We start from the raw sequence: 57,671 nt of genomic DNA, 5'->3' as shown, positions 1-57,671 counted from the left end.
TTCAGGCTTTCCAAACATGTGCCGTTGTAGCACAAGCTGCAGCTGCTTTTGGTGTATTCTTAAAATCAAGAAACAAGGATTTTAAACGTGTTGCTTTTTCTGCAGGTTTGACAGGCGTTTTTGGAATTACAGAACCGGCAATTTATGGTGTTACATTAAGACTGAAAAAACCTTTTATATGTGGCTGTATAGCTGGTGCAATAGGGGCTGTTGTAACAAGTTTCTTTGGATCAATGTACTATATATATACAGGACTTCCGGGTGTTTTAACTGTTGTTAATGCTATAAGTCCAAAAAATCCTAATTCGTTTATTGGTGAAATAGTAGGCTGCGGTATTGCAATTATAGGTGCCATCATACTTGTGCAGATTGTAGGTTTTGAAGACCCTGTAAATTCGGATATATCTGATAAATAATAATAATTATAAATCAGTTTATGCTGGAAAAAATAGTTAAATTTTATCTAAACAATATTATTATAATTATAATAAAAAAAATAATTAATAAACTTAGAATGGAGTAAGTTATGAGTTTACCAAATAATTTTTTATGGGGCGGAGCAGTAGCTGCCCATCAGCTTGAAGGAGGCTGGAATGAAGGAGGAAAAGGTATAAGCGTAAGCGATGTTCTTACAGCTGGTGCCCATGGTGTTATGCGTCGTATAACTGACGGCATTGTAGATGGTGAAAGATATCCTAATCATGATGGAATTGATTTTTATCATAAATATAAAGATGATATTGCATTATTTGCTGAAATGGGATTTAAATGTTTTCGTACATCAATAGCTTGGACAAGGATTTTTCCTAATGGTGATGAAGCAGAGCCTAATGAAGAAGGTTTAAAATTTTATGATGATATGTTTGATGAACTGCTTAAACATAATATTGAGCCTGTTATAACACTCAGTCATTTTGAAATGCCGTATCATTTAGCTAAAGAATATGGCGGTTGGTTAAATAGAAAAGTTATAGATTTCTTTGTAAAATATGCTGTTACTGTTATGAACCGCTATAAAAATAAGGTTAAGTATTGGATGACATTTAATGAAATAAATAATCAAAGCAATACTTCAGCAGAGATTTTTGGCTGGACTTGCTCTGGTGTAAAATATGATAAGTTCGATGATCCTAAAAAAGCTATGTATCAGGCTGTACACCATGAACTTGTCGCTTCTGCACTTGTTGTAAAAAAAGGGCATGAAATCAATCCTAATTTTAAAATAGGCTGTATGTGCTCTTTTGTTCCTTTTTATCCATACTCTTGTAATCCAGATGATATAATGATTGCTGCTGAAAGTATGCATGAGCGTTTTTACTTTGCTGATGTTCATTGTCGTGGGCATTATCCTTCTTTTGCAAAAAAACAATGGCAAAGAGAAAATAATGCCCCTATTATGGAGCCAGAAGATGAAAAGATATTAGCAGAAGGAAAAGTTGATTATTTAGGATTTAGTTATTATATGTCAAATGCTGTAAAAGCTGATGTACAGAAAGATATAAAGTCAACTATGGATGGAAGTACGGCAAATTCAATAGCAAATCCTTATGTAAAGGCTTCTGATTGGGGTTGGCAGATTGATCCTGTTGGGCTTAGATATTCTCTTGTTACACTTTACGAACGATATGAAATTCCTTTATTTATAGTAGAAAATGGTTTTGGTGCTATTGATGAATTAAAGCCGGACTGCTCTTGCGATGATGATTATCGTATTGACTATCTTAAAGCACATATAAAAGAGTTAAAAAAGGCCGTTGAAATTGATGGCGTAAATCTTATAGGATATACTCCTTGGGGATGTATAGATTTAGTTTCATTTACGACAGGCGAGCTTAAAAAACGCTATGGCTTTATATATGTAGATAAAAATGATGATGGTTCAGGTACTGGAAACAGATATAAAAAGAAATCTTTTGCTTGGTATAAAAAAGTTATAGCTTCTAACGGAGAAGATTTAGATTGATTGATATGCGAATGATTTAAATTTAAGCGATAAATGGCATTTGATAACTGACACAGGAAGTTATCAGATATTTTTAAGCGAGTTTATCGCTAGCAATAATAAAAGATTTAGACTGATTATTACGCACGGTGAGTGAAATTTAAAATATATGATGATTTAAAATTATATTTAAATAATATATAAAAATGCATTTACCGTGCGTTAATAAAAATTAATAGTCTAATAACAGCTAGGGTGGGCATGCTTTTTATATTTTAAATAACAAATATTAATAAAATCACAACTTAAATAAAGATAAAAAATTTAGAGGGTGGGGTTTTAGAATAAATTTTATTTTTTTGATTTTTTTCTAATTCCCGCCCTTTATATTTTTTAACTTACTTTGTAATTTTATATTTAATTTTTTTTATTGCTGAAAAAGAAATTTTAGCACCCGCCCAAGTTTTGATTAGAATTAAAAAATTATTCACCGCACGATAAATAAAATTAAAAAATATTATTTTATTTTGAATGTGGTTTTTATTATATTTATAATATTCGCTTACCGTGCGTTATCTAACACTATAATCATTATCTACATTAAAAGATAAATTAACTTCAAGATTCTCTAGTGTTTTATTTTTATAATCTTCTTTTATTTGCACGTATATATTATATAATGCACTCATGTTTATGAATTTTTCATATATTTCATTTTCCTTTCCATTGAATGCACTCTCTTTGAAAAGCTCAAATAAATAATTATTGATTAAATGATATGTATAAAGCTGAGTTTTGTATACAGTGATATTTTTTCCTTCTGATTCAAAATTAAAATTAATTTTTTCAGATGAATGCAGTTCATTAAAAAACTCATTATCAGCACATATTTCAGGAATAAATAGAAATAAATCTGTTGCAAGAGTATAGTCTTTTGTAAGCTTTTCTGCCCAATTCCCTAATTTATCATAATCTTCTTCAGACTCTTTTAAGTTTAAAACTATATTTGAATATTCCTGAATAAATTTTAGAATATCATTATTTCTGAATGGATAAGGAGTATAAGTTTCATTATCCTGCACCAAAAAGAAAAATTGTTTGTCTGATGAAAAATCGGTTTCATTCCAAGTTTTTACATATTCATTCATTTTATTTGAAAGCTCAGCTATATTAACATCATTTATTCTAAGCTCTCCTATAGAGTAATCATTAGAAGCCTTAGCCCCATATATTTTAATGTAGCAAATTTTTTGATTTCCTATTCTTTTTAAAATATCATCTTTAAACATATCCCAATAAGTATTTATATTTTTTGGCTTTCCGTTATCTTGCCCCATATTAACTAAATTACTAGTATAAACTTTCCATTTATGTTTTTTTCCGGCAAATTCTGTTTCAACTTCATCAAGTATTGTGTTTTCATTCATAGCCTTTATACCTGTCATTATTCCAAATATAAAACTTCCATTTGAAAGTCCTGCAGCAGTATTGGCATTTTTTCCAGCACTAGCACAGCATTCAAATATATCTCTATCCCAATCAGGACTAGATATATAATAGTTAATAACAGCACTTTTATCTGTTACAGTTTCTAAATAAGCATTAATAAATATATTCCATTTTTTTATGAGAATACTTCCTTCTACTATTTCATTTTCTATATCATTCGCTAAAATAGAAGATATATCCTTTATTATAGAATCAGGTTCATCAATATTAACAGAATTAGCCTCATAATGTATGCTTCCATTTTGAATATATTCTTTTAAATTATTATATAAATTGCTGAAATAATCATATTCTTCATCGCTTATATAATGCCTATTCATTTCTAATGTATATAATGCTCTGTCTATATTTAAATTAGCATTGCTCATATCAGACTTTCCTGAATATGCATAAGCAATTTTATAAAACCAAGTATGATTGCTTTTAGTTTCCTCAGATAAAGAATTTAATATATCTATTGCTAAGTCAAATTCAGAAATATTGTTGTATGCAACGGCAAGCTGTCCTTTAATATCATCATTTAGTTGTTCTTGAGGCAAAGAAAGTATTAATTTAATAATTTCTCTATGATTTCCTTCTTCATATAATTTTTGAAATTGTGCATCTAATTCTTCATTATTCATAGATAAAATCCTTATTTATTATTAGTAGAATATAATACATTTATAATAATAAAACAATATATTTTTGTTTAACTTTTTTATAATTTTAGTATATAATAGATTCAATATCATTATAAGGAGTTATAAAATGACAAAAGTTGTTTTAATTCGTCATGGTGAGAGTGTTTGGAACAAAGAAAATCTGTTTACAGGCTGGGCAGATGTTACTTTGTCTGAAAAAGGTATAGAAGAAGCTAAAGCAGGCGGTGTAGAACTTAAAAAAGCAGGCTTCACTTTTGATAAAGCATATACTTCTACTTTAACACGTGCTATAAAAACTTTAAATTTAGTATTAGAAGAAATGGGACTTTTATGGATACCTGTAGAGAAGTGCTGGCAGTTAAATGAAAGACATTACGGAGCTTTACAAGGACTAAACAAATCACAGACAGCTGAAAAATACGGAGAAGATCAAGTAAAAATTTGGAGAAGAAGCTATGATACTCCTCCTCCAGCTTTAACTAAAGATGATGAAAGATATCCCGGACATGATCCTCGTTATAAAAACTTATCAGAAAAAGAGCTTCCTTTAACTGAATGCTTAAAAGATACAGTTGCAAGAGTAGTACCTTTCTGGGAAAATGTTATACTTCCTGATATTAAAGCAGGTAAAAAAATCATTATAGCAGCACATGGAAACAGCTTAAGAGCATTAGTAAAATATTTAGATAATATATCTGATGCCGATATTACTGAACTTAATATACCTACAGGAATGCCTTTGGTTTATGAGCTTGATGATAATTTCAAAGCAGTTAATAAACAGTATTTAGGAGATCCTGAGGCAGTTAAAAAAGCTATGGAAGCAGTAGCTAATCAAGGTAAGAAAAAATAAGAAATATATAGTTTTTTTATTTGCTTAAAAATAGAAAAGGAAGTCTTTAATTATTAAAAGACTTCCTTTTTTATTAATTGTATTTTATTTTAATTATTTTTTTTATTTAGAAAGCCAAAAATATAAATTATAGGCTCAATAAAAATATCATATAGAAATCGGATTATATTTATTACTAAAAATCGTTTCACTAAAAACATAATAATCAATACACTCTTAATAATTTCAAAGACTGTATCTAATATAGTAATTAAAATTTTTTCAAAGTCTGTAAATAAAAATAAACTTACAGCTGATACTATAAAGATAATTTCAAGCATATTAAATCCTTAAAAAATTGTATTTAAGAATAATACATTTTAATGATGACATTTTTTGTCGTGATTAATAATTACTTATATAAATTTTCATTATTTAATTCGCTTTGAGCAAAATTTCTCAAGTAATTCTGAACTAATTCTAAATCTTCTTTTGTATCTATACCATGAATAAATTTGTTGGTTTCTAAAACTTTTATTTTCATTCCATTATAAAGCCATCTTAATTGTTCAAGTTTTTCTATTACCTCATATCGGCATTCTTTTAAATTTTCTATTTTTAATAGAACATCTCTTCTAAAAGCATAAACACCTATATGTTTATAGTATTCAGTATTTATATTCTGATCAAATCTTTTATGAGGTATGGAAGCCCTAGAAAAATACATTGCATAATTATTTATATCCGTAACAACTTTAACCGCATTCTCATCTTTTATTAAAGGGCTATTATCTTCTATCTTTGTTTTTAAAGTGGCAATATCAACATTTTCATCTTCAAAGGCATCTATTAAAGGGTTAAGTACCGATTCATCTATTAAAGGCTCATCACCTTGTACATTAATAATAATATCGCTTTCAATTTTTTTAGCAACTTCTATAATTCTTGAAGTTCCTGAAGTATGTTCTGATGAAGTCATTACTGCCTTAGCATTATTTTTTTCACATATATCCATTATTTCTTTAGAGTCAGTTGCCACAATGCAGTCATCTATTTTTTCAGCGGCTTTAACATTATCATATACCGCTATTATTATTGGTTTACCAAGTAATTCATAAGTTAATTTTTTTGGAAATCTAGTTGAATCATATCTGGCAGGTATTATTGCTGTGATTTTAGGCATTTTATTTAACTCCAATATATTTATTTTTCTTATTTTTTATTTAGAATTAAGCATTTCTTTGGATATATTTATAAATTTTTCCTTAAATTCTTCTATAGTTTTTGATTCTGATAATACAACAGGATACATACTCATTCTTGAGATTTTTGTAAATAGAGATAGAAGACCTAAATACTTTTCATTGCTGTTTTTATTAGTTAAAAACATTGTGAGCAAATGAACCGGTTTTTTATCAAGTGCCGAGTAGTTTAATCCTTTTTTCGATATTGCAAATATTATATCATTATCTTCAACTTGATTTGTTCTTACATGCGGAAAAGCAACACCATACCCCAAACCGCTGCTTATAATATCTTCTTTTTTATACATAGACTCTATTATTTGTGCTATATTTATTCTAAGACCATTAGCCTCTGAATATATCAGCATTTCACTGATAGCTTCGTCTTTATTATTTGCTTTTAAATCTAAAATGACATAAGAATTCTTTATGTATTTTTCAACATCACTTAATGAAATCATATAATCAAACCTTCATTGTATATAATATAATAATTTAATATAAAAAGTTTATATTAAATTCCAAAATTATCTTTTAAATATTGCTTCATAGTATATTTTTTTTGTATTATTTCTAATGTGATATTAAGCGGATATATAGTTTTATAATTCTTGAAACTAATTCCTATAGTTTCATCATCTAGATCTATATCCCTTGACAAATCCCAATGACCATTAAACTTTTTTCTTATAACTTCGCCTATATAGGCACTTATAGAAAATATAAAATTCCTATTATCATCTCTTTCCAATACCAAATTGATTTTTTCTTTAAAAAATTTATCTATTTCTAATAAACTTTCTATAGTATAATCAGCATGATAGCCTTCCCGCATCAAAAAATTACTTATCCAATCAGATGCTCTTGAAAGTTCTTCTTCTGGCAAAAGGTATTTTGGCATAATATAAATCCTTATTATAATATTACATTTTATTTTATAATATGTCAACTTATAATTTCATATAATATTATAAATTTGTACCCTCATCTAATAATTTATAAAACCAAGCATTTTTAGAATTATTCAAAGGAAGTATGTATTTTTCACCGTAAATATCTGTGATTTGATTTTTTATTATAATATACTTCTTCAAAACTAATTTTATTTATTAATGTTTTGTCTAGCTAATTATACAGCTGCATACTTCATAATACCATCACTTCTTTTGTAATGCTTTCCATATTGACGAAGTGCTCCTATGATATCGTAGGCAGAGGACTCATATTTATATATTAAAATAATAGCTTGTACAATATGTAAAACATTGTTCCTATAATTGACAAATACTAAAATTTTATAAATAATAATGCAAATAGATATATATATAAAATTTCTTTTCGTATAAACACTGCCAAGGTATAAAACAAATCAAATTATAAAAAATAATATAAAATATATTTTTTATATGTTCGTTTTTTTCACTTGAAATTTATAAGTTATGTTATATTATATATAAGAATTATAATTTATAAGGAGTTTTAATATGTCTTTAATAGATGATATAGTAGCTAGAGAAATATTAGATTCAAGAGGAAACCCTACAGTAGAAGTAGATGTTTACTTAGACAGCGGCGTTATGGGAAGAGCTGCAGTTCCATCAGGAGCTTCTACAGGAGAACATGAGGCAGTAGAATTAAGAGACGGCGATAAATCAAGATATATGGGTAAAGGTGTTCAAAAAGCCGTAGAAAATGTTAATGAAATTATTTGCAATGATTTAATAGGTATGGATGCTTTAGATCAGGTTGAAATAGACAGAACTATGATCGAACTTGACGGCACAGAAAATAAAGGTAAATTAGGTGCTAATGCTATATTAGGTGTTTCACTTGCTGTAGCAAAAGCTGCTGCTGAAGAATTAGGTATGCCTTTATACAGATATATTGGCGGTACTAACGCTAAAACTTTACCTGTTCCTATGGCTAATATCTTAAACGGAGGTGCTCACTCATCAGCTCCAATCGACTTCCAAGAATATATGGTTATGCCTGTTGGTGCTCCTACTTTCAAAGAAGGAATACGCTATGTAGCTGAAGTATTCCATAACTTAAAAAATATACTTCATGACAGAGGTTTAAGCACTACTGTTGGTGATGAAGGCGGATTTGCCCCTACTCTTAAAGATAATGAAGAGCCTCTTCAAGTAATTATGCAGGCTATTGAAAAAGCAGGATACAAACCAGGTGATGATATAATGATAGCTATGGACCCTGCTTCAAGCGAATTCTATAACAAAGATAAGAAAAAATATGTATTCCATAAATCTGACAACAGAGAATTAACTCCTGCTGAAATGGTTGATTTCTATGTTAATTTATGCAGCAAATATCCAATTATATCTATAGAAGACGGTGTTGCTGAAGATGATTGGGACGGATGGAAAATATTAACTGAAAAATTAGGCGGTAAAGTTCAGTTAGTAGGTGATGATTTGTTTGTTACTAATGTAAAAAGACTTCAAATGGGTTTAGACAAAGGTGTTGCTAATTCTATTTTGATTAAAGTTAATCAAATCGGTACTTTAACTGAAACTTTAGATTCTATTGAACTTGCTAAAACTCATAACTATACTGCTGTAGTTTCTCACAGATCTGGTGAAACAGAAGATTCTACTATTGCTGATATAGTAGTAGCTACTAATGCAGGTCAAATCAAAACAGGTTCGGCTTCAAGAAGTGATAGGATTGCTAAATACAATCAATTATTAAGAATTGAAGAAGAATTAGGCAGCAGAGCTATTTACTTAGGTAAAAAAGCATTTTATAATGTTATAAAATAATAATATTGATTAAGCATTAAATAATAATTTAGCTTTAAAGCTAATATAATGGGGTGATAATGATATTTTGTTATCACCTCTTTTTTTATATTTTGTATATAAAGATAAAAATTATTTGCCTCTGGAAGAGCTTTAAAGCAAATAATTTTTATTAGCAATAATAAAAAGCATTTTATAATGTTATGAAATAATAATATGCAGTAACAAGATATTGTTACTGTCTTTTTGTTTATCCATTCGCGCACGCTGGACGAAGCAAAAAGTATAAAACGATTAATAGTACAATTTTTGCAATATTTTAAAATCTATTCTGCGTGCGTTAAWGAAGTCATAAACATAACAAAAATAGGAATTGATGAAAAATGGTTAGATCCTTTGAATAAAGGTTTTGATAAATGTGATATTACAGACACTGAAGGCGGACAGGCGTCTAAGAACGAAACAGCAATGTTTTTGGCTCAGACTACACACGAGAGCAATAATTATAAAAGGCTTGAAGAGAGTTTTAATTATAAACCTGAAAGACTTTTTGAAGTATTCAAAAAAAGAGTTGGAAGTTTGGAGAAAGCTAAAGAGTTATGCTCTAAGGGTTCTAAGGCTATAGGAGATTTTGTTTACGGCGGTAGATTAGAAATATTTATGATATGATAATATAAATTTGTCTTTTTGCAGCTTGACAAAGTCTGCTTTAGCATCGGTAAAAAAGCTGATATAATTTTTTTCCTTATAATACAACTCAAATAAAATTTTACTTCTTTGATTTATTTTTAAAACCACCCAACATTTATTTAAATTTATAATGGACTTGTTTAAAAACTACTTGACAAGATTGTATATAAAATTTTCATGATTTATAAATTATAAAAGATGTTTTATATGTTGTATATTTTAATATATAAATATGCAATCTTTCCTGCCGAAAACACACATAGCAAGGTGTACTGCCCAAGTTAAATGCCTTGCCTACATCAAAGACTGTCTACTTCACAATTATTAAATAAAATCAGTTTTGAAACAAGTATAATATTAATTACAAATCAAATATTGACATTTTATTTTTATAACAATAATTCTTTGACTTTTTTTATAATTTAATTATACTTTAGTTATATAATAAATAAAACTTTTAATTTGGAGTATTAACATGGCTGTTTTAGTATGCGGAGGAGCTGGATATATAGGCTCACATGTAGTTAATGAACTTTTAAATCAGAATATCGAAACTGTTATAATAGATTCATTAGAATATGGACATAAAGATGCTATTAAAGACTGCAAAAATTTTTATCATGGAAATATAGGAGATAGTGATTTACTTGATAAAATTTTTAAGAGTCATAATATAGATTCTGTTATGCATTTATGTGCTTATATAGAAGTTGGTGAAAGTGTACAAAATCCAGCTAAATATTATTATAATAATGTATCTAATTCAATTAATCTTCTTAATGCTATGCTTAAAGCAAAAGTAAAGAATTTCATATTCTCTTCTACAGCTGCTGTTTACGGAGAGCCTGAAAAAATACCTTTAGAAGAGGACTGCAGAAAAGAACCTACTAATCCCTACGGCGATAGTAAATTGGCATTAGAAAAAATACTATCTTGGTATAGTAAAGCTTATGATTTTAACTATGTAGCTTTAAGATATTTTAATGCTTCAGGTGCTCACCCAGATGGACATATTGGCGAAGATCATAAACCTGAATCACATTTAATACCATTGATACTTCAAGTACCTCTTGGAAAAAGAGATTCAATAAAAATATTCGGTGATGACTACCCTACTCCTGATGGAACTTGCCTAAGAGATTATATACATGTATGCGATTTAGCTTTAGCACATATTGCTGCTATGAATTACTTAAAGAACGGTGGTAAAAGTGTTTCATGCAATTTAGGTAATGGAAATGGATTCAGCGTAAAAGAAGTTATTGAAGTAGCTAGAAAAGTAACAGGGCATCCTATACCTGCCGAAGTTTGCCCTAGAAGAGCAGGAGATTCATCAGAACTTATAGCAAGCAGTAAAAGAGCAAAAGAAGTTTTAGGCTGGACACCTACTATAGACTCATTGGAAACTATAGTACAAACCGCATGGAATTGGCATAAGAATCACCCCAACGGATATAATGACAGATAATATTTATGTGAAAAACAAAGGGGCTTAAATTAAGTCCCTTTTTTATACAGCTTAATTTTATTCCCCGCCCTATATATTTACTGTTTTCATTACAAATATTAATTATTTTTTCTTTTTAAGCTAAAATTAAAAAATCACAACCCACCCAAGCTTTTATTAAATTTGCTGCTTATCTCAACGCACGGTGAAAAGATTTTTATTATATAATCTAAATTTGAATGATTAATTAATTTATATGTTTAGAATAGCTAACCGTGCGTTTTTTAAGCTGTATATTTTAAATAAGCTAGGGCGGGAATGCTTTTTAGATTATAGCTATAAAGGAAATGAAAACAAAAGTTTGTAAATTAATTGCAAAGCATAGTGGGCGGGGAATGAGAATAAAATTTTAATATAATAAAAAATACGGGGCTTTTAAAGCCCCGTTAAAATAATATAAGATTATCTGTTTCTGTAATATGGTTTATTATAACCGCCTCTGTCATTATATCTCTTATTATTATAACCGCCTTTTCTTTTTGAATATACTTTAACACTTCTGTATGGAGGCTCACCATCACTCTTAGTTTCAACATCATTATCATTTTGTAATTCTAAGTGTATAATTCTTCTCTCATAAGGCGACATAGGATCTAAAGCTACAACTCTTCTAGTCTTTTTGGCCTGCTGAGCCGCTTGACGAGCTATATGTTTTAGTGTTTCTTCTCGTCTTTCTCTGTATCCATCAACATCTAATATAATATGTCTTTCAGCATCATCATTAAATTTCTTAGAAGCTATTAATGATATTATGAACTGTAAAGCCTCTAATGTAGCACCTTTTTTACCTATTAAAACTCCAGAATCCTCCGTAGAAATATTAATATAAATTCTTTTTTCACTCTCTTCTTTAGCAGTAACTTCAGCCTCAACTCCCATATACTTTAATATATTAGATACTATAGATTGAAATTCACCCAAATTCGTAGAAATTTCCTCATAATAAACTCTTATAATAGTAGGAGATTCCTCTCCAAAACCTAACAATGTTCGTTTCCCCTTATCTATTACCTCAATTCTAACCTGATCTTCTGTAAGATTAAGTTCTTCTAATGCCTTACTAACGGCATCCTTTTCTGATTTGCCACTAAACTCTTTTACTAACATAGTATCCTCCTTTCTATATGAAAAGTAATATCTTAATATTACTTTTAATTTGCTAAAAACTATTTACTTTTTTTCTTTTTTTTCTTTTTTGAATATGTTTTATTTTCTTCTTCTTCAATAACCTCACTTGTACTAGATTTATCCAATTTTGATGTTATAAATTGCTGTATTACTCCAAATACATTTTGTGCAGTCCAATATAAAGCAAGTCCGCTGGCAAAATTATAGAACATAAGCAGCATCATAAGCGGAAAGATAGTTGTCATCATTTTCATCTGAGCAGCAGCAGATCCGCCTCCTGCAGCTGAAGATGAAGGCTGAAGTTTCATACTCAAATAACTAGTTATTGCCATTACTATAGGAAATAAATTAAAATTGAATCCTCCTAATATTGGCATACCTGCCGGAAATACAAATAATTTATCCGGAGAAGATAAGTCTGTTATCCACAAAAAAGGCGTATTTCTAAGTTCAACCATAGACTGCATGAGATAGAAGAATGCTATTAATAATGGGAATGGAAGAAGCATAGGAAGACATCCGCCTAAGGGGTTAATCTTCTCTTTCTTATAAATAGCCATTATCTCAGCATTTAATTTATCAGGATTATCTTTGTATTGTTCCCTTATACGCTCTATTTTAGGATTAACAAGCTGCATTTTCTTCATAGATTTATAAGAGGCATTATTTAAAGGGAATGTTATTATTTTAAATAACAGTGTAAATAATAATATAGCCCAAGCATAATTTTTGGTAATATTATATAAAGCATTAAGCATAACATCTAATATATATGTTAAAGGTCTTAAATTAATACCTAAGAAAGATTCCTGAAATATAGATTCATAAGACTCTTCTAAATAATATTTTGAAAATATACTTCTTATTTTTGGTCCCATAAATACAGAATAAGTATCAGTTACCGAATCACCGCTTTTAATACTGTGTTTAGAAACTAAATTTGCCAAATGAAAATCATTTCTATATTCATTAGTTGAAGGTTTAGAAAAAGTCATAGTTTCAAAAACTGTATTATTAGACTGTGCAGGCGAAGAAATAATAGCAAAATACCTATTATTTAAAGCCACCCATTTATCCTGGCCTTCATATACACTGTATCTCATTTGATTAGTTTTTATTCCTCTTGAAGAAGAACCAAATAACCTTGAGAATATATTATCCTTTACTATATCTCCTGTTAATAGTATTTTAGATTTACCATTTCCTTTTATCAAATACTGTGCTTTAGTAGCATCTTCTCTTACAGCATTTTTATCTGTTCTGTAGGGACCTATACCTGTAGCTAAGAAATATGAATAGAATAAAGAGAGATCTTTCTCATCTATATTTTCTATGCTAACAGAGTTTTGCAGCTGATAAGGATCCTCTCCAAAAGCAAAAGTTTTTGTTATTTTCACTTTTGTATTATCAATAATAGCATTAGCCGAATATGAAACTTTATCAGTGCCTTCTTCTTCTAATTGATAATCCAAATTTTCAGGTATTGCTATGGAATTGGATAGATTTTGAAATGTTACGGTAAAAGGATAAATACCCTCATAAACCTGCTCCACCATATCAATAATTTCATTGGTAGCATCTGCTCCTAAATCCTGCGGATAATAATTTTTTAATTTATAAGAATACAAAGAACCATTTTTAAAAGTTGCTATAACATACTCATTTTCAAGTACTTTTTCATTATTATTAATTACTGTATTTGTATTTTCTATCTTTTCTATTTTCTGCATTTGATCAGTATTTAATAGAACATTTACAGAATCTGTATTATTGCTATTACCGACAGCATTTGAATTTGTGCCTACATTAGAGTTATAAACAGGCTTCATAGTTTTCGCCTGATAGAACATGTATAGAAACATTATTATAGCGGAAAGTCCAATAGCTATAACCATTCTTTTATTATTGCTCATAAAATGTTTAAGCTCCTTAAATCAATTATATACAAACAAGAATTCTTTAAGCAATTAAAAAAGGAAGATGGTCCAGCATATAAAAATACTATGGCACAGGATCATATATTTTTTTTGCTAGAGGGTTACATCTCAGTACTCTGGCAATTGCAAGAAAACTACCCTTTATAGGTCCATGCTTAATGACAGCCTGTTTAGCATATTCAGAACATGAAGGTATATATCTGCAGGAAGGTCTTAAATAAGGGGAAATAGCTTTCTGATACAAAAAAATCAAAAATAAAATAATATTTTTCATATATGTAAAACCTTCTGAAATAATTTTAATAAGTCTCTTTTATAATCATCAAATGAAGGCAGCTTATAATTATCAAACCTATTAACTATAATAAAATAATCATACCCAGCAGGAATTTTATCTTTTTGAGTTCTATATATTTCTCTAACAATCCTCTTAGCTCTATTTCTGCCTACGGAATTAGTTTTATTTCTTTTTATAGCTACAGCAAACCTAGAATAGGAGCGATTATTTTCTAACAAGAGCACAGTATATTTAGAATTATAAATTCTTTTAACACTGCGGCTATTATTGAAAAAAGCTGATATATCACTTCTGTGCTTTAAACGCTCTTTATTATATAATTTCAATTAGTATTTCCTGTAACTATTTTCCAATAAGTACTGCTTAATAATTGCCTGATATTTTACTCATCTGCTGCAGTTAAGCGATATCTGCCTTTTCTTCTTCTGCGTTTTAAGACATCTCGTCCATGTTTAGTTGCCATACGTTTAAAAAATCCGAATTTTCTAGCACGACGCAGCTTACTTGGCTGATAAGTTCGTTTCATATATGTCTCCTTAAAGATTATATTTCTTTATTAATCATTTTCACATAAAAAAAATTCATACAAATATACGGAAGTATTATACTATACGATTTTAGTTTTGTCAAGTACATAAACTTCTTTCAAAAAAACTACTATAATTTATAAATTTGATATTATATTATTTAATGATATAATAAATATTATGAAAAAGTATTTACTTGAGAATAAATTAGAAGACATTACTCCATTAATAGAAAATTTGTCTGCTGAAGTTAAAAAATACATACCAAATAATGAAATGGATTTATTTGCTGCTGCATTATATGAAGTGATTATGAATGCTATTGAGCATGGGAATCTTAATATCTTATATGAAACTAAAAAAAATTGGCTTAAAAAGAATGTTTACCATAAAAAATTAAAAGAACTTCTAAAAACTGATAAAGCTAAAAACACACATGTAGAAATAACATTGCAAATAGAAGATGATAATATTATTATTGCTGTTAAAGATCAGGGACTTGGATTTAAACCAAAACAGGAAGCAAAAAAAATAAATAATGACGGATTTGCCCGTGAAAGCGGAAGGGGAATTATGATGATTAAATCATATTTTGATGAAGTAAAATTCAATAAAAAAGGCAATGTCATAACATTAATAAAAATAATAAAAAAAGAGTAACTTTTTTACAAAATAAACTATTTATAAAATAAAAAAGCATATAATAATAACTATTATAATGCAATTTCATGCTGGTTTATTATTGATGCAACAAAATAATTTTTAAAGAGATTTAATTTATGCCTAATGATAAAAAAACAAAAAAAGTAAAAAATACAAAATATTTTCGTAAATCTCCGCCTATACACCTAGATACAGGATTTGTTAATTTAGAGAGGTTTATGGCTATAAATGAATATGATGATGGAACTTTTTCTAGGGAATATAACTGCGATATAATAAATAGAAAAGGAAGAGATGCGGTTATTATAGTTCCATACACTTATATAGACAATCAAATACAGGTTCTTATGATAAGCACTTTCAGACCGGTAGTTTATTATAGGGAGAAAGTGATGACAGGAAAAAACCCTGAAGAAATTGATGAATATATTATGAATTTCTTAGAGTTCCCTGCTGGCATGCTTGAGGAAGATGAAATCAATGAAAAGAATCCTAATCAGGGAATAAAAAAATGTGCTAAAAGAGAGCTTGAAGAAGAAACAGGATACAATGTAGATTTAAAAAAGATAAATGTATTAGGACATAGATATTATAGTTCTTCAGGCATTATTACAGAAAGAATTAATATTGCCACATGTGATATAACAGGATTAACTCCGGTAAAAGAAATTAAAACTGACGGTTCTGTTATGGAAGAAACTATAGAATCTTTTTTTGTACCATTTGATAAGGCTATGAGATGGTGCAAAGAAGGTGTAATAAAAAATGCAGGCACTGAAATAGGACTTCATAGACTTTATTTTTCAATATTATATGAACATCAAAAGAATCATAATTTAATACTTCAAAAAAGGCTTCAGTCCCTATTAAATGAAATAAATTCTCTAAAAAAAAGTGCTGAACATTACAATAGATTGATAAGAGAATTCAAAGCTACTGTTTCTCATGAATTAAGACATCCGTTTACAGAAATTATGGGATATATTAATCTTCTTAAAAAAAATAATATGCCAGAAGAAAAAAGAGAAGAGTTCTTTAATATAGTCTCAAGAAGCATTAAAAAACTTTATGATACTAATAACAATCTTATACAAATAGCATTGAAAGATGATGAAAGTTCAAAATATGTATCAGAATTTAATATTGAAGAAGAACTTAATATTATTATAGAAGGCTATAAATTTATTTACCCAAAAAATATTAATATAGATATAAATGTAGAAAAAAACTGCATAACATTAATAGGATATCAAGGAAGATTCAGACTTATTATGGAAGGAATAATATCAAATGCCTTCAAATTTACAAAATCCGGAACTATATCTATAAATGTAAGAACTTTAGATACTATAGAAAAAAAAGAGCTTGATTTTTCGCCTGACTTATTTAATTATCATACTATGAAAAATATAATACCAAATGAAATTGAGATAATAGTAAAGGATACAGGAAAGGGAATAAAACCAAGCAAATTAAAAAAAGTATTCATACCATTTTATCAGGCTGATTCAAGATTTGAAAGAGAGTACGGCGGAATGGGAATTGGATTATCCGTTGTAAAAGATTTGCTTGATACTATGCAGGGAACTATAAATATAGACAGCTCAGAAGGTGCTGGTACAATAGTAAAACTAAGAATACCTTTTGGCATTCCTAGCGGAAATTAGATTATATAATACTAAATTTATAATCTAATTACATACCCCGCCCTTTTAATTTTTTAATCTGATAAGAAATATAAATTTACATTTCTTTATTATCTTATTAAAAAATATAGCACCCGCCCAAGCTAATTTTAAAAAATTATTACAATCAACGCACGATAAGCTAAACTAAAAATATTAATGATATTGAAATTCAAATTTAATTATAATAAAAAGTGCCGTTCACCGTGCGTTAGTTTGAAATTTTATAACTAGATTAATCAATTTCTGTTTTTAATTATCACTATCTTTCTTCCGCTGTCTTCAAAATAAAAATCATCTGTATATAAAGAAATGAGAAATATCCCTCTTCCGCTGTCTTTATAAATATTATCCTGAGATTCTGTAAGTTCTATCATAGCCGAAATATAATCAAATCCTTCGCCTTCGTCTTCTATTATAATTTCTATTTTCTCATCATCTATATTAATACTTAGATATACATTTTTATCATGATTATTTTTATTTCCATGGATTATGGCATTAGTAAGGGCTTCTTCAAATGCTATCTGCAGTGCATCACATTGTTCTATGCCGTTTGAATGAAGCATATCCAAAAAATCTTTAGAAATTTTGGGTATTAATGATTTATCGCTTTGTATTCTTTTCATAAATAATATTTTTTCTGTTCGCTTGGGACAATCCTTAACATACATATTCATAATCAATTTCCGCTTGTTCTTATTATTATCAGTTTATTATCCAATTACTCTATAGTATAGTAAAATAAAATATGGATTTCAAGAATTTTCATGGCATATTTTAAAAATATTACTATTAATAATATTTTTTTAATAAATCTATTGACAATAATTATAATTTGAATACAATTTATATAAATTTTATATTTAATTTCAATTTTATATAAAGGACTTTTTATGAAATATATGAATCTTTACAGAGGATATGAAAAAAGAAAAGAAGCTATTGACAAAAGAATATCTTCTATCATAGAGAGAAGTCAGTTTGTATTCGGAGAAGAATTAGATACTTTAGAGAAAGAATTAGCAAATTATACAGGGGCAAAATATGCTGTAGGAGTTTCATCTGGGCATGTTGGTTTGGTTCTTGCTCTTTTAGCATTGGGATTTAATGCAGGGGAAGATCATTCTCAAAAAGAGGTAATAGTACCTGCTATGACATTCTTTTCTACTGCTGAAGCTCCTTCATTTTTAGGTATGAAAGTAAGGGTATGCGATATTGATGAATATTTTAATATGGATGTAAAAAAATTAGAAAGTTTAATAAACAAAAATACAGCAGCTATTATACCTGTAAATTTATTCGGTCAATGTGCTGATTATGATGTTATACTTGATATTGCTAAAAAGAATAATATTTTTGTAATAGAAGATGCCTGTCAGTCATTTGGAGCAAGCTACAAAAATATAAAATCATGCTCTGGAAAATTAGGCGATATTGCTGTAACATCATTTTTCCCAGCTAAGCCTTTGGGCTGTTTCGGAGACGGCGGAATGGTATTTACTGATAATGAAGAGTTATATAAAAATCTCAAACAGCTTCGTCATCATGGCGATGAAGGCGGTATGATACATGTTAAATTGGGTACTACAGGAAGACTTGATAATTTGCAGGCTGGAATTTTACTTGAGAAATTTAAGGGCTTTGAAGAGGATATGACATATAGAAGAAATGCTGCTAAATATTATAATGAACAGCTAAAAGGTATTGTAAAAGTACCTGAAATAGCAGAATATACTCAAAGTGTTCATGCACAGTATGTTATACAGGTAGAAAAGAACAGAGATGAAGTAAGAACAAAATTAAGTGAATTAGGAGTTCCTACTGCACTTTACTATCCGCACCCTATACATTTAGCCCCTATTTTAGTAAAAAAATTAGGATACAAAGAAGGTGATATGCCTGTATCTGAATATGCTTCCAAACATAATATAGCTTTGCCTATAGATAATGATATTCTTAAAGAGGAGCAGGATATAGTTATAGAGGCTATAAAAAAAGTAGTTGGTAAATAAATCATAATTATATAAAAGCAGGTGCTTAGGCACTTGCTTTTTTATTTTAAATCTAAATAAATAATAAAATTCAGTTTTAATTTTTATAATATCATGATTTTAATAAATTAATTTATATACTAATATATATAAATATAAATTTGACAAATAGAAGAATGTTTTATATCATATTTAATATGAGGAGAAAATATGAATAATCTTAATAAATTAATAGACCATACTATTTTAAGACCTGATGCCACAATAGATGATGTAAGAAAACTATGCATAGAAGCAAAAGAATACGGATTTTATTCTGTATGCGTAAATTCAGCTTATGTAAATGTAGCTTATAATTTTCTTCTGCATTCAGATGTAAAAGTATGTTCAGTGGTAGGCTTTCCTTTGGGAGCTATGATGAAAGAAGCTAAAGCCTATGAAACAAAAGTTGCTGTAGACAGCGGAGCCGATGAAATAGATATGGTTATCAATGTAGGCTTTCTAAAGAGTAAAAAAATAGATCTTTTTGAAAGAGATATAAAAAAAGTAAGAGATGCATGCCATGCCAGCATATTAAAAGTAATAATAGAAACTTGTCTTTTAACAGATGAAGAAAAAGTATTAGCATGTAAAATAGCTAAGGAATGCGGTGCCGATTTTGTTAAAACTTCTACAGGTTTTTCTACAGGAGGGGCAACAGAACATGATGTAAAACTTATGCGTGAAGCTGTAGGCAAAGAAATGGGCGTTAAAGCTTCAGGAGGCATAAAAACTTATGAAGATGCTTTAAAAATGATTGAAGCAGGAGCTAGCAGACTCGGAACAAGCAGCGGTATAGCTATAATAAAAGCTCAAAAATCTTGAAATGAGGTAATTTTATGGAGCCAAAAGACCCTAAAGCTTTCTATGATGAAGAGGCATTTAAAAATAATCTTCTTGAATACCATATAAAATTAAAAAAAGGGGATGCTGCAAGATATGTACTTCTTCCCGGAGATCCTAAAAGAGTGGGATATATTGCCAATTTTTTAGATAATCCCGAATTAAAAGCTGATTATAGAGAATATGTAACAGTAACAGGTAAATATAAAGGAGTAGATATTTCTGTAACTTCCACAGGTATAGGAGGTCCTTCCGCTTCAATAGCTATGGAAGAACTTATTAAAGTAGGTGCTGATACATTTATAAGGGTTGGTACTGCAGGCGGACTTAGCCTCAAAGTAAAGCCCAATGATTTAGCAATAGCTCAGGCTGCAATCAAAGACGAAGGTACTACAAAAGAATATATACCCTTTGAATACCCTGCTATTGCAAATACTGATGTTATGTTCGCATTGAGAGATGCCGCTAAAAAAATAAATGCTAATTATCATATAGGTATTGTGCATAGTAAAGACTGCTTCTATGGTGAATTAGAGCCAGAGAATTCTTTTTTCAGAGAAAAGTTTGAAAATAATCTTAAATACTATACATTATGTGGAGCTATAGCTTCAGAAATGGAATGTGCTGCTCTTTTTGCATGTGCTTCTTTAAGAAAAGTAAGAGCAGGAGGAATAATGCATATAGTAGAAAATACTATGATAGAAAGAATGGGTACTCATTTAGAATATAATGATAATATAGAAAATATGATATTAACTGCATTAGAGGCGGTAGTGCTGTTACATGAAAAAGACAAAAAAGCTGAAAGCAATAACTAAAGAGGTAATTAAATATGTTTCCAAAAGCCTATTATCAGGAAAATGAAAACCTAGTTCATCATTTAAAATTAAAGAAAGGTGATGTAGGAAAATATATCATTATGCCGGGAGATCCTAAAAGATGCGTAAAAATAGCTAAAAGATTTGACAATGCCAAATTAATAGCTGATTACAGGGAATATGCCACTTACACAGGATATATAAACGGGGTTAAAGTTTCTGCTGTTTCGCATGGTATAGGAGGTCCTTCCACTGCTATAGCTTTAGAAGAACTTATCAAAATAGGAGCAGATACTTTCATTCGTGTTGGTACATGCGGCGGTATGAATATGGAGGTTTTGCCGGGTGATGTTGTTATAGTTAATGGTGCTGTAAAAGGCGGCGGCACAATGGATAATTATATACCTAAAGAATTCCCTTGCGTACCTAACATAGATGTTCTTGAAGCTATGATTGAGGGTGCTGATAAAATAAAAACAAGAACGCATGTAGGTGTTATACAATGCAAAGATGCTTTTTATGCTCAGCATGCTCCTGAAAGTATGGCTGTTGACAAGGAATTATTATATAAGTGGGATAGTTATATTAAAGCAGGATGTTTGGCTTCAGAAATGGAATCTGCTACATTATTTGCAGTAGGGGCGGCTAAGAATGTACGAACCGGAGCTGCTATGCTTGTTTTACATAATCAAGAAAGAATAAAAAATAATATTAATGATCCCAAAAATTATACAGGAGAAGAAGCCATAGATTTAATAATAGAATCTATTAAAATTTTAATAGACAAAGATAAAAAATAATAACAAAAAAAATAAATAATAAAAAATAATTTTAGGAAGGAATTATGATTAAAAAAATAGTGTTATGTGTTTTATTTATCATTTCTTTATTTGTATTCTCATGCTCTAAAAGTGCAAATAAAGATACAAATAGCTTTGAAATAGCTGTACTTATAGATTTAGGTCCTATAGATGATAAATCTTTTAATCAGGGATCTTGGGAAGGCGTAAAGGATTATGCTGAAAATCATGGTATAAGCTATAAATATTATAGAGTTCCTGACAAAGATATAGATTCTTATTTAAACACTATAGACCTTGCAGTTAAAGGCGGTGCTAAATTAATAGTAACTCCGGGATATCAGTTTGAACCTGCTATATACAAAGCACAGGATATTTATACAAATGTACATTTTATATTAATAGACGGAGAGCCGCAGGACGGAACTTATACAGATTATAAAACATCGCCTAATACAGTTGCAATTCTTTATTCTGAAGAGGAAGCCGGATTTTTGGCAGGTTATGCTATAGTAAAAGAAGGATATACTAATTTAGGATTTATGGGAGGTGTTGCTCACCCTGCGGTAGTTAGATTCGGATACGGATTTGTACAGGGTGCTGATTATGCTGCTGTTGAATCAAAGCTGCCTAAAGATGCTGTTAATATCAAATATACTTATGTAGGTAATTATGATCCTACTCCGGAAAATCAAACTTTAGCTACTTCTTGGTATAAAAGCGGCGTACAAGTAATATTTGCTGCTGCAGGTGCCGCAGGAAATTCTGTCATGAGTGCTGCTGAAAATAATAATGGCCTAGTTATTGGTGTTGATGTTGATCAGAGTTTTGAATCTCCTTCTGTTATTACTTCTGCTATGAAATTAATAAGAGAGTCTGTTTATAATGCTGTTGCTTCTTATTATAATGGGAATTTCAGCGGAGGAAAAACTACAATATTAGGAGCTCAGGTTAAAGGTGTAGGGCTTCCTATGGATACTTCTAAATTTAAAGTTTTTACAGAAGATGATTATAATATCATATATGATTCTCTTGTAAAAAAGACCATTAAAGTATTAAAAGATACTGATGCAAAAAGCATAGAAAATTTACCTTTGAATTTAGTAAAAATTAATTATATTAATTAAATTCTATATACTAGGAAATTAATATGAAAAAGATTTTCAGTTTAATAATAATTATCATCTCTTTTATATTTATTGTTTCATGCTCCAAAGGTAATACATCTGGCAAATATGAAATAGCTTTAATTACAGAAGGATCAATAGATGACAAATCATTTAATCAAGGAGCTTGGGAAGGCTTAACTCAATATGCTAAAGAAAATGGAATAACATATAAATATTATCAGCCTGCTCAAAAAACTACAGAAGGATATATTGATTCTATAGATTTAGCAGTATCTACAGGTGCTGAATTAGTAATAACTCCTAATTATTTATTTGAAACTGCAATTTATAAAGCACAGGATATTTATACAAATGTACATTTCATATTAATAGATGGTACTCCTCAAGACGGAACTTATACTGATTTTAGAATAGAGAAAAATGTTTATTCTGTGCTTTATGCTGAAGAGCAGGCAGGATTTCTAGCAGGTTATGCTATAGTAAAAGAAGGCTATACTAATTTAGGCGTTATTGGCGGCATGGCAGTTCCTCCTGTTATAAGATTTGGTTACGGATTTGTACAGGGTGCTGATTATGCTGCTAAAGAAATGAATATGCCTGCAGGAAGCATAAAAATAAACTATACTTATGTAGGAAACTTCAATGCTGCTCCTGAAAATCAGACTTTAGCTACTTCTTGGATAAAATTAATATATAATTATTAGTATAAAAAATATTTAGATATTATATTGATATAAAAAGAAGTTAAATGTCTTGAAGTAAAAGCATTGAATATACCGCCCACCCCAAATTTTTATTATTAGATTAGCATTGTTATTTATAAGCCTCTATATGTATAGTAGGCTCTATATTTAATTTTTTTCTTATTTCATTTTCAAAAATACTTACATTATTATGAGCTTCAAAAACTGTCATGTCTTTTGGGAAACGCATATGAAAAGTGATTTCGCTATGATCTCCGTAAGTATGTATATGAAAATGATGCAAATTAGCAGCGTCATCGTTAATATTTAGTTCTTTAGCTATATCATTGATACTTTTAATAATATCTTCTGAAGGATACTCCCCTATTAGAGGTTTTACACTAGATTTAATAACATCAAAAGCAGCGTAAAATATTACAAGAGAAACTAATATACTTAATACACCATCTATCCACCAGAAACTTTTTCCGAATAAAATACCTACTAATATAATTATAGAAGTAATACTATCGCTTCTATGATGCCAAGCGTCTGCATATAATGATTTAGATCCAGACTTTCTATATCCCCATAAAGAATACTGAGCCAAAAGTTCTTTAACCAAAATAGAAACCACCATAGCTACTATTGCCATCGTAGTGAATGAAGCTGTTTTTTTATTCATAATATTTTTTATAGCCTCAGAGAAAAAACTATAACCAATAAACACAAGCATAATACCAACTATAAAACTAGTTATAAGCTCTATTCTTCCATGTCCAAATGGGTGTTCCTTATCGGGCGGTCTTTTAGAAAATATTCCTCCTATTATAACTATAACACTGCTTATACAATCGCTCAATGAATGCCAAGCATCTGCCATAATAGATAAAGAACCTGTTAAAAGTCCTACTATATACTTAAAAGCAAATAATAATATGTTTATAATAACAGATACCACACCCTCTATTATCATATATTTTGATTTTTTTTCATTACTAACATGATTCATTTTATGACCCCAAATTTAATTTTTTTAATCTTTTAAGGATAAAGAATTTAATATAAAATGTCAATTACATAAATATAAATTGTTGTTTACAGATTAGAATATTTTAACTTTATATAAAAATATTATAACTTATATATGATAAGTCAAAATAAAATTAATAACTTGATAAAAGTTAATTTTTTTGTTAATATAGTTTTATATGGTTTACATAATTAAAAATTAAATAAAAAATATACATAAAAAAGGAGAACAAATAATATGTCAAATATAGCATTTTTATTTCCTGGTCAAGGTTCGCAATGTGCAGGTATGGGAAAATCTTTGTATGATAATGTTGCTGAGTCTAAAGCAATATTCGATAAGGCAGCAAATATATTAGATGATGTAGATATAAAAGCATTATGTTTTGAAGGAACAGAAGATGATCTTAAAAAAACAGAAAATACCCAGCCTGCTTTGGTTACAGTAGGCATTGCAGTTTATGAAGCATTAAAAGCAAAAGGAGTTAAAGGAGACCTATTTGCAGGTCATAGTTTAGGAGAAATTACTGCACTTTCTGCCGCAGGATACATATCATTTGAAGATGCTGTAAAAATAGCAAGAACAAGAGGTCTTCTAATGGCTAAAGCTGGTGCTGATGCTCCTTACGGAATGGCTGCTGTGCTTGGATTAAGTTATGATGATGTTGCTAAATGTATGCCAGAAAACAAAGAGGTTGTTGCTGCTAATTATAATTTAAAAGATCAAATAGTTATATCTGGTTTATTAAGTGCAATTGAAGCTGTTACTCCTAAACTTCAGGAGGCTGGTGCTAAAAGAGTATTGCCATTAAAAGTATCCGGTGCTTTCCACTCTCCATTTATGAAACCTGCTGCTGACAGCTTAAAAGAGTTTTTAGAAAAAATAGAATTTCATAAAAATGATAATAAAGTTTTATCTAATGTTACAGCTGAAGTTCATGAATTCGATTCTATAAAAGAAAATCTATACAAACAAATGTTCTCTACTGTAAGATGGTATGAAAGCATGCTTAATATTCAAAAACAAGGTATTACAAAAGTATTTGAATGCGGACCTGGTAAAGTTTTAGTTGGTATGAGTAAAAAAATTACTCCAGATATTGAATCTGTTTGTGTGTTTGATATAGATTCTCTAAACGCTGCTTGTAATTAATATAAAATAATAATATAAAGGCAGGATTTATAATTATTTCCTGTCTTTCATTTTGCAGAAAATTTTTAAAATAAAAAAGGACATATAAAATAAACTATATGCCCTTTAATTTTATACTATATTTAAATTAATATTATTATATTACCAAATTATAGTTTACCAACCAAATCAATACCTGGTTTTAAAGTTTTAGCACCTGGTTTCCATTTAGCAGGACAAACTTCGCCGCCATGTTCAGCTACATATTGCGCAGCTTGTACTTTACGCAATAATTCATTAGCATCTCTACCGATTCCCATATCATGTACTTCATAAGCTTTAATTTGACCTTCTGGGTTTACAATGAAACTTCCGCGTAAATCTTGACCAACTTCATCTACAAATACTTCAAAGAATCTTCCTAATACTCCTGTTGGATCTCCAAGCATAGTGTATTTAAGATTAGCTATAGTTTTTGTAGCATCTGCCCAAGCTTTATGTACAAAGTGAGTATCTGCTGATACAGAATAAACTTCACAATTAATTTTCTTTAATTCATCATATACACTATTTAAATCTTCTAATTCTGTAGGACATACAAATGTAAAGTCAGCTGGATAGAAGAAAAATACACTCCATTTACCTAATACATCTTTTGTTTCAACAGTTTTGAACTCTCCGTTTTGATAAGCTTCAACTTTAAAATCAATAAGTTTTCTATTAATTAAACTCATATTATAACTCCTTTTATTTATGTTTGTATCATCTAACAATACATTAAATAATAGTTTTTGTCAAGTAAAAAAATATCTATTTAGTAAAAATTACTAAAAAATATATTTTTTATTTAATATTTTTATAACTGTAATATTCAGTAACAAAAATATTATATATAATTTTTAGTTTTAAGCTGCAAGATAACATTGTCTGTAAAAATTTTTATATATTCAAAATTTGTAGCAATATTTAATCTTATAAAACCTTTATAATCTTTAGAAAACCATTCTCCGAAATCAACTGCTATCTTACAATCATCTTGTATAAACTCTTTTATTCTGTCAGCATTGACAACCTTTCTTAAATCTATAAACATTAAATATGTACCTTCTAAAGGACTTATTATTATATCAGGTACTTTTTCATTTAATTCATTTTTAATATATTCATAATTTCTTTTTAGAGTTTTTAAAAGTCCGTCAAGCCAATCTTCTCCGTATTTATAAGCAGCTTCAGCAGCAACCATGCCAAGCAAACTTAGCTCAGTTCTATTTACAGTACGAACATATTTATTATATATATTTCTCATATCATCATTAGGTATAATTACATGAGAATTCAAAAGACAGGCTAAATTAAAAGTTTTTGATGCTGAAGTTAATACTATCAATTTATCCATATACTTGTCTTTATTTTTTATAGAAAGTGCAGATATAAAAGGACGAACTCCTAAGTTTATATCCTGATGTATCTCATCTGAAATTATATATACATTATGTTTTTTGCATATATCAAAAGTTTTATCTATTTCTTCATCAGTCCATACTCTTCCAACAGGATTATGAGGATTACAGAATATCATCATTTTCACATTATTTTTTACAATGTCATTTTCCAATCTTTCAAAATCTATTGTAAAAATACCATTATCATTTTTCAATCCGCATTCAATTAAATTTCTACCATTATCTTTAACAGCATTATGAAAAGGATAATAAACAGGTGTAAGTATAATAATAGAATCTCCTTTTTGAGTAAAAGCATTCACAAGCCAATATATAGAAGTTACAACCCCTGTAGAAAAACTTATCCATTCTTTTTTTAACTCTATATTATATCTTCTTTTCTGCCAATTAAAAAATGCCTCAAAATAACTATCCCACAAAATAGTATACCCAAAAACTCCATGCATAATTCTTTTATTTAATGCATCTATTACTTCATTAGGTGCTTTAAACTCCATATCAGCAACCCACATAGGAATCAATCCGTCAGCATTGAATCTTCTATCTTTTTTGGTTTCCCATTTATTAGCATTTGTACCTTCTCTGCTTACCAAATATTCATAATTAAATTTTTCTATTGTCATAAAATAATCCTAAATATATATAAATGTAACATTATTTTTAATTTTTTAAATTTATATTTTATAAAGAAATAGGCTGCATATAAAATACACAGCCTATCAAAATAAATTCTTCAAAAGAAATCATTTATTGTTTTATATTACCAGAAGAATTATTATTTTTGCTCATTGAATCCATACCGGATATACTATAACGCATTTCAGTATCAGCCATAACATTTTTCATATTATAATAATCCAATACACCAATATTTCCTTTTTTAAGAGCCTCAGCAATAGCAAGCGGAAGCTGAGATTCAGCTTCAACAACTTTAGCTTTCATCTCCTCAACCTGAGCACGCATCTCCTGTTCACGAGCTATAGCCATAACCCTTCTCTCTTCAGCTTTAGCCTGAGCAATTTTCTTGTCAGCCTCAGCTTGGTCAATCTGTAAGAAAGCCCCAATATTACTTCCAACATCAACATCTGCAATATCAATAGAAAGTATCTCAAAAGCGGTACCGGAATCAAGCCCCTTAGCAAGTACAACCTGAGATATTCTGTCCGGATTTTCTAAAACTTCTTTATGAGAAGCAGAACTGCCTATAGTAGTAACTATCCCCTCTCCTACTCTGGCAATAATAGTTTCCTCTCCGGCACCTCCAACAAGACGGTTAATATTAGTTCTAACAGTAACTCTCGCAGTGGCTTTAACCTGTATACCATCTTTAGCAACGGCAGCAATCAAAGGTGTAGCTATAACTCTAGGAGAAACAGAAGTTCTTATAGCATCAACTAAATCTCTTCCAGCCAAGTCTATAGCAGCAGCCCTCTCAAAGTTCAAATCCAAAGACGCCTTATCAGCAGCTATCAAAGCATCAGCAACAGCAGTAGGATTGCCCCCTGCTAAATAATGTGCCTCAAGCTCATTTGTTCCTATCTTTAAGCCTGCCTTCCATAACTTTATTTGATTCAATACTATAAGCGAAGGATTAACTCTTCTAAGACGCATAGTAATCAATGTTATCATATTTATTCTTACACCGGAAAACAAAGCAGTAATCCAAAGCCCCATAGGGAAAAAATGCAAGAAGATAAATAAAAGTATCAGTATTACTACAATACCGACAAACATAGGAATAATTGGAATATAACCAAAATCAAACATATATAAACCTCCTAAAATAATCAATTATGTACATAGGTTCCTATATTTTCACCGGAAATAGCTTTTGTGATATTACCGGCTTTATTCATATTAAATACTCTTATAGGCATATCATTATCATTAGCCATAGCAAAAGCTGTCATATCCATAACTCTTAAATTCTGATTAATAGCTTCTTTAAAAGTTATATCATTATACATTTTTGCATCTTCATTCTTTTTAGGATCTTTATCATAAACTCCATCAACATTAGTACCTTTTAATACTATAGAAGCACCTATCTCTAAAGCTCTAAGTATAGCTGTACTGTCAGTTGTAAAATAAGGATTAGAGGTACCGCCTGCTATGATTAATACATTACCGCGTTCTAATATACGAATAGCCTTATCTCTCTCAAACCCCTCTATCATTCCTTCTATATTAAAAGCTGATAATATTTGAGTATGAGTTCCTGCAGCCATAAATCTGTCTTTTAAAGCAATGGCATTCATAATAGTAGCAAGCATACCCATAGAATCAGCGGTGGCTCTTACCATACCTGTTTTATCAGATAACTGCATACCTCTGAAAATATTTCCTCCCCCTACAACTACAGCTATTTCTGTATCATTTCCAGCCTCTTTCATCTCTAATGCTATTCTATCAACAACATTATTATCTATACCGTATTCTTTTTGACCAAGTAAAGCTTCTCCTGATATCTTGAGCAATACTCTTTTTTTCATTATTGACCTCTTTTATAAAGTTAATTTTCTGAATTATACTATCTTTTTATATATATATCAAGATTTAATATTTGATAGAATATTAAATATTTTTTAAGTATCATAAATCTAACGATTAATCATTATATTGAACTTTTTATAACTAAGACTATAAAATATAAATACTTAATATTTAAGTATAATGCAAAACTAATACAATATTTTTTATCACTATTTTATAAATATATTATTCATTCATGAGCGAATCTTTTTAAAACTTCATGGCTAAGCCTATAAGAAGTCCAATCTGACATCTGAATCGCATTGAGTGATAAATAAAAATCAATACTAGATTTATTCCAATCCAAACACTGCCAATCAAGTCTTTCGCATCCTCTTTCAACTGCAATTTTTGCAACCTCTTTCAAAAGTCTTTTTCCATATCCCAATCCCCTATAATCAGGTGTAATATATAAATCTTCTAAATATATTCCAGCCTTTCCCAAAAAGGTAGAAAAATTATGAAAAAATAATGCATATCCTATTTCAATATTATTTTCTAAGGCTATTAAAACTTCGCATTTCTTTTTTTCAAATATCCACTCTTTAAGTATATCCTCAGTTGCAGTAACCTCATGCTCTAATTTTTCATAACAGGCAAGTTCTTTTATAAATTTTAATATTACACCAACATCTTCACTAACAGCAAATCTAATATCAAATTTCTTATCACTCATTTATAAACCTTTTATATTATTTTAAATTATTAGGATTCAAACATTTAAGACTGTCAATAACAAATAATCCGTCTTTTCTTATCAATTTATCATCAAAATAAATTTCACCGCCTCCGTATTTTTTAGTCTGTATACATACTAAATCCCAATGCACTTTAGAACTATTTCCATTAGGAGCTTCATCATAACAAGCACCCGGAGTAAAATGGAAACTTCCCATAATTTTCTCATCAAATAATATATCTTTCATAGGCTCTGTAATATAAGGATTAACTCCTATAGCAAACTCGCCTATATATCTTGAACCGCTGTCAGTGTCTAATATATTATTTATTCTCTTAGTATCATTACAAGAGGCATTAATTATTTTTCCATTTTTAAACTCAAATTTAATATTTTCATAAGTAAATCCGTCGCTGTATAAAGAAGGTGTATTATAAGATAAAATACCATTAACAGAATTTTTTACAGGGGCAGTAAATACTTCTCCGTCAGGGATATTAAGCTCACCGGCACATTTTATGGCAGGTATATCTTTTATAGAGAAAGTTAAATCAGTATCTTTTCCAACTATTCTAACTTTGTCAGTTTTATTCATAAGTTTTACTAAATTATCCATAGCTTCAGACATCTTAGAATAATCCAAATTGCAAACCTTAAAATAAAAATCTTCAAATTCATCTGTACTCATAGAAGCCTGCTGTGCCATAGCTGATGTAGGATAATTCATAACAACCCATTTAGTATTTTTCACTCTCTCTTTCATGTGTACCGGATCAAGATAAAACTTTTCATATATAGCATGATTTTCCATTTTTACAGAAGAGTTTTCTGAACTATTTAATCCGCCCCATATACCAACATACGCATCCATCTCCTTCATAAGCATCAAATCAGATTTTGCCCAAGTTTTCATCTGCTCTTCATTACATTGCTTCAATAATTCTCTAAGTATATGAGGATCATGATTCCAAACAAAAGGACTTGCTCCTATTTTATAAACTTCTTTTATAATGGCATTTACTAAACTTCTTTCTTCACCTTCTCCATAAGATTTTATAAGTATTTTTTCACCTTTTTTTAATTTGCATGAATAATTAACTATAGTTTTTGCTAATTTTTCTATTCTCGCATCTTTCATTTTTTATTTCCTCAATTTAATAATTATTTGTTTTATATCAATAATTTTATATAATAAAAAATAATAATCAATATATAAATGATGAAATACTATAGAAAAAATATTATTTAAATATATAATTTATAAAAAATAAACTTGGATTATAAAATGAAAAATAGTATATTATTTATGTTGTTTATAATTATATTAAGCTCTTCAGTATATGCTGAAAATAATGCAAAAGATGTTGAAGGCTTCTGGGCTATGCCTGAAAAACCAAGAGGAAGAATGAAAGTAGCCAAAATAATAGTTATTGATAATAAAGTATATGCTTACGGCATAGCATTGCATGATGATGTAAAAAGTACATTGGATATACATAATCCGGATAAATCATTGAGAGATAAGGATTTAAAAGGATTAATATTTATATATGATATAGTATTCAAAGATGGTGAGTGGCATACAGGAAGAATATATCATACAGATCAAGGAAGCATATACTATGCCAAAATAAGTTTATCAGAAGATAAAAAAACATTATTTCTGAAAGCATCATTGGATAAAAAAGGCATAGTAGGAGCTACAGTAGAATGGACTAGGCTCTCTAAAGAAGAGTCCAATAAATATACAGATATTCCTGTAAATAAATTAAGAACTATAGAAGGCAAAGGAATATGAGCATCAATTACTTTCTTCTACAATTTCTGCTTTGCTAAAATTATATATACCGAATATATCATAAATAACATTAGTTAATTTTCTATTTTGCATTACAGTTCCGGAATAATAATATATTGGAATAATAGCCATGTCATTCATAGCAATGCTTTCAGCCTCATGAAAATACATACTTCTATCTGAATCATTTTCGGCAAAAGAGGCATCTAATAAAGCTTTATCAAATAGCGTATTACTATATCTTCCCTCATTCAATACATATCCTGTTTTTACCAAAGATAGAAATGCAGCAGGGCTATTATATCCTCCAATCCAGCCCTGTCTTGCCATATCAAAGTTTCCATCTCTTCTAGTTTGCAAAAGTACAGCCCATTCCTCCTGTCTTATAACCATATTTATATTTAATGCTTCTTTTAACATAGCTTGTATGCTTTCTGCAATAGTAATATGAAAACCGGGATTTGTTATGAATTCAAATACAGGGAAATTTTCTCCATTAGGATAACCCGCATCTGCAAGTAATGCCCTAGCCTCCTCTACATTCTTTTGATAATCTTCACTTTTTGTAGAAAAATATCCTTCTTTTTTATATCTAAAATCATTTGTACTATCAACATCTTTTATATTATAAGGAACAATAGCAGCAGCAGGTTTTTCTCCTCCTTTCATAATATTATTCACTATATATTCCCTATCTATAGCTAAAGAAATAGCCTTCCTCACTCTAACATCATTAAAAGGCTCTTTTCTATTATCAACTTCGTAAAAATAAAGTGATATATTAGGTACTGCTCTTGCAATACCTTCTTTTAAAAGCATCTCTCTATCATTTATAGGCGTATTATGATAAAAATATATTTCCTCATTTATTATCGCAGACATTGCAGTATTATCATTATCTATAAACTCAAAATTAATAATATCAGGCTTAATCTCTTTATAATTCCAATAGTCTGTATTTTTACGAACTACTAATCTTGCATTATGATCCCAGCGAACTATTTGAAAAGCTCCGTTTCCAACCATAGTATTAACATCTAAAGTCCAGCCGTCCTCATTTTGACTAACGATATCTTCACGCAAAGGTGTATATGCAGTATGTGCTGCCATCTCCAGAAAATAAGGGACAGGATATTCTAATTCTACATATAAAGTTTTATCATCTAATGCTTTAACGCCCAATGTTTCTTTATCTTTTTTACCCATCATTATATCGCCTGCATTTTTTATAACATCCAAAAGTATTGAATATGAAGCTCCGTTTTTAGGGGCAACTATTCTCTTCCAAGCATATACAAAATCATTAGCCTTTAAATCAACTCCATCAGACCATTTGGCATTGCTTCTAATATTAAAAATATATATTGTATTGTTATTAGATGATGTCCAGCTTTCGGCAGCTCCTGGTATAATATTATTATTTTCATCTCTTATAGTTAAATTTTCAAATAAATGTGTTGTATATATCATAGCATCTACTGCTGAATTGATTGTAGGATCTATTGTCTGAGGCTCAGGACCTACAGAAACGGTTATTTCATTTAAAATATTTTTTGGCTCTTTATGGCATGATAAAATAAAAATAACATACAATAAACAAAATAATTTAACTAATATATTCTTTTTCATAAATAATATTCCTAATATAAACTAATAATTATAGTATCGAAAAAAAATATAATTAACTAATTAAAATATTTTAATTTTAGATAGTTTCATATATTAATACTTTTTCATTATCTATAATAATCTTAAAACTATCATCTATAGCATTATAATCAATAATATCAGCAGAATAAATTAAATCACTTTCTTCAAAATCATCTTTTATTCTTGATATCTCATTTAATGATAATTTGATATTAATATCTATAACTATATCAATATCTGAGAATTTTTTATTTGTTCCTTTTACTCTTGAACCAAATAAATATGCTTTTCCATATTTTATATGTTTTTTTAGAATATCTTTGATAATTTGAATTTCATTTTCAGTTAAGCTAATCATTCATTGTTTTCCTCTAAATGTTTCAAAAGGGATTTGGCATAAGATAAAAATTCTATTGCTTCTTTAATTACTTCTTCAGAAACTTCATTTGAATAAATATGAGAAGTAGAATTTCTTGCATCTTTAAATCTTATCCATTTTTCAACATCATCTATAAGTAAATGCTTAGCTGCCAATCTGAATAATTCTTTTTTAGTTATGCCGCTAGTTATATCAGGATTTATATTCTCATTGAGCCATCTTTGTATAAATTTCCAACTTTGTTCAAAAGCTATTTCAAAGTTATGTGTTAAACCAGCTCTTATTGTAAGTATTAAATCTTCATCATCTGTTTTGATTCTATCATATACATTGATTGATTTTTCTAATGCGGCTATAGATTTTTTCAGACTATCTAAATTTAATATCATAAAAAACTTTAAAAATAGGGTATCTTTCAAAAGAAAAGATACCCTATCGATTTTAATATTTATTTTTATATATAAAATTATTTCAATGCTATATTGTAAGTATCCATAGCTATAGCTTTTTCTTCATCAGTAGCTATAACATAAAGTTTAATAGGAGCACCGTCTTTTTCAAAACTAGCACATCCTCTGGCTTTAGAATTTTTATCAGCATCGCATTTAATACCAAGCTCATCTAAACCTTCAAGTATTCTTCCTCTAATAGATGCACTATTCTCACCTATACCGCCTGTAAATACAATACCATCAAGATGACCAAGGGCAGCCATATAAGCCCCTATATATTTTTTTACTCTGTAGCAGAACATTTTTATAGCAAGTTCAGCTTTTTTATTAGTTTTAGAAGCCTCATCTAAATTTCTCATATCATTGCTAAGACATGAAACTCCTAAAAGTCCGCTTTTTTTATTTAAAATATTATCCATTTCTTTTGGAGATAAATTTTCTTTAGCCATAACAAAAGTAGGAACAGCAGGATCCATATCACCAGACCTAGTACCCATTACCAAACCTTCCAAAGGAGTCAAACCCATACTAGTATCAATAGATTCTCCATTTTTTATAGCAGTTACGCTAGCACCATTTCCTAAATGGCAAACTATAACATTAGCATTAGGTTTATTTTCTGCCTTACAGAACTCTCCGTAAACATATTTATGAGAAGTACCATGGAAACCATAACGGCGTATTTTATATTTATCATACCATTCATAAGGAACAGCGTACATATAAGCATAATCAGGTATTGTTTGATGGAAACTAGTATCAAATACACCTACCATTTTTACATCTTTTAATATTTCTTTACAAGCAGCTATACCCTGCAAACCAGCTGGGTTATGTAAAGGAGCTATATCGCAGCAAGCCTCCATAGCTTTTACAGCTTCATCAGTGATTAATGTACTTTTGTTGAATTCTTCACCGCCATGAACAACCCTATGACCTACAGCAGATATTTCATTCATATTAGATATAACACCAAATTCTTTGTCTGTTAAAAGAGAAAAAATTAAAGACATACCAGCTTTATGGTCAGCAACTTTTTGTTCTATTTTTTTTTCTTTTCCTTTTTCTACAGCTGTGTGTTTTAATGCACTTATCTCTTCGCCGATTTTTTCCAAAAGTCCTTTAGCTAAAACTTTTGCTTCAGGCATAGCGAATAATTGATATTTAATACTTGAACTTCCTGAATTGATTACCAATACATTCATAAAATGACTCCATAGTTTTGATTATTTTATTTTATAATTATACCATACTCCGTATATTTATCAATGAATTTTTATTTTATTATCAATAAATAAAGGCTTTAAATATTTAAACATATTTAAAGCCTAAAAACTGTATTTATTATTTATTTATTCTTGCTTTTCTACCCACATAATAGTATATCTGTCAAATGATTTACTTCTATCTGCAAGCCATATAGTATCTTTCTTTACTTTAGCTTTTACAGTAATATTTTGTCCTACATACTTAGCATATTCATCAAAAAATTTTTTATCAAAATAATAATCTCGCTCTTCTGTAGTTATAACTATCTCAGGAAATATTGCTGTACCTACCATTCTAATAGTACCCGTAATCTCCTCTTTCTTAGCAAAAAGCATAAAGAAAAAAACCAGCATAAAAATATAAGAATATTTTATGATGTTTTTATAAATTCTTTTCATTAGTCCTCCTTATTCATAAATTAATATTCTTTAATTTTTCCATCTTTACCAAATAATATATGTCTTTCTTTAGGTATATAAGGAATATCATTTACTGTTTCATACATTTTTGATGCCTGTACTGATGATGCTTTAGGAGTTGTAATATTTATAGGAGTTGGGCTATTTCCAATATAAGTATCATTATTTAAAGCCAATTCTAAAGAGCTTGATAGCTTTCTAGTTAATAAATTACCAGACTGAGTCAAACTTCCATTATAAACTACTACTGCCCCTGGATATAAATTAATATTATCATTTTCTTTTTGTTCTTTTATTTCTGCTCCTGTAACTTCTCCATTATATATTCCTTCAACCCATTTAAATAATAAATCATCCCAACTAGATGCCCCTATAAAACTTACATTATTTAAAACTCTATTATAATCTTCAGCTGATGAATATTTTGCTATATTTTGAAATACAGAAGGGTTATTATTATTTCTTTGATAAAGCCAATTCATAAATACTGAAACTGATGGATAATTAGCAAATATATTAAGAGGAAGATTCCAAGTATAGAAACAATAATAACCATTCATTCTATTAAATTCATTTATTCTTGAACTAACTGTAATTGGGCTGAATAATATAGAAGTAGATTCTGAAAGAGCTTCATTAAGCCAAGTAGATATTTCTTTTCCATTTTCTATATAATTAACATTAAAATTAATTAAATGCTGAAATTCATGCTGTATAGTTCCAGCCATATACTCAGGATTTTCATTAACTATTTTTATATCCATATATAATATCTCAGCATTATTATTTTGATTCAATAATAAATCATTTCCATAAAAATAACCAGTAATAACAGTACCTGAATAACTAGCATTCAATTCTAATAGCAAAATTATAATTTTACCATTCTTATCAACATCTGTATGTTCTCCATATATTCTAACTTCTTCAGCATAATTATTATTAAATACATTAGCTATATAATCCACACTTTCCTTATTATATCCTGAGCCATCTTGTAAATATATAATTAATTTATCATATTCTGCTATTTTATTAAAATTATAACGTTTATTTCCTCTCTCCTTATAATCAGCATAAAAAGATGCATTTCCCATACTTCCGTCAGGATATATCAATGAATTGTCATAATTGTCATAATTGTCATAATTCACCCCTAAAAAATCTGATGCTTTTTGACAAGAAGATAATAAAGAAAATAAAAACAGCATAAAAAATATTTTCTTCATAAAAGTATCTATTCTCCAATTTATATTTTATAAAAAGTAATTTATTATATTAAATAAAAAAAGTCAATAATTAAAACATATCATATTCACATAAAAAATAATATTATTTTTTTATTTATTTTCTTTTATTTTTTACGAAATCATTATAAAATTAGATTTAAAATTATATAATTTTAAAACTTTTTGGAGATTAAAAATGAAAAGGTTAAGTTTAATAATAATATTTATATTTTTATCAGCTTTAATACTTAGTGCAAATACAATAGAAGACGAAGTATTAAGATTAATAAATTTAGAGAGAAGCAAAGAAGCTCTTCCGCCTCTTCCTAATAATCAAAGACTTCATTCTTTGGCATTATATCATGCTGATAATATGGCAAAAAATAAATTCTTTAGTAATACAGATTTAGACGGTTTAGATTCAAAAGCAAGACAAGTCAAATTATATCCTGAAATGGTTGGAAATATAAGTGAAAATATGCATAAACTAGATGTTATACCATTTACTGATAAAAAAGCAGCGGAAAGCATTGTTAAAGATCTTATGAAAACTCCTGACAGTAAAAAGAATATATTAAGTAAAGATTATAATGCAATAGGAGTTGGTGCTGTAAAAAGAGGCGTTGGTGTTTATACTACAGTAACATTTGCTAATATAGTTGCTGAATCTGTAGATTTCTCACCTACCGCTAAATACGGAGATGAAATAACTGCAAAATATAGAATATTAAATGGTGCTGCATTTACTGATTTTAAATTAGCTGTAGAGATGGCAGATCCTGAAGCTAGAATCACAGGAGATGACGGAAAGACATATATAGGAAAAGTAATATACGATGTTAAAGATATGGGAAATTCTATATTAGGAAGAACTTTCAAAGCTGAATACGGACAAGGAGATTATAAAATTTCTATTCTTTACAAAGGTCAGCATTTCTTAAGCAATGTTAGAACTATAAAGGTTGAATAATAGTTAGTGATAAATAATGAAATTTAGAAGAAGATTTAATATAAAAAGCGGAATAGATTTAACCCCTATGATAGATATAGTATTTAATTTACTTATATTTTTCATGGTGGGTTCAACAATTATAGTTACACCGCAAATAGAAATAAGTCTGCCTAAATCCACATCTGCAGTAGGTTCAGAAAAAAATGATACTGTAGTGATAAGCATATCAAAAGATGGGAAAAAATACATAAACGGATATTTATCTGAAGATATTGATGCGGATCTAAAAAAATTAGCAGATACAGAAGGAGAATTGGAAAAACCTGTAGAGATACGCTCAGATCAAGATGTAAAAACTCAAACTTTAATATCTGTTATAGACAGTGTAAAAAATGCGGGGTTTACAAGGCTTAGCATAGCTACTGAAGAACAAAATCAAAACTAAATAATTTTTATTAGTTTTTATCTTTTAATAAAAATGCTGTTTCAATAAACTTAATTATTAAAACAGCATTTTTATTTTTTTTATTTTATTCATATCTAATTTATTCATCTCTAAATTGTAATGAATATAGGTATTGATATTTTCCGCCTCTTTTCATCAATTCTTCATGAGTACCTGATTCAGTTATTTTACCATCCTCAACTACACATATATATGTAGCATTTTTGATAGTAGAAAGTCTATGTGCTATAACAAATGTAGTTTGAAGATTAATAATTTCATTTAAAGCTTTTTGAACATACATTTCACTTTCAGTATCCAAAGCACTAGTAGCTTCATCAAGTATCAATATAGAAGGTCTTTTAACTACCGCTCTTGCCAATGCTATTCTTTGACGCTGTCCTCCTGAAAGCATTACACCTCTTGGACCTATATGCGTATCATATCCATTAGGTAATTTCAAAATAAACTCATCAGCATGTGCTATTTTTGCTGCTCTTACTAAATCTTCATCTGTAGCATTAGGATTGGCATATAAAATATTTTCTCTCACAGTTCCATAAAAAAGAATATTTTCCTGAGATACAACCCCTATTTGATTTCTAACACTTCTAGTATTTAATTCATTTATATCAATTCCATCAAATCTTATTACTCCTTCACTTGGAGTAAATAATTTTGGTATCAAACTTATCAAAGTAGTTTTTCCGCCTCCAGAATTACCTACAAAAGCAACAACATCTCCTTTTTTTACATTAAAACTTACAGGTCCCAAATGAAAAGGATTAGCATCGCTTCTTCTTGGATACTCAAAATGAACATTTTCAAAAGTAATTGAATGTTCTATTGGCTTCATTTCTTTTTTAGTCTTATCATCAACATTTTCAGCAGGCAAATCTATAATCTGAAATACTCTAATAGCTATCATTTTAGTCAATTGCAAATTCATAAATATACCAGATAAATCTCTAACAGGAGTAGATATATTAAGCATATAAAGTAAAAATCCCCATAAAAATTCAAAAGGCATTTCTCCTTTAAATATTAAAAATCCGCCGTAAGCAAGTATTATAAGCATAGCAACTATCATTACAAGTTCTGTCATCGGTCTGTTAAGAGAAGTAAGCAAACTTATTCTTCTCATTATATTTATTAATTCACTATATAAACTTTTATATCTATTAACCTCCTGATCCTCTTTAGAAAATATTTTGATAACTTCTATACCCCTTATGTCTTCCTGTATAACTGAAGTAGTGCTTCCAAGAAAATTCTGCTGTGCCGATATTCTGCTTCTTATTAATTTTGAAACCTTATCTATACCTAATCCTATTAAAGGAGCTGCCACAAAACATGCTATAGTAAGTTTTACATTTAATATAAGAAGCATAGCTAATGTAAGTATTAAAGTTAAAGGAACTGTAATCATATTTGGCAATGTACTAGATAAGAAACTTTCTATTGTCCCAGACTCATTGATAACCCTACTCATTAAGTCTCCTTCTTTTTCCTGCTTAAAATATGCAATATCAGTATTAAGAAGTCCTCTCATCATATCAGCACGAACATCTTTACCTATTTCTTGGGCAGTAAAAGCAAAAAGAAAAGTTTTTACATAATCAAATCCAACTCTAAATAAAACATATATAAACCCTATAATAATAATAAAAGCAAACTGTGCAATTATAATCGGATTTGCTATAGAATCAGAAGACAAAAACTGCTGAGTTAAATCTTTAGTATTAAAATTACTGAATCTTGCCGCTAAATCAGCAACAAATGGTATTTTATCTAAAATATCAACTCTTTTACCGCCTGTTATAGCTATAGCCATCTGTCCAAAAAATGGAGGTAATATATTTATTATTGTATATCCAACACTCAATATAAAAGATGGTATAAATAATTTCTTATGACGCATTGCATAAGAAAACATTCTTCTATAAGGATGCTTTTCAATTTTTGTATAATACTTTTTCATATGTTCTTCTGTAACAGCACCATAATCAAATGGTCTGTCATCTTTTTTAAAAAATTCTTTTACTTTTTTTATAAGCATAATTTTCTATTCCTGATAAATATTATATTTGTTTATTAATTAAATATTCTATATTAAAATATTTGATATTTCAATATTCTATTAAATTCTCTCCGTATTCCAAACGAAGTTTTCTATCAGCCATATTAGCAATAGAAACAGAATGAGTAACAATTATTAAAGAGGCATTGCTTTGCTTTGTCATATTCCATAATAATTCTCTTACTAATTCAGCATTCTTCTTATCCAAATTTCCTGTGGGTTCATCAGCCAATACAACACTTGGCTTATTTATTAAAGCCCTTGCAATAGCGACTCTTTGTGCCTCACCTCCTGAAAGCTCTCCTATTCTATGCTCCATTCTATCTTTCAAACCAACGGTTTCAAGAAGGTTTTCAGCTTTTTGTCTTGCTTCTTTTTTATTATATTTAAGCATTAGAGATGGGATCATAACATTCTCTAAAGCACTAAACTCACCAAGTAAATTATGAAACTGAAATACATAACCAAGAGAACTATTTCTAAAATGTGCTAATTGTCCTTCATTCATTTTACCAATATTATTGCCTAATATATATATACTGCCATCTGTAATATCATCTATTCCGCCTATTAAATTTAAAAGAGTAGTTTTTCCGCTGCCTGATTCTCCTGTTACTGCAAGTATTTCATTTCTATAAACTTTTAAACTTATAGATTTTAATACTTCTACTTTAGGAGGTCCTGCATAAGTCTTTTTTAAATTTTCTATATTAATAAGAACTTCTTTATTATCACTCATATCTAAGTACCTCCGCAGGTTTATATCTGCTTGCTATATAAGCAGGTATTATTGCAAATAAAACAGAAAGTAAGAATGAAATACTAGCAACCATTATAACCTGCAAAGCATGTATTATAGAAGGAAGTCCTCCGCTTACATAATAAATATCTGATGGGAAAAAGTCCGGAACTATTGGTATTGATATTCCAGCACTTATTTTTGAAGGAATAAACCAAATAATATTAACTATAAACTGCATTATAATCCTTAATCCTTCCAAAGCCTCATTAACATAATTAGCAAGTAATATACCGCATATTACACCGAGTACAGTACCTATTAAACCTATTATCGCTCCTTCCAAAAAAAATACTTTAGCTACATTTGAAGGTCTCAAACCTAATGTCTTTATTATAGCAATATCCCTCCTTTTATCTTTAACAAATATTATCTGACTTGAAGCAATATTCAAAGCTGCTATTAATATTATGAAAGAAAGTATCAAAGCAAGCATTAATTTTTCCGTATGCAAAGCCTGAAAAAAATTCCTATCAAAAAGCATCCAAGGCATGACATTATAAAACTCTTTTAAATCTGTATCAATCTTTTTGGCAACTTTATCCGCTTCAAAAAAATTTCTTACCTTTACAGCAACGCCTGTAACAGCATTATTATAACCAACCATCCTCTGACCTGTAGTAAGAGGAACTATTACCATTCTGCTGTCATATTCATAATAGCCTGTTTTATAAATACCTTTAATTGTAAAAGTAGTTTTCTGAGGTTTAAATCCTCTTTCAAAACTTCCTGAAGCTGAAATTATATCAATAGTATCTCCAATAGATAAAGCATAATCCTTTGCCATTTCAGAACCTATTAAAGCATCATTAGTCTGCATATCTTTATTATTGCCTTCAACAAAATTAAAATATTTTATAAAATCTTTATCAGTTGTGAATATTGTATCTTCAAATGAACGAACTGTTATAAGCGTAGTAAAACCATAAGAACGCATTATACAAGGCAAAACTATATAAGGATAAGCACTTGTTATATCTTTATTATGCATTATGTTATCAACAACATATTTATAATCAGTAAGAGGCTGATCGCTGTAAGCACTTATATTTATATGTGCTCTCATTCCGAGTATTTTGTCTCTTATATCATCTTGAAAACCATTCATAACGGAAAGTACAGTAATCATTACCATATCCCCTACTAATATGCCAAGTACACATATAATTGTAATAATTGAAACAAATGAAAATTTCTTTTTGGCTCTCAGATATCTGACGCCAAGCATTAACTCTAATCTCAAATTATCTCCTTCAAAGTAAAAAATTCATATCAATATAATCTAAAATATTATATATTATATATAATAAATTTAAACCTATTAATTAATATGCAATAAAACTTTTATAATGATAATTAAGACAAAAAATAATTTATAGTTATTTTTTTACAAATAGAAGTTTAAACTTTAATATAATTTTTAATAGAAATGTTTTTATATTATTATAAGACATATTAATGTATTTTATGGCATTATTATAATCTTTTAATTTATATTCGCAAAATCCTATATAGAAATATATTTTTTTATCAGCTTCGCCATGTTCTATATATTTGTTAAAATCTTCTAAAGCTTCTCTATAGTTTTTTAATTTTAACTTTACCTCTCCTCTTTTGCAGTAAGCAGGAAAATAATTAGGCTCTAATTCCGCACATATATTAAAATCATATAAGGCACATTCATATAATTCTAATTTTAATTCTGAAACACCTCTATTATAATATGCCTTACAATAATTTTTATCTAATAGCAGAGCCTTGTTAAAATATTCTAAAGCTTCTCTATGCAATTTTAAATCCTGATTTATTATACCAATATTATTATAAGCATATATATTTTTGTAGTCTAATTCTATAACCTTATTAAAATATTCTAAAGCCTCATCATAATTTTTTAAATTGTACTTTGATAAGCCCATATTATAATACGCTTTAGTATAGCGATTATCTAATTGTATAACTTTATTAAAATATTCAATGGCTTCATCATACATACCTAAATCATTTTTTATCAACCCTATATTATTATATGTATGGGCATTCGGAGAAATTTCTATGGCTTTAATATAATATTTAATAGCTTCATCATACAAGCCTAAATTATGCTTAGCCAATCCCATATTATTATAAGCCTGAATGCAGTTGTTATCCAATAATAATGCCTTCTTATAATAATTAATAGCTTCATCATACAAGCCTAAATTATGCTTAACCAACCCTATATTATTATAAGCATTAATATATTTAGGATCTATTCTAATTACATTTTCAAAATCCTCAATAGCCTCTTCATACATTCCCAAACTACTCTTGGCTAATCCTCTATTATTATAGATCTCTACACTATCACCATAATAAAAAATTAATTTATTAAAATATTCTAAAGATTTCTTATAATCAGCACTATCGAAAGCTTTACCGGCTAGTTCCAATAAATTATCTATACAATTCATAATAACCCCAAATATTAAAGCTATAACTTAATACATTAATTAAGATATATAAATGCTGAAAATAAACTGCTTTTAATGTAATGCATCTGTAAAAATTGTATAATAGATTTTATATTTTTCAACTATTTTTCAAATTATATTTAATTAAATTCTAGTATATTTAATTATACTTATATCTATATCATTATGAACAAATGTTTTTAATTTAGCAGAATGAAATAAACTTGTATCTATTTGAGGAAAGAATCTATCGCAATGATAATCTTTATCTATATGAGTAAGATATATTGTATCAGCATAATCCAATGCCTTTTTATAAATTGATTCTCCGCCTATAATAAATATTTGATTATTTTTTTCTAAAAGTAATTTTGAAATTGAATCTTCAAAAGATTTTTCATAAAATAGATTATCATACTTTTCTAATAACTCACTATTTGAATGAGAAGACACAACGATGTTTTTTCTATTTGGAAGAGGCTTTGAACCTAAAGACTCAAAAGTTACACGTCCCATAACAACTGCATATCCTGTAGTTGTACTTCTAAAGAACTGCATATCCTCTTTTATATACCCCCAAGGCATAATTCCATTTAATCCTATGCCATTTTTAGAGTCTACTGCGGCAATTAATGAAACTATCAAACAGCCACCTCCGCTTTTATTGCAGGATAATACTTATACCCTTCTAATCTAAAATCTCCATAAACATGACTAAATATATTAGGGCGATTTTCTATAAATAATTCAGCTGTTTGATTAAATGGCTCTCTTGAAAGCTGAAGTTTTACCTGCTCTATATGATTATTGTAAATATGGGCATCTCCAAAAGTCATAATAAGCTCTGAAGCATGAAGACCGCTATGCATAGCTAAAAGTCTTGTAAGTATAGCATAAGAACTTATATTAAAAGGAACACCCAAAAATAAATCTGCAGAACGTTGGTATAAATGAGCTATAATACCGCCATTTTTATTAACAGAAAATTGGCACATCATATGACATGGCGGAAGATGCATCTTATCAATCTCTCCTACATTCCAAGCATTCAAAATAATTCTTCTGCTTGCGGGATTATTTCTTAATGTATTTACTATATTTGATATTTGATCTATTTTATTTCCTTCTTTAGTTTCCCAAGCTCTCCATTGCTTTCCATATACAGGACCAAGCTCTCCCATATCATCAGCCCATTCGTCCCATATATGAACATTATTTTCAAGTAAAAATTTTATATTTGTAGATCCTTGCAAAAACCAAAGTAATTCTATGATAACACCTTTCATGAATACTTTTTTTGTAGTTATGATTGGTATCTTATCACCTTCAAATTTAAACCTTAACTGAGGTCCGAATATTCTTCTTGTACCTACTCCTGTTCTGTCTTTAGTTTCCTCGCCTTCTTCTAATACTTTTTTTAATAATTCTAAATAGTTATGCATAAATAATCCTGATATTATATCTATATTGTTACAAGGTCATTATTATATATTTTTAAAATATTTTATCAATATTCTATATATAGTTAGTAATACATAGATAGAATTTTCATTTTATAATAATTATTACGATACTATATATTATACTAAATAAAGGGGCTGTCAATGTATAAAATATTTATTGTATTATTATCTATATCAATTATATTCTATTCATGTAAAAAAAATGAAATTATAAGCATAGAAAGAGGTGTTGTTGATTATAGATTCGTGGAAGCTGGAAATTAATCAATGGAAATGAAAAATACACATTCTTCAATAATAATAAAATAGAATATACAAGCAGTAATGGTCAGGAAAATAAAGTCTACACTTATGAATGGAAAAAAGAAGGTGATAGTTATTATTATAAATTATGGAATAACGAATTGGATAGCTGGTCAGATTTTCCTATCAAATATATTAACACAAATACAATAAAAATATACTCAGACTTCTTTAAAAAAAGTTATATTTAAGATATAATATAAAAAATATTAATGGATATACAAAAGTGGACTTATTAGTTATTATATTTTTCATAGCTATTATCATAATATTTATATTAATGTTTGGAATACTATTTTTTGTATCAGGTATAGGAAAAATAGTAGATTTCATATCAATGATAATATTTAGAAATCATGAAGATTGTCCATTTTGTAAATGTAAAAATTCCATGAGAATAATAAAGACATCATCAGGATATAAAAAAGTTTGTAATAAATGCAAATTTTCTATAGAGGTTGATAAAAATAATGATTAAATATAAAAGATTACGAGGGGAGGGAATCGAACCCTCATGCCTAGGGCGCTAGATCCTAAGTCTAGTGCGTCTGCCAGTTCCGCCACCCTCGCTTAATTTTTATATATTATACATTATATAATTTTTTTTGCAAGAAGTGTTATATGACTAAAATTCAAAAAATTAAAAAAATTTTCAAGAAATTAAAGAATTTCTTCTCAGAAGATATATATTCTGCAGATCAGCATATTTTCAGCCCCATGCAAAAGTTTTTTGTAAATGCATACAAGATACTAGTTTTCGCAGTAACAGACTTTTTTAAAGATGACTGCACAATAAGAGCGGCAGCTTTAACATACCTTGTAACATTATCATTTATACCTGCACTAATAGTAGGACTTTTTATATTAAGAATATTTAATATATATCAAAATATATTTGTTTTTATATTTGATTGGATGGAGAAAAATGCTCCATTTTATGAGCCTATGGTAAGACAAATACTTAATATAGCTGACAACACCAATTTAGCCAGCTTCGGACTTATAGGTATTATATCAACGATAGTCAGTGTAGCACTAATACTTCATAGCATACAAAAATCATTTATAAAAATATGGCGTGTGAAAATTACTACTTCAGTACCTAGAGTTGTTGCTAATTATATAGCATTACTTTTTCTTATTCCTGTGCTTATAGGTATATCATTTACTTTAATAACTTATACATCTATAAATCTCCATTATCTGCCGGCATTATTGAAAATATTATTATCTTGGGTTACGCCTATAATATCAACATCTCTCTTAGTATTATTTTTATATGTATTAGTACCGCAAACTAAAGTGAATTGGTCTAATGCTACAATATCTTCAGTATTAGTGGCAATAGCAATAATAACACTATTTAGTGTTTATTTTAAACTAAATATTAATGTAAAAAATTATAAACAAATATTTGACAGTGATAAATATAAAATAGAATACATTGTAAAAGAAATAAATACAGGCAGCACAAACAGCATAATGACAAATAATACTAATATATATCAAACTGAAAACATAGAAAATACGGAAGATATTAATGAGATTACTAATGCTGATATTAATATGCTGCCAAAAAATGACAAGATAGATGTTAATAATATTTCAAATATAAAGATAGAAAGAATAAGCTACATTATTATACAAAATACAGGAACAGGAATAAGTGCTGCTACTTATGAGAAGAAACCTATAGAAACAAATATGCTTGAATTTCAAACTTTTTCACCCAATATATCGGAACAATTATTAAAATATAATTTTCAAATAGATGATGTAGTTACAATAAGCAGTGAAAATAATATGCTTACTAGTATAGCCCCTGCAGAATTATCTTCGGCTAGTTCATTTGCACAAATACCTGTTTTATTATTATTGCTTTATATAGTTTGGATTATAATATTATTCGGTGCTGAACTCACATATTCCATACAATATTTCAGATCTTACGGAGTTGATAAAAATAGTATAAAACTGTCATTTGCTGAAAAAGAAGTTATAGCATTAGAATTCATGCATATAATAGCTTCTAGGTTTATAAATAAGAAAAAAGCCATAACGATGTATGAATTAGGAAGAGAGCTTAGAACAGCCCCAACTACTATTACAGAAATATCTGAGCCATTGGAAAAAGCTATGTACATAATAAAAATATCAAATGGTTCAAATATATCATATTCTTTAGGCTGTCAGCCGGAAACTATTACTATAGGAGATATTTTGTACGCTCTAAGAATGTCTGGAGGATTTAGAAACAAAAATGCAAATAGCTATGATAAATATAAAAATTTAATATACAAAAATAAAGAAATTCCAAGAAAAGATTATAATACTAATTTGCTTTATTTAGTAAATAGTAAAATAAAAAATAAAACAAATAAATAATAAAGTTATTATTAAGTGTTTATTTGTACGCACGGTAAATTAAATCAAAAAATATAAACATATTAACAATGTTATTTTTGCTATGTTTTAAAATATATTCTCCGTGCGTTGTAAAAGTAAAAAACATAATAAAAACTAGGGTGGGTATTAATAAGTTAAAATAAAACACAAAAACAAATAAAATTTTAATTGCAGAATTAAACAATAGGTATAGAGGGTGGGAATTAGGATAAAGCAAAAAAAATTATTCTAACGCCATACCCTTTAAGATTTAATAGTTTACCTTGAAATGAAATAGACTTTTTTCAAACCTAATTTTATTTATAACTATTAGAACTAGCCATACCTCTATAAATCCAATATGAAGTCGTAATTTTGTTTTTGCAGATGATACAGGCACATACCACAGTTATGAAAGCCAAAAACCGCATATTCTATACTAAAACAAGAAGTTATAAAACATAATATTATAATTTTAAAATTAAATAATTTTACAGTTAATCTTGTAAAGTATTTTTGAAACAAGTCTAATAAAAAATAAAGCCCCAGCAATAATACTGAGGCTTTTTTATTATAAACTTAATTATTATTTATAGGCTATTCATTAATACATACCGCCCATTCCGCCGCCAGGCATTGGAGGCATTGGTTTTTCAGGTTCAGGTATATCAGTAATAATAACTTCAGCAGTTAATACTTGGCTAGCAATAGAAGCAGCATTTTGTAAAGCACTTCTAGAAACTTTAGCAGGATCAATAATACCAGCTTTAAGCATATCAACCCATTCATTAGTAAGAGCATTGAACCCCATATTACCTTTTTGTTTTTTAGCTTCAATAGCAACAACAGAACCGTCTAAACCAGCATTTGTAGCTATCATTCTTATAGGCTCTTCTATAGCTCTTTTTACAATATTAACTCCTACTTTTTCATCAGGATTTTCTACAGTTAAAGATTCTAATTTATTCTGAGCATGTAAGTAAGTAATACCGCCGCCAGGAATAACTCCTTCTTCAACAGCAGCACGAGTTGCAGATAAAGCATCTTCTACTCTAGCTTTTTTCTCTTTCATTTCTACTTCAGTAGCTGCCCCTATATTGATAACAGCAACACCGCCTGAAAGTTTAGCTAAACGCTCTTGTAATTTTTCTCTGTCATAATCACTATCAGTTTCTTCTATTTGTTTTTTAATAGCAGCAACTCTAGCTTTTACATCTTCTTTGCTTCCAGCACCTTCAACTATAGTAGTATTTTCTTTATCTACAGTAATTTTTTTAGCTCTTCCAAGCTGTTCAATAGCAGCATTTTCAAGTTTCATACCTAAATCTTCGCTGATAACTTGTCCGCCTGTTAATATAGCTATATCTTCTAACATAGCTTTTCTTCTGTCACCGAAACCAGGAGCTTTAACTGCACATACATTTAATACCCCTCTCATTTTGTTTAATACTAAAGTAGCCAAAGCTTCATTTTCAATATCTTCAGCGATAATAATGAAAGGTTTTCCTGTTTGAGCAATTTTTTCAAGTATAGGAAGAAGTTCTTTCATGTTAGAGATTTTTTTATCATAGATAAGAAGTAATGCATCTTCTAATTCAGCAGTCATACTATCTCCGTTAGTTACGAAGTATGGAGAAATATAACCTCTGTCAAACTGCATACCTTCTACTAAAGAAAGGCTAGTTTCTAAAGATTTAGCTTCTTCTACAGTGATAACACCTTCTTTACCAACTTTTTCCATAGCATCACTGATTAAAGTACCAATTTCTTTATCATTATTAGCAGAAATAGTAGCAACCTGAGCAATCTCTTCTTTTCCTTTAATTTGTTTAGCTTCAGATTTAATGTAAGCAACTATTTCGCTAACAGCTTTTTCTATACCTCTTTTAATAAGCATAGGGTTAGCACCGCTAGTTACATTTTTCAAACCTTCTTTTACCATAGCCTGAGCTAAAACAGTAGCAGTAGTTGTACCATCACCAGCAACATCATTAGTTTTAGTAGCAACTTCTTTAACGATTTGAGCACCCATATTTTCGAATGGATCTTCTAATTCTATTTCTTTAGCGATAGTTACACCATCATTTATTATAGTAGGAGGACCAAATTTTTTGTCTATTACAACATTTCGTCCGCGTGGTCCTAAAGTTACCTTTACGGCATTAGCTAAAGCATCAACCCCACGCATAAGGGCTCTTCTAGCTTCTTCATCAAATAATAGCTGTTTTGCTGCCATATATTTTCTCCTTATAAGTATTATTAAATTAAATTATTAGCATTATTAAACTTTTAAAAGTATTTCATTTTAAAATTGTGAGAATTATACATTAAATGATAAATATTTTCAAGTGTATATATATTAATTGAATAAAAAAAGCATTGATATAAAAAATACCAATGCTTTTTAAAAAACAGATAAATTATAGCAAACCCAATCTGCGTTCTTTTTTGATTTTTCTTTTCATTCTTTTAAGAGCTTTTTCTCTTTGAAGTTTTTTCTCAAGAGAAGGTTTTTTATAGAATTGTTTTTCTTTAAGGTCTTGTAAAATACCTTCATTTTCACAAGCTCTGCGGAATCTTTTAATAACGCTTTCTACTGGTTCGCCTTCATTAGCGAATACTCTTACCAATTAACTCACCTGCCTTTTTTATAAAATATTAGCGGCGAAGGGACTTGAACCCCTGACACTGCGGATATGAGCCGCATGCTCTAACCACCTGAGCCACGCCGCCAAAAAATAATAAGCCTATATTTTCGGCCATTAGCGGGGGCAGGACTTGAACCTACGGCCTTTGGGTTATGAGCCCAACGAGCTACCAACTGCTCCACCCCGCGATGTAAATAATTAAATAATTAAAATATTATATCATTGTACATATTTTTAAAAAAATGTCAAGCACTTTTATATAAACTTCATTAGAAACTCATCGGGTTTTAATGCCTCGCCTGATTCAAATAAGCCTATTATATACTTATTAACAAATATTTTTTCTTTTTTTATACGAACTTCAGCAAATAAATCTTCATCTCTTAATTTGGATAATAACCTTGCTGCCTTATCCCTCTTCCAATTAAACATATCCATTAAATCTACTATTCTTACATAAGGAGTTATAAATATAATATAAAATACATTAGAATCTGCAAGTTTTTTAAAGTTCTTATTAAGAAGAAGCCTAGACTTTAAACGCATCAAATCATTTTGAACAAAACTTATAGTATCTACTGCATATAAACATATACCCCTTAAAAATTTAAGGTATCTTATTATAGATTCCTCATTAGAAGAATTATCACTAATAGTCGCTTCAAAAAATTGATACGGATATAATATTGGCGTATCTAATAACTTCAATTTATATGAATATATATTAAATACAATCCTGCATATTATAAAACTACTAGAATACTCTCTTACATATTCATAAGACACTTTTTGATAAACTAATAGTTTTAAAAGAGGATCTAAATCTAAACTATCTATATATTTTAAATCTTCATCATAACTTTTATCTATAATAATAACTTTATCTTCAAATCTGCTTGCTATATTCGAAAGAACAGAAGAATTATATTCTTTTTCTGAAAACTCCTTCAATATCATAAATTCTTTATGCTTAGAATGATATTCTTCTAATATATTGTATGATATCATACCCATATCTTTATACTCATAATGATTGGCAGGATTTAATATCAATGATAATATACTTAAAAGATATTCCGAGTTTTTTAATGAAATACAAGACATTCTAAAATCATAATAGGCATGCCATGTTTTTGAGAGCTCTTTTAAAACACCTATGTTATCAAATACTTCTATACTAAATTTATTACGCATAGAAATATATTATCATAAAAAATATTAATTCTCAATAGAAATTTATATATCATAAATTGATCATTATACTTGTTTCAAAAGCATTTATTAATTGTGAGGAATGCTTCTGATATCCCGCACATAACTTATTTTTATAACACTATGATGCAGTAGGAACATACCAATTATAACTATCTATACCTGATGAGTAAGTCCTAATTTGGTGTTGGGAGGAATAATACTACATATCTATATACTAAAACTACAATGTATACAACATATAAAACATTACATATACTGTTTTTTATTTAATAATTTTTATACTTAATATTTTCATTGACTTTTGAAACAAGTCCATTTTAATAACTTTGACAAATAATAAATAGAGTATATAATATAATTAAATACGGCTTAAAGGTTAGCAAAATGACTCCTCGTGAACAGATAGTAAATTCTGGAAAAAGATTATTCAAAAAATACGGATTCAAAAAAGCATCTATGAGTGATATAGCTCTAATGGTGCATAAATCAAAAAGCAGTATTTATCATTATTTTAAAAGTAAAGAAGAAATATTTTTTGCAATAGCCGAAAATGAAGCTAATGATCTAAAAAAAGAATTATATGAAGCAATAAAAAAAGAAGATACAGCAGAAACAAAATTAAGAGCATATATTCTAACAAGACAAAAAGGTTATATAAAACTAGCAAATCTTTACGAAGCACTTCATAGTGAAATATTTGAGGATTTTACTCTTATAGAACATATGAGAGCACAATATCATAAAGAAGAATATAATACTATAAAAATGATATTAAGAAGCGGAGTAAAAAAGGGTTTGTTTAATATAGATTTAAGACTTGCAACTGAGGCTGTTCTTGCAATAATAAAAGGTTTTGAATTAGAATGGGCTAAAAACAAAAATTTAGAGCTTTATGAAAAAGATTTAGATACTATTATTAATATTATTTTTTATGGAATCGTTAAAAGAGATTAAAAATTATAATAAAATTTTTTTTCTATATCCTCTCACATATATAACATACATTACATTATTTTTTGCTGTTGGTATAGCTATAGCATTCAAAACTAATAAATTCCTTAATATTTCAATTATTATAGCTTTTATATTTATAATTTTTTCAATAATATTAGCATTAAAAAACAAATTAAATATTTCTATAATAATACTCATGTTTTCATGCCTATTTATAGGATATAGTTATACAATTATTAGATACTATAACATATTAAAAAATCCGCTTAGTAATTTTGATAAACCAATAGAAGCATACAATGCCAAAATATTATCCTATGAAGGAGTTATCGGATACAGAGATAGATACATTGCTTATGTGAATAAAGTTTATGATGGAACTAATTGGTATGATTATGCAGGAAATATAAGACTTTATAATGATTCATTAAAAACATTATTTATTAATGATGAAATAACAGTATCTTCAAAAATAAATCTATATAAAAACATATTAACAAACGATGATATTTACAATTCAAAAATAATAATTGAAGTTCTAGCTGATAGAATGCTTTATGGTACTGCAAGCATATATAGATATAATAATTTTGTAATTCAGAAAAACGGATTTTCTATTATTAATTATATAAATGCTTATTCTATAAAAATAAGAAACATGATAAAAAAGTCATTAGGTTCAAATATGCAGGCTATACCCTACGCCATAGCACAAGGAATAATGATAGGAGATAAAAACATAATACCTTATCATATAAGACAATATTTTATAGATGCAGGAATATCTCATATACTTTCTATATCTGGTCTTCATATTTCAATGATACTGTCAATTTTATTTTTAATACTTTCATTCTTTCCTATAAACTTTTATAAAAGAATATTAATATCAACAATTATAACCATAATAATATATCCGCCTATAACATTATTTTCTGTTTCTATAATAAGAGCAAGTATAATGGCATTTTGTCTGCTTATATCATATTATTTTGACAGAAACAGAAATTCTATTAATGCATTATTTTTGTCAGCTCTAATTATATTACTCCTAAATCCTAATTCTATTAAAGATATAAGTTTTCAATTTTCATTTCTAGCAACACTTGGAATAATTATTTACTATCCCATATTAAATTTTTATATAATAAAAAATATAAGAAATATTAATACAAACAATAAAATTACTCTATTAATAAAAAATATTTCTATAAACCTATTAATATTTTTGTCTATAAATATATTTGCACTTATAACCGTACTTCCACTAAGCATATATCATTTCTCAATATTAAATATAACTTCTATAATATCTAATATATTTGCCGTACCTATATCTTTTATAATACTTTCATCTTCGCTGATAACAATAATAACATATCAAATATATACCCCATTATCAATTTTTCCTTCTAAAACATCAGAATTCTTTTCAGAACTTCTAATAAACTTATCAAATAAATTCAGCAGTATAAATTTCCTAAAATATGAATTAAACTTAAACTTATATTCTGCAGTATTGATAACATTTATAATAGTATTTATAGGAATTATAATAAGAATAAAAATGAATAAATTAAATGATTTATAATTGAAAACTTATGAAAATTAAATAATAATTTAAATTTAAAACAAAATTTACTTTGACAATTATATATATTTTAGTATAATTCAAACTATGAATAAATATATTTTAATACATAGAATAGTTAACGCTTCTATATTTATGCTTTTTCCTATAGCAGCTTTTTACATTATAGAGCATAATAATATAAAAATAGGAATATATGAGGCTATTTTTATTATAATAAATGCTATTGAGATATTATTATTTATTTTATTTACAATAGTATTTTTTAAATGTGAATGGGGTACAAGAAAACAACATGCTTTAGTAAAAGCAGGTATTTCTTTTATTGTATATTTACTTATTATTGTAATGACTATAGCAGCTATTTTTTAACTTAAAGGAAATCATCAATGCAGAATTTTTTGCAGAAAGTTTTGATGTCTGTATATACGATATTCGGATATATTTTTTATCCTGTAATATTTATAGCTTTTTCAATTATGATGATATTTAATAAACCTATCAGAAAAGGGGCTTTATCAAGATTAGGGTTTATATACCCAAAAGAGAATAATAAAAACGCTGTATGGATACATGCTGTAAGTGTTGGTGAGATAGTAGCTGTTAAAGAAATAATATTTACTTTGATAGAAAGAGGCTATGCCATCTATTTATCAACTACTACGGTAGGAGGATATGATATAGCTAAAAAGAATTATGGGGATAAAGTGGAATTATTTTATCTTACTTTAGATTATCCTCATATGATTAATAAACTTATCAATTTAATTTCACCCGAATATGTAATGATAGCAGAAATAGAAATATGGCCTACACTAATATATTCGCTTCATAAAAAACTTATACCTCTATATATGATTAATGGAAGAATAGGTAAAAAAGAAATAAAAGGTTATAAAAATTTTAAATTCTTTTTCAAGCCTTATTTTAATATGTACACTAAAATATTAGCTCAAAGCAATATTGATAAAAAAAATATGATATATATAGGAATGCCTGAATCTCTTATAACTGTTACAGGAAATTTAAAATATGATATAACTTATTTTGTAGATGAAAAAAAAATAGATGATTTAGAAAGCATGATACCCGTAAATAAATTCGTTATAGCAGCAGGCAGTACACATGCAGGAGAAGAAGAACTTATATTAAAAGCCATAAATAAACTCGCAATTAAAGATAAAGTATATATAGTTATAGTACCAAGAGATATAAGCAGAGGCGAAGATATACAAAAACTAGCTAGTAAATTAGGTTATGATATGCCTCTTTATACAGACTATGATAAAACATCTGAAGACGGAATAATTATAAATACAATAGGTGAATTATTAAATTGGTATAAACTCTCTGACTTAGTTATAATGGGCGGCACTTTTATGGGCACTATGGGCGGACATAATATATTAGAGGCTATTTATTTTAAAAAAGCTGTTATAGTCGGAAAATATATGTATAATTTTATAGAAATATATGAGTATATGAAAGAAGCTGTACTTACATGCGATGACAAAGAAAAACTTGCAGAAACAATAAAAGAAGCATATCAAAATGAAGAACTCAGAAATTATTTGGCTGAAAAAGCATATAATTTGCTCATACAAAATAACGGAGCTTCCAAAAAAACTATCGATATTATAAACAAATACCAAGGTATAGTATAACAAACATCATATTTTTATATTGACTTTTATATACAATAATCTATACTAAAAATAGGTTTATAAAAGTTGTATGGAATTAATTTATGCAGTATTTAAATCTATATTTCAAAAATTACCTGTTTAGCTTTTCAAATTTTAAACATTCGCTTATTCTTCAATACAAAATAAATATTATAAATTATTTCATATTGCTATCATAACATCATAATAGTTTTAAGGAGAAAAATATGAAAAAAATTATTATACTTATCAGCTTATTTACGACGATGTCGGCATTAGCCTACTCGCATACTTTAGGTGTAGGACTTTATATACCATTAGGAGGAAGTATTCCTAGCCTCTATCAAACCGACAATTTAAATCCAACTGCATCAATAAGTCCTCAAACAGCATTTGAAGTAGGTGTTATATTTAACCCTAGAGTTACTTTTAATGTAAATAAACTTAATAATGTATCTATAGGTATAGATGTTGGTTGGTATAGAGATACATTTAAATTTCAAACTGATTCAAAAAACTTTACGCATGAATTTGATAATGTTATGGTTGGTCTTAATTTAAGATGGAACCCTATGCTATTTGTATTAGGTATAGGAGGAGGTGTTAAAATTCCTTTCACCGGTAAATATTGGGAAGGTAATAATAACATAGCATTAAATGCAGGTAATTTCTCATCAAGATTTAATAATACTGTTATACCTTATGTAAGACTTTATACAGGTATAGATTTATTCCTTCTAAGTTTATCTTTATATGTTAATTTTGATATACCATATTATCAGATAAAAAATAATTTAGCTTCATTAGGCGAAGGATATAGTTATCCGGGAAAATTAGGATCTGTTGATATAGGTGTTCAGATAGGTATTCATTTAGACATATACAAATTCGGAGAAGAAGAAGAAGAAGAAGAAGAAGAAAGATATTTATATTAAGAAATCATCATAATAGAAAAAGTTTTATTACAATGGGGATATATTTTTATATATCCCTATTTTTATATAAACTATTAA

Annotated in this window: 57 protein-coding genes, 3 tRNA genes and 2 pseudogenes (1 of these 62 running past the window's edge); 26 read left to right on the top strand and 36 right to left on the bottom strand. The window is 28.3% G+C overall.

The window, feature by feature from the left end:
- Together BFL38_RS13645 and BFL38_RS13640 are read left to right on the top strand one after the other, a co-directional pair.
- A protein-coding gene (locus tag BFL38_RS13645) for a PTS transporter subunit EIIC (protein ID WP_069727555.1) crosses the window boundary here: on the top strand, positions 1-416 show its 3' end. It extends 982 nt beyond the left edge of the window; the window shows 416 of its 1,398 coding nt (coding positions 983-1,398); the start codon falls outside the window, past its left edge; its stop codon occupies positions 414-416.
- Between the two features lie 110 nt (positions 417-526).
- The gene (locus BFL38_RS13640) at positions 527-1,963 is read left to right on the top strand and encodes a 6-phospho-beta-glucosidase (RefSeq protein ID WP_069727554.1); all 1,437 of its coding nucleotides are present in this window, start codon (positions 527-529) and stop codon (positions 1,961-1,963) included.
- A 551-nt stretch (positions 1,964-2,514) separates the two neighbouring features.
- On the opposite strand, the gene BFL38_RS13635 is transcribed toward BFL38_RS13640, so the two are convergent.
- On the bottom strand, positions 2,515-4,074 hold the full coding sequence (locus BFL38_RS13635) for a DUF6348 family protein (RefSeq protein WP_069727553.1): 1,560 nt from the start codon (positions 4,072-4,074) through the stop codon (positions 2,515-2,517).
- Positions 4,075-4,201: 127 nt separating this feature from the next.
- Between BFL38_RS13635 and gpmA the strand changes: the two genes are divergently transcribed.
- Positions 4,202-4,948: a 2,3-diphosphoglycerate-dependent phosphoglycerate mutase gene (gene gpmA / locus BFL38_RS13630; RefSeq protein WP_020003703.1), complete on the top strand. Its 747-nt coding sequence runs from the start codon at positions 4,202-4,204 to the stop codon at positions 4,946-4,948.
- Between the two features lie 391 nt (positions 4,949-5,339).
- On the opposite strand, the gene kdsB is transcribed toward gpmA, so the two are convergent.
- From kdsB to BFL38_RS15625, 4 genes are all read right to left on the bottom strand, one after another.
- Positions 5,340-6,110, bottom strand: a complete 771-nt coding sequence (kdsB, locus tag BFL38_RS13620; RefSeq protein ID WP_069727551.1) for a 3-deoxy-manno-octulosonate cytidylyltransferase — start codon at positions 6,108-6,110, stop codon at positions 5,340-5,342.
- 36 nt (positions 6,111-6,146) lie between these two features.
- Positions 6,147-6,632, bottom strand: coding sequence for a PTS sugar transporter subunit IIA (locus BFL38_RS13615; RefSeq protein ID WP_069727550.1), 486 nt, complete (start codon positions 6,630-6,632; stop codon positions 6,147-6,149).
- A 53-nt stretch (positions 6,633-6,685) separates the two neighbouring features.
- The gene (locus BFL38_RS13610; protein WP_069727549.1) at positions 6,686-7,072 is read right to left on the bottom strand and encodes a hypothetical protein; all 387 of its coding nucleotides are present in this window, start codon (positions 7,070-7,072) and stop codon (positions 6,686-6,688) included.
- 67 nt (positions 7,073-7,139) lie between these two features.
- Positions 7,140-7,265, bottom strand: coding sequence for a hypothetical protein (locus tag BFL38_RS15625; RefSeq protein WP_256097278.1), 126 nt, complete (start codon positions 7,263-7,265; stop codon positions 7,140-7,142).
- A 390-nt stretch (positions 7,266-7,655) separates the two neighbouring features.
- On the opposite strand from BFL38_RS15625, the gene eno reads away from it, so the two are divergent.
- The 3 genes and pseudogenes from eno (at position 7,656) to galE (ending at position 11,088) form a co-directional block, all read left to right on the top strand.
- Positions 7,656-8,951, top strand: coding sequence for a phosphopyruvate hydratase (gene eno, locus BFL38_RS13605; RefSeq protein ID WP_069727548.1), 1,296 nt, complete (start codon positions 7,656-7,658; stop codon positions 8,949-8,951).
- Positions 8,952-9,281: 330 nt separating this feature from the next.
- Positions 9,282-9,581, top strand: a pseudogene (locus BFL38_RS13600) (glycoside hydrolase family 19 protein); the annotation flags it as partial.
- Between the two features lie 514 nt (positions 9,582-10,095).
- Positions 10,096-11,088, top strand: coding sequence for a UDP-glucose 4-epimerase GalE (gene galE / locus BFL38_RS13595; RefSeq protein WP_069727547.1), 993 nt, complete (start codon positions 10,096-10,098; stop codon positions 11,086-11,088).
- 441 nt (positions 11,089-11,529) lie between these two features.
- On the opposite strand, the gene jag is transcribed toward galE, so the two are convergent.
- From jag to rpmH, 5 genes are all read right to left on the bottom strand, one after another.
- Positions 11,530-12,234 (bottom strand): RNA-binding cell elongation regulator Jag/EloR, encoded by a 705-nt coding sequence (gene jag / locus BFL38_RS13590; protein ID WP_069727546.1) that lies wholly within the window; start codon positions 12,232-12,234, stop codon positions 11,530-11,532.
- A 59-nt stretch (positions 12,235-12,293) separates the two neighbouring features.
- Positions 12,294-14,168: a membrane protein insertase YidC gene (gene yidC, locus BFL38_RS13585; RefSeq protein WP_069727545.1), complete on the bottom strand. Its 1,875-nt coding sequence runs from the start codon at positions 14,166-14,168 to the stop codon at positions 12,294-12,296.
- Between the two features lie 88 nt (positions 14,169-14,256).
- Entirely contained in the window at positions 14,257-14,466 is a 210-nt protein-coding gene (yidD, locus tag BFL38_RS13580; protein WP_069727544.1) for a membrane protein insertion efficiency factor YidD, read from the bottom strand.
- On the bottom strand, positions 14,463-14,816 hold the full coding sequence (gene rnpA, locus BFL38_RS13575) for a ribonuclease P protein component (RefSeq protein WP_069727543.1): 354 nt from the start codon (positions 14,814-14,816) through the stop codon (positions 14,463-14,465). The genes yidD and rnpA overlap by 4 nt, the downstream gene beginning before the upstream one ends.
- A gap of 56 nt (positions 14,817-14,872) precedes the next feature.
- On the bottom strand, positions 14,873-15,016 hold the full coding sequence (gene rpmH, locus BFL38_RS13570) for a 50S ribosomal protein L34 (RefSeq protein WP_008723263.1): 144 nt from the start codon (positions 15,014-15,016) through the stop codon (positions 14,873-14,875).
- A gap of 181 nt (positions 15,017-15,197) precedes the next feature.
- Here rpmH and BFL38_RS13565 point away from each other — a divergent pair, with 181 nt between their 5' ends.
- Both BFL38_RS13565 and BFL38_RS13560 read left to right on the top strand, forming a co-directional pair.
- The gene (locus BFL38_RS13565; protein ID WP_069727542.1) at positions 15,198-15,677 is read left to right on the top strand and encodes an ATP-binding protein; all 480 of its coding nucleotides are present in this window, start codon (positions 15,198-15,200) and stop codon (positions 15,675-15,677) included.
- A gap of 119 nt (positions 15,678-15,796) precedes the next feature.
- Positions 15,797-17,347 (top strand): ATP-binding protein, encoded by a 1,551-nt coding sequence (locus BFL38_RS13560; RefSeq protein ID WP_069727541.1) that lies wholly within the window; start codon positions 15,797-15,799, stop codon positions 17,345-17,347.
- Between the two features lie 257 nt (positions 17,348-17,604).
- Here the strand turns inward: BFL38_RS13560 and BFL38_RS13555 are convergent, their stop codons facing one another.
- The gene (locus BFL38_RS13555) at positions 17,605-18,045 is read right to left on the bottom strand and encodes an ATP-binding protein (RefSeq protein ID WP_069727540.1); all 441 of its coding nucleotides are present in this window, start codon (positions 18,043-18,045) and stop codon (positions 17,605-17,607) included.
- Positions 18,046-18,261: 216 nt separating this feature from the next.
- On the opposite strand from BFL38_RS13555, the gene BFL38_RS13550 reads away from it, so the two are divergent.
- The 6 genes and pseudogenes from BFL38_RS13550 to BFL38_RS13525 all read left to right on the top strand — a co-directional run.
- Complete coding sequence (locus BFL38_RS13550; protein WP_069727539.1) at positions 18,262-19,380, top strand: DegT/DnrJ/EryC1/StrS family aminotransferase; 1,119 nt, start codon at positions 18,262-18,264, stop codon at positions 19,378-19,380.
- A 189-nt stretch (positions 19,381-19,569) separates the two neighbouring features.
- Positions 19,570-20,223 (top strand): deoxyribose-phosphate aldolase, encoded by a 654-nt coding sequence (deoC, locus tag BFL38_RS13545; protein WP_008727549.1) that lies wholly within the window; start codon positions 19,570-19,572, stop codon positions 20,221-20,223.
- 14 nt (positions 20,224-20,237) lie between these two features.
- Positions 20,238-21,059: a nucleoside phosphorylase gene (locus BFL38_RS13540; RefSeq protein WP_069727538.1), complete on the top strand. Its 822-nt coding sequence runs from the start codon at positions 20,238-20,240 to the stop codon at positions 21,057-21,059.
- Between the two features lie 14 nt (positions 21,060-21,073).
- The gene (locus tag BFL38_RS13535; RefSeq protein ID WP_069727537.1) at positions 21,074-21,859 is read left to right on the top strand and encodes a nucleoside phosphorylase; all 786 of its coding nucleotides are present in this window, start codon (positions 21,074-21,076) and stop codon (positions 21,857-21,859) included.
- A gap of 44 nt (positions 21,860-21,903) precedes the next feature.
- Positions 21,904-22,986: a BMP family lipoprotein gene (locus tag BFL38_RS13530; RefSeq protein ID WP_069727536.1), complete on the top strand. Its 1,083-nt coding sequence runs from the start codon at positions 21,904-21,906 to the stop codon at positions 22,984-22,986.
- 23 nt (positions 22,987-23,009) lie between these two features.
- Positions 23,010-23,669: pseudogene (locus tag BFL38_RS13525) on the top strand (BMP family lipoprotein); the annotation flags it as partial.
- 133 nt (positions 23,670-23,802) lie between these two features.
- On the opposite strand, the gene BFL38_RS13520 reads toward BFL38_RS13525, so the two are convergent.
- On the bottom strand, positions 23,803-24,684 hold the full coding sequence (locus tag BFL38_RS13520) for a cation diffusion facilitator family transporter (RefSeq protein WP_069727535.1): 882 nt from the start codon (positions 24,682-24,684) through the stop codon (positions 23,803-23,805).
- Between the two features lie 258 nt (positions 24,685-24,942).
- Here BFL38_RS13520 and fabD point away from each other — a divergent pair, with 258 nt between their 5' ends.
- Positions 24,943-25,857 (top strand): ACP S-malonyltransferase, encoded by a 915-nt coding sequence (fabD, locus tag BFL38_RS13515; RefSeq protein ID WP_069727534.1) that lies wholly within the window; start codon positions 24,943-24,945, stop codon positions 25,855-25,857.
- Between the two features lie 149 nt (positions 25,858-26,006).
- On the opposite strand, the gene ahpC is transcribed toward fabD, so the two are convergent.
- The 6 genes from ahpC to BFL38_RS13485 all read right to left on the bottom strand — a co-directional run bounded on the left by ahpC (position 26,007) and on the right by BFL38_RS13485 (position 31,648).
- Positions 26,007-26,570, bottom strand: coding sequence for an alkyl hydroperoxide reductase subunit C (gene ahpC, locus BFL38_RS13510; RefSeq protein ID WP_008724839.1), 564 nt, complete (start codon positions 26,568-26,570; stop codon positions 26,007-26,009).
- 152 nt (positions 26,571-26,722) lie between these two features.
- Entirely contained in the window at positions 26,723-27,922 is a 1,200-nt protein-coding gene (locus tag BFL38_RS13505) for a MalY/PatB family protein (RefSeq protein ID WP_069727533.1), read from the bottom strand.
- Between the two features lie 124 nt (positions 27,923-28,046).
- A complete protein-coding gene (gene floA, locus BFL38_RS13500) occupies positions 28,047-29,066 on the bottom strand; it encodes a flotillin-like protein FloA (protein WP_069727532.1) in 1,020 nt (339 codons plus the stop codon).
- A 20-nt stretch (positions 29,067-29,086) separates the two neighbouring features.
- A complete protein-coding gene (gene pyrH, locus BFL38_RS13495; RefSeq protein WP_069727531.1) occupies positions 29,087-29,791 on the bottom strand; it encodes a UMP kinase in 705 nt (234 codons plus the stop codon).
- A 230-nt stretch (positions 29,792-30,021) separates the two neighbouring features.
- Positions 30,022-30,507, bottom strand: coding sequence for a GNAT family N-acetyltransferase (locus BFL38_RS13490; protein WP_069727530.1), 486 nt, complete (start codon positions 30,505-30,507; stop codon positions 30,022-30,024).
- 16 nt (positions 30,508-30,523) lie between these two features.
- A complete protein-coding gene (locus BFL38_RS13485; RefSeq protein WP_069727529.1) occupies positions 30,524-31,648 on the bottom strand; it encodes an aminopeptidase in 1,125 nt (374 codons plus the stop codon).
- 147 nt (positions 31,649-31,795) lie between these two features.
- Between BFL38_RS13485 and BFL38_RS13480 the strand changes: the two genes are divergently transcribed.
- Positions 31,796-32,308 (top strand): DUF2147 domain-containing protein, encoded by a 513-nt coding sequence (locus tag BFL38_RS13480; protein ID WP_069727528.1) that lies wholly within the window; start codon positions 31,796-31,798, stop codon positions 32,306-32,308.
- 3 nt (positions 32,309-32,311) lie between these two features.
- Here BFL38_RS13480 and BFL38_RS13475 read toward each other — a convergent pair whose 3' ends face one another.
- The 6 genes from BFL38_RS13475 to BFL38_RS13450 all read right to left on the bottom strand — a co-directional run bounded on the left by BFL38_RS13475 (position 32,312) and on the right by BFL38_RS13450 (position 37,706).
- Entirely contained in the window at positions 32,312-33,937 is a 1,626-nt protein-coding gene (locus BFL38_RS13475; RefSeq protein WP_069727527.1) for a peptide ABC transporter substrate-binding protein, read from the bottom strand.
- A gap of 76 nt (positions 33,938-34,013) precedes the next feature.
- Positions 34,014-34,316, bottom strand: coding sequence for a nucleotidyltransferase domain-containing protein (locus tag BFL38_RS13470; protein ID WP_069727526.1), 303 nt, complete (start codon positions 34,314-34,316; stop codon positions 34,014-34,016).
- Positions 34,313-34,726 (bottom strand): HI0074 family nucleotidyltransferase substrate-binding subunit, encoded by a 414-nt coding sequence (locus BFL38_RS13465; protein WP_256097277.1) that lies wholly within the window; start codon positions 34,724-34,726, stop codon positions 34,313-34,315. Before BFL38_RS13465 ends, BFL38_RS13470 begins: the two co-directional genes overlap by 4 nt.
- A gap of 77 nt (positions 34,727-34,803) precedes the next feature.
- Complete coding sequence (locus tag BFL38_RS13460; RefSeq protein WP_069727524.1) at positions 34,804-35,994, bottom strand: acetate/propionate family kinase; 1,191 nt, start codon at positions 35,992-35,994, stop codon at positions 34,804-34,806.
- A gap of 147 nt (positions 35,995-36,141) precedes the next feature.
- Positions 36,142-36,456, bottom strand: a complete 315-nt coding sequence (locus BFL38_RS13455; protein WP_069727523.1) for a hypothetical protein — start codon at positions 36,454-36,456, stop codon at positions 36,142-36,144.
- Positions 36,457-36,476: 20 nt separating this feature from the next.
- Positions 36,477-37,706, bottom strand: coding sequence for a peptidase M30 (locus BFL38_RS13450; RefSeq protein ID WP_069727522.1), 1,230 nt, complete (start codon positions 37,704-37,706; stop codon positions 36,477-36,479).
- 196 nt (positions 37,707-37,902) lie between these two features.
- Here BFL38_RS13450 and BFL38_RS13445 point away from each other — a divergent pair, with 196 nt between their 5' ends.
- Entirely contained in the window at positions 37,903-38,676 is a 774-nt protein-coding gene (locus BFL38_RS13445; RefSeq protein WP_069727521.1) for a CAP domain-containing protein, read from the top strand.
- A gap of 16 nt (positions 38,677-38,692) precedes the next feature.
- Positions 38,693-39,103 (top strand): ExbD/TolR family protein, encoded by a 411-nt coding sequence (locus tag BFL38_RS13440; RefSeq protein ID WP_069727520.1) that lies wholly within the window; start codon positions 38,693-38,695, stop codon positions 39,101-39,103.
- Between the two features lie 100 nt (positions 39,104-39,203).
- Here the strand turns inward: BFL38_RS13440 and BFL38_RS13435 are convergent, their stop codons facing one another.
- The 6 genes from BFL38_RS13435 to BFL38_RS13410 form a co-directional block, all read right to left on the bottom strand.
- Positions 39,204-41,162: an ABC transporter ATP-binding protein gene (locus BFL38_RS13435; RefSeq protein ID WP_069727519.1), complete on the bottom strand. Its 1,959-nt coding sequence runs from the start codon at positions 41,160-41,162 to the stop codon at positions 39,204-39,206.
- Between the two features lie 70 nt (positions 41,163-41,232).
- Positions 41,233-41,922, bottom strand: coding sequence for an ABC transporter ATP-binding protein (locus BFL38_RS13430; protein WP_069727518.1), 690 nt, complete (start codon positions 41,920-41,922; stop codon positions 41,233-41,235).
- A complete protein-coding gene (locus BFL38_RS13425) occupies positions 41,915-43,210 on the bottom strand; it encodes an ABC transporter permease (RefSeq protein WP_069727595.1) in 1,296 nt (431 codons plus the stop codon). The genes BFL38_RS13430 and BFL38_RS13425 overlap by 8 nt, the downstream gene beginning before the upstream one ends.
- 151 nt (positions 43,211-43,361) lie before the next feature.
- On the bottom strand, positions 43,362-44,435 hold the full coding sequence (locus BFL38_RS13420) for a tetratricopeptide repeat protein (RefSeq protein ID WP_069727517.1): 1,074 nt from the start codon (positions 44,433-44,435) through the stop codon (positions 43,362-43,364).
- A gap of 144 nt (positions 44,436-44,579) precedes the next feature.
- Entirely contained in the window at positions 44,580-45,080 is a 501-nt protein-coding gene (locus tag BFL38_RS13415; protein ID WP_069727516.1) for a dihydrofolate reductase, read from the bottom strand.
- Positions 45,077-45,877: a thymidylate synthase gene (locus BFL38_RS13410; RefSeq protein WP_069727515.1), complete on the bottom strand. Its 801-nt coding sequence runs from the start codon at positions 45,875-45,877 to the stop codon at positions 45,077-45,079. Before BFL38_RS13410 ends, BFL38_RS13415 begins: the two co-directional genes overlap by 4 nt.
- A gap of 162 nt (positions 45,878-46,039) precedes the next feature.
- Between BFL38_RS13410 and BFL38_RS15620 the strand changes: the two genes are divergently transcribed.
- Both BFL38_RS15620 and BFL38_RS13400 read left to right on the top strand, forming a co-directional pair.
- The gene (locus BFL38_RS15620) at positions 46,040-46,162 is read left to right on the top strand and encodes a hypothetical protein (protein ID WP_256097276.1); all 123 of its coding nucleotides are present in this window, start codon (positions 46,040-46,042) and stop codon (positions 46,160-46,162) included.
- Between the two features lie 265 nt (positions 46,163-46,427).
- Entirely contained in the window at positions 46,428-46,679 is a 252-nt protein-coding gene (locus BFL38_RS13400) for a hypothetical protein (RefSeq protein ID WP_069727514.1), read from the top strand.
- A gap of 11 nt (positions 46,680-46,690) precedes the next feature.
- Here the strand turns inward: BFL38_RS13400 and BFL38_RS13395 are convergent.
- Positions 46,691-46,771 (bottom strand) — tRNA-Leu (locus BFL38_RS13395).
- A 51-nt stretch (positions 46,772-46,822) separates the two neighbouring features.
- Between BFL38_RS13395 and BFL38_RS13390 the strand changes: the two genes are divergently transcribed.
- Positions 46,823-48,586, top strand: a complete 1,764-nt coding sequence (locus BFL38_RS13390; protein WP_142950345.1) for a YihY/virulence factor BrkB family protein — start codon at positions 46,823-46,825, stop codon at positions 48,584-48,586.
- Positions 48,587-49,190: 604 nt separating this feature from the next.
- Here BFL38_RS13390 and groL read toward each other — a convergent pair.
- The 5 genes from groL to BFL38_RS13365 all read right to left on the bottom strand — a co-directional run bounded on the left by groL (position 49,191) and on the right by BFL38_RS13365 (position 52,428).
- On the bottom strand, positions 49,191-50,822 hold the full coding sequence (gene groL, locus BFL38_RS13385) for a chaperonin GroEL (protein ID WP_069727513.1): 1,632 nt from the start codon (positions 50,820-50,822) through the stop codon (positions 49,191-49,193).
- Positions 50,823-51,006: 184 nt separating this feature from the next.
- The gene (gene rpsU / locus BFL38_RS13380) at positions 51,007-51,216 is read right to left on the bottom strand and encodes a 30S ribosomal protein S21 (protein ID WP_008724792.1); all 210 of its coding nucleotides are present in this window, start codon (positions 51,214-51,216) and stop codon (positions 51,007-51,009) included.
- A gap of 29 nt (positions 51,217-51,245) precedes the next feature.
- Positions 51,246-51,319 (bottom strand) — tRNA-Met (locus BFL38_RS13375).
- Positions 51,320-51,349: 30 nt separating this feature from the next.
- A tRNA-Met gene (locus BFL38_RS13370) sits at positions 51,350-51,422 on the bottom strand.
- 67 nt (positions 51,423-51,489) lie between these two features.
- A complete protein-coding gene (locus BFL38_RS13365; protein ID WP_069727512.1) occupies positions 51,490-52,428 on the bottom strand; it encodes a hypothetical protein in 939 nt (312 codons plus the stop codon).
- A gap of 405 nt (positions 52,429-52,833) precedes the next feature.
- Between BFL38_RS13365 and BFL38_RS13360 the strand changes: the two genes are divergently transcribed.
- From BFL38_RS13360 to BFL38_RS13340, 5 genes are all read left to right on the top strand, one after another.
- Complete coding sequence (locus BFL38_RS13360; protein ID WP_069727511.1) at positions 52,834-53,403, top strand: TetR/AcrR family transcriptional regulator; 570 nt, start codon at positions 52,834-52,836, stop codon at positions 53,401-53,403.
- A complete protein-coding gene (locus tag BFL38_RS13355; protein ID WP_069727510.1) occupies positions 53,381-54,994 on the top strand; it encodes a ComEC/Rec2 family competence protein in 1,614 nt (537 codons plus the stop codon). The genes BFL38_RS13360 and BFL38_RS13355 overlap by 23 nt, the downstream gene beginning before the upstream one ends.
- An 87-nt stretch (positions 54,995-55,081) precedes the next feature.
- On the top strand, positions 55,082-55,366 hold the full coding sequence (locus tag BFL38_RS13350) for a hypothetical protein (protein WP_069727509.1): 285 nt from the start codon (positions 55,082-55,084) through the stop codon (positions 55,364-55,366).
- A gap of 17 nt (positions 55,367-55,383) precedes the next feature.
- Entirely contained in the window at positions 55,384-56,658 is a 1,275-nt protein-coding gene (locus BFL38_RS13345; protein WP_256097275.1) for a 3-deoxy-D-manno-octulosonic acid transferase, read from the top strand.
- A 227-nt stretch (positions 56,659-56,885) separates the two neighbouring features.
- A complete protein-coding gene (locus tag BFL38_RS13340) occupies positions 56,886-57,593 on the top strand; it encodes a hypothetical protein (RefSeq protein WP_069727508.1) in 708 nt (235 codons plus the stop codon).
- The last annotated feature ends 78 nt before the right edge of the window (positions 57,594-57,671 follow it).

Source organism: Brachyspira hampsonii, assembly GCF_001746205.1.
Taxonomy (GTDB): Bacteria; Spirochaetota; Brachyspiria; order Brachyspirales; family Brachyspiraceae; genus Brachyspira; species Brachyspira hampsonii_B.
This window is presented reverse-complemented; position numbering and strand designations above follow the sequence as displayed.

Bases quoted from the DNA above. Each gene is read 5' to 3' on its own strand.
- BFL38_RS13550 (WP_069727539.1), top strand. From the start codon at position 18,262: ATGAAATATATGAATCTTTACAGAGGATATGAAAAAAGAAAAGAAGCT.
- pyrH (WP_069727531.1), bottom strand. From the start codon at position 29,791: ATGAAAAAAAGAGTATTGCTCAAGATATCAGGAGAAGCTTTACTTGGT.
- BFL38_RS13640 (WP_069727554.1), top strand. From the start codon at position 527: ATGAGTTTACCAAATAATTTTTTATGGGGCGGAGCAGTAGCTGCCCAT.
- BFL38_RS13540 (WP_069727538.1), top strand. From the start codon at position 20,238: ATGGAGCCAAAAGACCCTAAAGCTTTCTATGATGAAGAGGCATTTAAA.
- kdsB (WP_069727551.1), bottom strand. From the start codon at position 6,110: ATGCCTAAAATCACAGCAATAATACCTGCCAGATATGATTCAACTAGA.
- BFL38_RS13535 (WP_069727537.1), top strand. From the start codon at position 21,074: ATGTTTCCAAAAGCCTATTATCAGGAAAATGAAAACCTAGTTCATCAT.
- BFL38_RS13425 (WP_069727595.1), bottom strand. From the start codon at position 43,210: ATGCTTGGCGTCAGATATCTGAGAGCCAAAAAGAAATTTTCATTTGTT.
- BFL38_RS13340 (WP_069727508.1), top strand. From the start codon at position 56,886: ATGAAAAAAATTATTATACTTATCAGCTTATTTACGACGATGTCGGCA.
- BFL38_RS13360 (WP_069727511.1), top strand. From the start codon at position 52,834: ATGACTCCTCGTGAACAGATAGTAAATTCTGGAAAAAGATTATTCAAA.
- BFL38_RS13555 (WP_069727540.1), bottom strand. From the start codon at position 18,045: ATGAATATGTATGTTAAGGATTGTCCCAAGCGAACAGAAAAAATATTA.
- BFL38_RS13350 (WP_069727509.1), top strand. From the start codon at position 55,082: ATGAATAAATATATTTTAATACATAGAATAGTTAACGCTTCTATATTT.
- BFL38_RS13430 (WP_069727518.1), bottom strand. From the start codon at position 41,922: ATGAGTGATAATAAAGAAGTTCTTATTAATATAGAAAATTTAAAAAAG.
- BFL38_RS13520 (WP_069727535.1), bottom strand. From the start codon at position 24,684: ATGAATCATGTTAGTAATGAAAAAAAATCAAAATATATGATAATAGAG.
- BFL38_RS13445 (WP_069727521.1), top strand. From the start codon at position 37,903: ATGAAAAGGTTAAGTTTAATAATAATATTTATATTTTTATCAGCTTTA.
- BFL38_RS13455 (WP_069727523.1), bottom strand. From the start codon at position 36,456: ATGAAAAGAATTTATAAAAACATCATAAAATATTCTTATATTTTTATG.
- floA (WP_069727532.1), bottom strand. From the start codon at position 29,066: ATGTTTGATTTTGGTTATATTCCAATTATTCCTATGTTTGTCGGTATT.
- BFL38_RS13355 (WP_069727510.1), top strand. From the start codon at position 53,381: ATGGAATCGTTAAAAGAGATTAAAAATTATAATAAAATTTTTTTTCTA.
- BFL38_RS13410 (WP_069727515.1), bottom strand. From the start codon at position 45,877: ATGCATAACTATTTAGAATTATTAAAAAAAGTATTAGAAGAAGGCGAG.
- BFL38_RS13470 (WP_069727526.1), bottom strand. From the start codon at position 34,316: ATGATTAGCTTAACTGAAAATGAAATTCAAATTATCAAAGATATTCTA.
- BFL38_RS13530 (WP_069727536.1), top strand. From the start codon at position 21,904: ATGATTAAAAAAATAGTGTTATGTGTTTTATTTATCATTTCTTTATTT.
- BFL38_RS13635 (WP_069727553.1), bottom strand. From the start codon at position 4,074: ATGAATAATGAAGAATTAGATGCACAATTTCAAAAATTATATGAAGAA.
- groL (WP_069727513.1), bottom strand. From the start codon at position 50,822: ATGGCAGCAAAACAGCTATTATTTGATGAAGAAGCTAGAAGAGCCCTT.
- eno (WP_069727548.1), top strand. From the start codon at position 7,656: ATGTCTTTAATAGATGATATAGTAGCTAGAGAAATATTAGATTCAAGA.
- BFL38_RS15620 (WP_256097276.1), top strand. From the start codon at position 46,040: ATGTATAAAATATTTATTGTATTATTATCTATATCAATTATATTCTAT.
- BFL38_RS13435 (WP_069727519.1), bottom strand. From the start codon at position 41,162: ATGCTTATAAAAAAAGTAAAAGAATTTTTTAAAAAAGATGACAGACCA.
- ahpC (WP_008724839.1), bottom strand. From the start codon at position 26,570: ATGAGTTTAATTAATAGAAAACTTATTGATTTTAAAGTTGAAGCTTAT.
- BFL38_RS13565 (WP_069727542.1), top strand. From the start codon at position 15,198: ATGAAAAAGTATTTACTTGAGAATAAATTAGAAGACATTACTCCATTA.
- BFL38_RS13610 (WP_069727549.1), bottom strand. From the start codon at position 7,072: ATGCCAAAATACCTTTTGCCAGAAGAAGAACTTTCAAGAGCATCTGAT.
- galE (WP_069727547.1), top strand. From the start codon at position 10,096: ATGGCTGTTTTAGTATGCGGAGGAGCTGGATATATAGGCTCACATGTA.
- BFL38_RS13465 (WP_256097277.1), bottom strand. From the start codon at position 34,726: ATGATATTAAATTTAGATAGTCTGAAAAAATCTATAGCCGCATTAGAA.
- BFL38_RS13505 (WP_069727533.1), bottom strand. From the start codon at position 27,922: ATGACAATAGAAAAATTTAATTATGAATATTTGGTAAGCAGAGAAGGT.
- BFL38_RS13480 (WP_069727528.1), top strand. From the start codon at position 31,796: ATGAAAAATAGTATATTATTTATGTTGTTTATAATTATATTAAGCTCT.
- BFL38_RS13615 (WP_069727550.1), bottom strand. From the start codon at position 6,632: ATGATTTCATTAAGTGATGTTGAAAAATACATAAAGAATTCTTATGTC.
- BFL38_RS13390 (WP_142950345.1), top strand. From the start codon at position 46,823: ATGACTAAAATTCAAAAAATTAAAAAAATTTTCAAGAAATTAAAGAAT.
- yidD (WP_069727544.1), bottom strand. From the start codon at position 14,466: ATGAAAAATATTATTTTATTTTTGATTTTTTTGTATCAGAAAGCTATT.
- BFL38_RS13440 (WP_069727520.1), top strand. From the start codon at position 38,693: ATGAAATTTAGAAGAAGATTTAATATAAAAAGCGGAATAGATTTAACC.
- fabD (WP_069727534.1), top strand. From the start codon at position 24,943: ATGTCAAATATAGCATTTTTATTTCCTGGTCAAGGTTCGCAATGTGCA.
- BFL38_RS13345 (WP_256097275.1), top strand. From the start codon at position 55,384: ATGCAGAATTTTTTGCAGAAAGTTTTGATGTCTGTATATACGATATTC.
- BFL38_RS13560 (WP_069727541.1), top strand. From the start codon at position 15,797: ATGCCTAATGATAAAAAAACAAAAAAAGTAAAAAATACAAAATATTTT.
- deoC (WP_008727549.1), top strand. From the start codon at position 19,570: ATGAATAATCTTAATAAATTAATAGACCATACTATTTTAAGACCTGAT.
- gpmA (WP_020003703.1), top strand. From the start codon at position 4,202: ATGACAAAAGTTGTTTTAATTCGTCATGGTGAGAGTGTTTGGAACAAA.
- jag (WP_069727546.1), bottom strand. From the start codon at position 12,234: ATGTTAGTAAAAGAGTTTAGTGGCAAATCAGAAAAGGATGCCGTTAGT.
- BFL38_RS13450 (WP_069727522.1), bottom strand. From the start codon at position 37,706: ATGAAGAAAATATTTTTTATGCTGTTTTTATTTTCTTTATTATCTTCT.
- BFL38_RS13420 (WP_069727517.1), bottom strand. From the start codon at position 44,435: ATGAATTGTATAGATAATTTATTGGAACTAGCCGGTAAAGCTTTCGAT.
- yidC (WP_069727545.1), bottom strand. From the start codon at position 14,168: ATGAGCAATAATAAAAGAATGGTTATAGCTATTGGACTTTCCGCTATA.
- BFL38_RS13475 (WP_069727527.1), bottom strand. From the start codon at position 33,937: ATGAAAAAGAATATATTAGTTAAATTATTTTGTTTATTGTATGTTATT.
- BFL38_RS13460 (WP_069727524.1), bottom strand. From the start codon at position 35,994: ATGAATGTATTGGTAATCAATTCAGGAAGTTCAAGTATTAAATATCAA.
- rpmH (WP_008723263.1), bottom strand. From the start codon at position 15,016: ATGAAACGAACTTATCAGCCAAGTAAGCTGCGTCGTGCTAGAAAATTC.
- BFL38_RS13485 (WP_069727529.1), bottom strand. From the start codon at position 31,648: ATGAAAGATGCGAGAATAGAAAAATTAGCAAAAACTATAGTTAATTAT.
- BFL38_RS13365 (WP_069727512.1), bottom strand. From the start codon at position 52,428: ATGCGTAATAAATTTAGTATAGAAGTATTTGATAACATAGGTGTTTTA.
- BFL38_RS13490 (WP_069727530.1), bottom strand. From the start codon at position 30,507: ATGAGTGATAAGAAATTTGATATTAGATTTGCTGTTAGTGAAGATGTT.